The 57671-nt window shown below is 66.6% G+C and carries 51 protein-coding genes (2 of these 51 cut by a window edge); 38 read left to right on the forward strand and 13 right to left on the reverse strand.

Translation table 11 applies throughout. The features are described 5' to 3' along the window. Window positions 1–1514: the 5' portion of a peptide MFS transporter gene (locus MA09_RS05360; RefSeq protein ID WP_229440569.1), read on the reverse strand. Its footprint begins 1 nt before the window's first position; 1514 of the gene's 1515 nt are visible here — the first part of the coding sequence; it begins with the start codon at window positions 1512–1514; the stop codon is cut by the window's left edge — 2 of its three bases fall inside, at window positions 1–2. Window positions 1515–1675: 161 nt separating this feature from the next. Between MA09_RS05360 and MA09_RS05365 the strand changes: the two genes are divergently transcribed. The 4 genes from MA09_RS05365 to MA09_RS05380 all read left to right on the forward strand — a co-directional run bounded on the left by MA09_RS05365 (window position 1676) and on the right by MA09_RS05380 (window position 7880). Further along, entirely contained in the window at window positions 1676–2653 is a 978-nt protein-coding gene (locus tag MA09_RS05365) for an amidohydrolase family protein (RefSeq protein WP_036246003.1), read from the forward strand. Window positions 2654–2807: 154 nt separating this feature from the next. Next, complete coding sequence (locus MA09_RS05370; protein ID WP_081897431.1) at window positions 2808–4235, forward strand: FAD-dependent oxidoreductase; 1428 nt, start codon at window positions 2808–2810, stop codon at window positions 4233–4235. Between the two features lie 101 nt (window positions 4236–4336). Beyond that, entirely contained in the window at window positions 4337–6724 is a 2388-nt protein-coding gene (locus MA09_RS05375) for a TIM-barrel domain-containing protein (protein WP_036246005.1), read from the forward strand. 79 nt (window positions 6725–6803) lie between these two features. After that, complete coding sequence (locus MA09_RS05380) at window positions 6804–7880, forward strand: catalase family protein (protein WP_036246008.1); 1077 nt, start codon at window positions 6804–6806, stop codon at window positions 7878–7880. On the opposite strand, the gene MA09_RS05385 is transcribed toward MA09_RS05380, so the two are convergent. Both MA09_RS05385 and xth read right to left on the reverse strand, forming a co-directional pair. Further along, complete coding sequence (locus MA09_RS05385) at window positions 7877–8500, reverse strand: LysE family translocator (RefSeq protein WP_036246009.1); 624 nt, start codon at window positions 8498–8500, stop codon at window positions 7877–7879. The two genes, MA09_RS05380 and MA09_RS05385, sit on opposite strands and share 4 nt — an antisense overlap. Window positions 8501–8561: 61 nt before the next feature. Next, window positions 8562–9359 (reverse strand): exodeoxyribonuclease III, encoded by a 798-nt coding sequence (xth, locus tag MA09_RS05390; protein WP_036246011.1) that lies wholly within the window; start codon window positions 9357–9359, stop codon window positions 8562–8564. 194 nt (window positions 9360–9553) lie between these two features. On the opposite strand from xth, the gene MA09_RS05395 reads away from it, so the two are divergent. From MA09_RS05395 to MA09_RS05410, 4 genes are read left to right on the forward strand one after another with little or no spacing between them, the layout of a single operon-like run. After that, window positions 9554–10384, forward strand: coding sequence for an ABC transporter substrate-binding protein (locus MA09_RS05395; protein WP_036246186.1), 831 nt, complete (start codon window positions 9554–9556; stop codon window positions 10382–10384). A 3-nt stretch (window positions 10385–10387) separates the two neighbouring features. Continuing rightward, window positions 10388–11083 carry an amino acid ABC transporter permease gene (locus MA09_RS05400; protein WP_036246014.1) on the forward strand — a complete coding sequence of 232 codons (696 nt, stop codon included), beginning with the start codon at window positions 10388–10390 and terminating at the stop codon, window positions 11081–11083. 16 nt (window positions 11084–11099) lie between these two features. After that, window positions 11100–11804, forward strand: a complete 705-nt coding sequence (locus MA09_RS05405) for an amino acid ABC transporter permease (RefSeq protein ID WP_373887837.1) — start codon at window positions 11100–11102, stop codon at window positions 11802–11804. A gap of 14 nt (window positions 11805–11818) precedes the next feature. Continuing rightward, complete coding sequence (locus MA09_RS05410; RefSeq protein WP_036246016.1) at window positions 11819–12559, forward strand: amino acid ABC transporter ATP-binding protein; 741 nt, start codon at window positions 11819–11821, stop codon at window positions 12557–12559. Between the two features lie 18 nt (window positions 12560–12577). On the opposite strand, the gene MA09_RS05415 is transcribed toward MA09_RS05410, so the two are convergent. Further along, window positions 12578–13108 carry a DUF488 family protein gene (locus MA09_RS05415; RefSeq protein ID WP_036246017.1) on the reverse strand — a complete coding sequence of 177 codons (531 nt, stop codon included), beginning with the start codon at window positions 13106–13108 and terminating at the stop codon, window positions 12578–12580. A gap of 145 nt (window positions 13109–13253) precedes the next feature. On the opposite strand from MA09_RS05415, the gene MA09_RS05420 reads away from it, so the two are divergent. Next, complete coding sequence (locus tag MA09_RS05420; protein ID WP_036246020.1) at window positions 13254–13601, forward strand: GFA family protein; 348 nt, start codon at window positions 13254–13256, stop codon at window positions 13599–13601. Between the two features lie 30 nt (window positions 13602–13631). On the opposite strand, the gene MA09_RS05425 is transcribed toward MA09_RS05420, so the two are convergent. From MA09_RS05425 to map, 4 genes are all read right to left on the reverse strand, one after another. Next, complete coding sequence (locus tag MA09_RS05425) at window positions 13632–13964, reverse strand: cupin domain-containing protein (protein ID WP_036246023.1); 333 nt, start codon at window positions 13962–13964, stop codon at window positions 13632–13634. A gap of 136 nt (window positions 13965–14100) precedes the next feature. Next, window positions 14101–14847 (reverse strand): pseudouridine synthase, encoded by a 747-nt coding sequence (locus tag MA09_RS05430; RefSeq protein ID WP_036246025.1) that lies wholly within the window; start codon window positions 14845–14847, stop codon window positions 14101–14103. Between the two features lie 33 nt (window positions 14848–14880). Further along, window positions 14881–17463 (reverse strand): [protein-PII] uridylyltransferase, encoded by a 2583-nt coding sequence (locus MA09_RS05435; RefSeq protein ID WP_051933195.1) that lies wholly within the window; start codon window positions 17461–17463, stop codon window positions 14881–14883. Between the two features lie 17 nt (window positions 17464–17480). Then, on the reverse strand, window positions 17481–18317 hold the full coding sequence (gene map / locus MA09_RS05440) for a type I methionyl aminopeptidase (protein ID WP_036246027.1): 837 nt from the start codon (window positions 18315–18317) through the stop codon (window positions 17481–17483). 365 nt (window positions 18318–18682) lie between these two features. On the opposite strand from map, the gene rpsB reads away from it, so the two are divergent. From rpsB to MA09_RS05525, 17 genes are all read left to right on the forward strand, one after another. Next, window positions 18683–19432, forward strand: coding sequence for a 30S ribosomal protein S2 (gene rpsB, locus MA09_RS05445; RefSeq protein ID WP_036246029.1), 750 nt, complete (start codon window positions 18683–18685; stop codon window positions 19430–19432). A gap of 153 nt (window positions 19433–19585) precedes the next feature. Then, window positions 19586–20491, forward strand: a complete 906-nt coding sequence (gene tsf / locus MA09_RS05450) for a translation elongation factor Ts (protein ID WP_036246191.1) — start codon at window positions 19586–19588, stop codon at window positions 20489–20491. Between the two features lie 161 nt (window positions 20492–20652). Further along, complete coding sequence (gene pyrH / locus MA09_RS05455; RefSeq protein ID WP_036207004.1) at window positions 20653–21369, forward strand: UMP kinase; 717 nt, start codon at window positions 20653–20655, stop codon at window positions 21367–21369. 36 nt (window positions 21370–21405) lie between these two features. Beyond that, window positions 21406–21966, forward strand: coding sequence for a ribosome recycling factor (frr, locus tag MA09_RS05460; protein WP_036246032.1), 561 nt, complete (start codon window positions 21406–21408; stop codon window positions 21964–21966). A 159-nt stretch (window positions 21967–22125) separates the two neighbouring features. Then, window positions 22126–22878 (forward strand): polyprenyl diphosphate synthase, encoded by a 753-nt coding sequence (gene uppS, locus MA09_RS05465; protein ID WP_036246034.1) that lies wholly within the window; start codon window positions 22126–22128, stop codon window positions 22876–22878. Between the two features lie 8 nt (window positions 22879–22886). Next, on the forward strand, window positions 22887–23729 hold the full coding sequence (locus MA09_RS05470; protein WP_036246036.1) for a phosphatidate cytidylyltransferase: 843 nt from the start codon (window positions 22887–22889) through the stop codon (window positions 23727–23729). A gap of 32 nt (window positions 23730–23761) precedes the next feature. Next, window positions 23762–24937, forward strand: coding sequence for a 1-deoxy-D-xylulose-5-phosphate reductoisomerase (gene ispC / locus MA09_RS05475; protein WP_036246038.1), 1176 nt, complete (start codon window positions 23762–23764; stop codon window positions 24935–24937). 3 nt (window positions 24938–24940) lie between these two features. After that, window positions 24941–26281, forward strand: coding sequence for an RIP metalloprotease RseP (rseP, locus tag MA09_RS05480; RefSeq protein ID WP_036246041.1), 1341 nt, complete (start codon window positions 24941–24943; stop codon window positions 26279–26281). Window positions 26282–26371: 90 nt separating this feature from the next. Then, complete coding sequence (gene bamA, locus MA09_RS05485; RefSeq protein WP_036246043.1) at window positions 26372–28708, forward strand: outer membrane protein assembly factor BamA; 2337 nt, start codon at window positions 26372–26374, stop codon at window positions 28706–28708. A 58-nt stretch (window positions 28709–28766) separates the two neighbouring features. After that, window positions 28767–29282, forward strand: coding sequence for an OmpH family outer membrane protein (locus MA09_RS05490; protein WP_036246045.1), 516 nt, complete (start codon window positions 28767–28769; stop codon window positions 29280–29282). Between the two features lie 95 nt (window positions 29283–29377). Then, window positions 29378–30427 carry a UDP-3-O-(3-hydroxymyristoyl)glucosamine N-acyltransferase gene (gene lpxD, locus MA09_RS05495; protein ID WP_036246047.1) on the forward strand — a complete coding sequence of 350 codons (1050 nt, stop codon included), beginning with the start codon at window positions 29378–29380 and terminating at the stop codon, window positions 30425–30427. Beyond that, entirely contained in the window at window positions 30424–30930 is a 507-nt protein-coding gene (gene fabZ / locus MA09_RS05500; protein WP_200883032.1) for a 3-hydroxyacyl-ACP dehydratase FabZ, read from the forward strand. Before lpxD ends, fabZ begins: the two co-directional genes overlap by 4 nt. A 1-nt stretch (window position 30931) precedes the next feature. Continuing rightward, entirely contained in the window at window positions 30932–31720 is a 789-nt protein-coding gene (lpxA, locus tag MA09_RS05505) for an acyl-ACP--UDP-N-acetylglucosamine O-acyltransferase (RefSeq protein ID WP_036246049.1), read from the forward strand. A gap of 13 nt (window positions 31721–31733) precedes the next feature. Further along, window positions 31734–32864 carry a lipid-A-disaccharide synthase gene (gene lpxB / locus MA09_RS05510; protein WP_051933196.1) on the forward strand — a complete coding sequence of 377 codons (1131 nt, stop codon included), beginning with the start codon at window positions 31734–31736 and terminating at the stop codon, window positions 32862–32864. Then, entirely contained in the window at window positions 32861–33508 is a 648-nt protein-coding gene (gene rnhB / locus MA09_RS05515) for a ribonuclease HII (protein WP_036246053.1), read from the forward strand. Before lpxB ends, rnhB begins: the two co-directional genes overlap by 4 nt. 10 nt (window positions 33509–33518) lie before the next feature. After that, the gene (locus MA09_RS05520; protein ID WP_036246055.1) at window positions 33519–34316 is read left to right on the forward strand and encodes an RNA methyltransferase; all 798 of its coding nucleotides are present in this window, start codon (window positions 33519–33521) and stop codon (window positions 34314–34316) included. Window positions 34317–34382: 66 nt separating this feature from the next. Next, window positions 34383–35588 (forward strand): EAL domain-containing protein, encoded by a 1206-nt coding sequence (locus MA09_RS05525; RefSeq protein ID WP_036246057.1) that lies wholly within the window; start codon window positions 34383–34385, stop codon window positions 35586–35588. Between the two features lie 6 nt (window positions 35589–35594). On the opposite strand, the gene MA09_RS05530 is transcribed toward MA09_RS05525, so the two are convergent. Continuing rightward, a complete protein-coding gene (locus MA09_RS05530; protein ID WP_051933197.1) occupies window positions 35595–36443 on the reverse strand; it encodes a pyruvate, water dikinase regulatory protein in 849 nt (282 codons plus the stop codon). A gap of 266 nt (window positions 36444–36709) precedes the next feature. Here MA09_RS05530 and ppsA point away from each other — a divergent pair, with 266 nt between their 5' ends. From ppsA to MA09_RS05560, 6 genes are all read left to right on the forward strand, one after another. Further along, complete coding sequence (gene ppsA, locus MA09_RS05535; protein ID WP_036246059.1) at window positions 36710–39061, forward strand: phosphoenolpyruvate synthase; 2352 nt, start codon at window positions 36710–36712, stop codon at window positions 39059–39061. Window positions 39062–39244: 183 nt separating this feature from the next. Beyond that, window positions 39245–40603 (forward strand): MBL fold metallo-hydrolase RNA specificity domain-containing protein, encoded by a 1359-nt coding sequence (locus MA09_RS05540; RefSeq protein ID WP_036246061.1) that lies wholly within the window; start codon window positions 39245–39247, stop codon window positions 40601–40603. Beyond that, window positions 40600–42123 (forward strand): thymidine phosphorylase family protein, encoded by a 1524-nt coding sequence (locus tag MA09_RS05545; RefSeq protein WP_036246063.1) that lies wholly within the window; start codon window positions 40600–40602, stop codon window positions 42121–42123. Before MA09_RS05540 ends, MA09_RS05545 begins: the two co-directional genes overlap by 4 nt. Continuing rightward, a complete protein-coding gene (locus tag MA09_RS05550) occupies window positions 42120–43028 on the forward strand; it encodes a ribose-phosphate diphosphokinase (RefSeq protein WP_036246064.1) in 909 nt (302 codons plus the stop codon). Before MA09_RS05545 ends, MA09_RS05550 begins: the two co-directional genes overlap by 4 nt. A gap of 11 nt (window positions 43029–43039) precedes the next feature. Next, entirely contained in the window at window positions 43040–44275 is a 1236-nt protein-coding gene (locus MA09_RS05555; RefSeq protein ID WP_161783196.1) for an MgtC/SapB family protein, read from the forward strand. A 137-nt stretch (window positions 44276–44412) separates the two neighbouring features. After that, entirely contained in the window at window positions 44413–45531 is a 1119-nt protein-coding gene (locus MA09_RS05560; RefSeq protein ID WP_036246067.1) for a 6-phosphofructokinase, read from the forward strand. A gap of 10 nt (window positions 45532–45541) precedes the next feature. Here the strand turns inward: MA09_RS05560 and MA09_RS05565 are convergent, their stop codons facing one another. After that, complete coding sequence (locus tag MA09_RS05565) at window positions 45542–47161, reverse strand: murein L,D-transpeptidase (RefSeq protein WP_051933198.1); 1620 nt, start codon at window positions 47159–47161, stop codon at window positions 45542–45544. A 347-nt stretch (window positions 47162–47508) separates the two neighbouring features. Here MA09_RS05565 and MA09_RS05570 point away from each other — a divergent pair, with 347 nt between their 5' ends. From MA09_RS05570 to MA09_RS05580, 3 genes are read left to right on the forward strand one after another with little or no spacing between them, the layout of a single operon-like run. Then, window positions 47509–47931, forward strand: a complete 423-nt coding sequence (locus MA09_RS05570; RefSeq protein WP_036246068.1) for an NfeD family protein — start codon at window positions 47509–47511, stop codon at window positions 47929–47931. A 51-nt stretch (window positions 47932–47982) separates the two neighbouring features. Next, a complete protein-coding gene (locus tag MA09_RS05575) occupies window positions 47983–48918 on the forward strand; it encodes an SPFH domain-containing protein (RefSeq protein WP_036246196.1) in 936 nt (311 codons plus the stop codon). Then, the gene (locus MA09_RS05580; RefSeq protein ID WP_036246069.1) at window positions 48915–49724 is read left to right on the forward strand and encodes an SDR family oxidoreductase; all 810 of its coding nucleotides are present in this window, start codon (window positions 48915–48917) and stop codon (window positions 49722–49724) included. The genes MA09_RS05575 and MA09_RS05580 overlap by 4 nt, the downstream gene beginning before the upstream one ends. Window positions 49725–49727: 3 nt before the next feature. Here the strand turns inward: MA09_RS05580 and MA09_RS05585 are convergent, their stop codons facing one another. After that, complete coding sequence (locus tag MA09_RS05585; protein WP_036246070.1) at window positions 49728–51893, reverse strand: TonB-dependent siderophore receptor; 2166 nt, start codon at window positions 51891–51893, stop codon at window positions 49728–49730. Between the two features lie 110 nt (window positions 51894–52003). Here MA09_RS05585 and MA09_RS05590 point away from each other — a divergent pair, with 110 nt between their 5' ends. The 3 genes from MA09_RS05590 to MA09_RS05600 all read left to right on the forward strand — a co-directional run bounded on the left by MA09_RS05590 (window position 52004) and on the right by MA09_RS05600 (window position 54920). Further along, window positions 52004–53167 (forward strand): PepSY domain-containing protein, encoded by a 1164-nt coding sequence (locus MA09_RS05590; RefSeq protein WP_036246071.1) that lies wholly within the window; start codon window positions 52004–52006, stop codon window positions 53165–53167. Further along, window positions 53164–53346 (forward strand): hypothetical protein, encoded by a 183-nt coding sequence (locus tag MA09_RS05595; RefSeq protein ID WP_036246072.1) that lies wholly within the window; start codon window positions 53164–53166, stop codon window positions 53344–53346. The genes MA09_RS05590 and MA09_RS05595 overlap by 4 nt, the downstream gene beginning before the upstream one ends. 98 nt (window positions 53347–53444) lie before the next feature. Then, entirely contained in the window at window positions 53445–54920 is a 1476-nt protein-coding gene (locus tag MA09_RS05600) for a Ppx/GppA phosphatase family protein (protein ID WP_036246074.1), read from the forward strand. Window positions 54921–55107: 187 nt separating this feature from the next. Here MA09_RS05600 and MA09_RS05605 read toward each other — a convergent pair whose 3' ends face one another. Then, window positions 55108–55584 carry a histidine phosphatase family protein gene (locus MA09_RS05605; protein ID WP_036246076.1) on the reverse strand — a complete coding sequence of 159 codons (477 nt, stop codon included), beginning with the start codon at window positions 55582–55584 and terminating at the stop codon, window positions 55108–55110. After that, window positions 55550–57671: the 3' portion of a polyphosphate kinase 1 gene (gene ppk1, locus MA09_RS05610; RefSeq protein WP_036246077.1), read on the reverse strand. 35 nt of this gene lie beyond the right edge of the window; 2122 of the gene's 2157 nt are visible here — the last part of the coding sequence; the start codon falls outside the window, past its right edge; the stop codon is at window positions 55550–55552. Before ppk1 ends, MA09_RS05605 begins: the two co-directional genes overlap by 35 nt.

Raw genomic sequence — 57671 nt, forward strand, 5'->3', positions numbered from 1 at the left:
TACTGGTGCGCGTGGTGCGTGGCCGTCAGCTTGCGCATCAGCGGCAAGGCCGCCAGCGCAATCAGGGTGCACGCAATCGCCGCGATCCCCAGCTTGTTGAACAGGCTCGTGTACACGGGCAGCGTCTGCAGCGGATCGCTCATGCCCTCCGGCACGGCGGCCAGGTTGGCCACCACGCCGCCCAGGTATTGCGAAATGCCGACGCCGACATAGTAGGCGCCCATCATGAAGCCGCCCATGCGCGCCGGCACGTAGCGGGCGATCATGGCCAGGCCCAGGCCGCTCACCAGGAGTTCGCCCAGCGAGTACAGGCCGTAGCCGGCGATCATGATCCACGACGAGGTCAGCCCGTTCACGGCGAAGGCGCCCGCCACGCCGTAGGTGAAGAAGCCGGCCGCCACCACCGCGAAGCCGAGGGCGAACTTGGCGGCGATCGACAGGTCTTTGCCGCTGCTGCCGGCGCGGGTGTAGATCCAGGCCAGCACCGGGCTCAGCACCATGATCCAGATGGCGTTGAGCGCCTGGAACTGCGCCGGCGACCAGGTCCACAGATGGGCGCCGAGCATGGTGAACTCCAGGTCGACGTTACGCAGCGCGAACAGCGACAGCGAGGTCGACATCTGCTGGTAGAAGATGAAGAAGAACACGGTCTGCAGCGTCAGCACCAGGGCCGCGATCAGGCCGGCGCGTTCGCTCGGCTGGCTGGTGCGGATCAGGTGGAAGAAGATGCCGAGCACGACGAAGCCCGCCACGTAGACGAAGGCGCGCGCCAGCTCGCGGTATTCGAGGATGACGGCCGAGGCGGCGACGGCGACCACGCCGCCGGCCAGCACGGCCAGCAGCTTCGTTTTCTGCAGCGGCCGGGCGTCCGGCGGCGAGCCGATGTGGGCGACGGTCTTGCGCAGCACGCCGACAGTCAGCAGGCCGATCGTCAGGCCGACGCTGCACACGGCGAAAGCCACGTGCCAGCCCAGGTTGCCGCCGTAGGCCGCGTTGACGTAGTCCTTGATCCAGGGCGTGGCCAGCATCGAGAAGGTCGAGCCGACGTTCACGGCCATGTAATACATGGTAAAGGCGCTGTCCATCTTGGAATCGTCGCCTTCGTAGATCTTGCGCACCAGGTTGGCGGTGTTCGGCTTGAACAGGCCGTTGCCGACCACGATCACGCCCAGCGCCGAGAAGGTCATCCAGGTATTCGTCGTCGGCACGGCCATCAGCGCGTAGCCGAGGGTGAGGATGAGGGCGCCCAGGATCATGCAGCGCCGCGTGCCCAGCACCTGGTCGCCGACCCAGCCGCCGATGGCCGGGGCCACGTAGATCAGCGCGGCCGCGGCGCCCCATACCAGGTTGGCGCGGCTGTCCTCGAAACCGAGGCGCTGCACCATGAAATACACGATCAGCGCCTGCATGCCGTAATAGCCGAAGCGCTCCCACAATTCGATCAGGGCCACCGTGAGGAAGGAGCGGGTCTGGCTCACGGGGTGAGCCGCTTGTGGCGGCATGTCGTTCTTCATGTCTTTCCCTTGTAAGGACGGCCTGCTCAGGTGCGGCACGGATGGGCGATCCTACGCGAGGCGCATGCAAGATGCAATCTTGACAGGTGTTGGTGCCAATGAGATACCATGGCGGTTTGCCCGGCCCAAAGGCACCGGCAATTTTCGCGCGAGGTATATGTATGAAGCGTCTTCCCGTCCTGTGCTGCGCTGCCATGGCGTTTGCATGGAGCCTCCCGGTTGGCGCGGCGCCAGCAGTGCTGGCGCCGCGCGCGCCCATTCCGACGCCCGTTGCGACGCCGGTGGCAGACCATCACCAGCATGTCTACAGCCCGGCGGCGGCGGCCTTCATGTCGGCCACGAGCGCCATGCGCCCGGTGTCCGCGCAAGACCTGATTCCCCAGCTCGACGCAGCCGGCATCGAACGTGCCGCGGTGCTGTCGGTCGCCTACGTCTACGGGCAGCCGGCGCGCACGCTGGAGGAGGAATATGCGCGGGTGCGTGCCGAGAACGATTGGGTCGCGCGCCAGGCCGCCGAGTACCCGGAGCGGCTGGTGGCGCTATGCAGCGTCGATCCGCTCAAGGACTATGCGCTGGCTGAACTGGCACGCTGCGCCGCCAGTCCGGAATTCGGGCGCGGCATCAAGCTGCAGCCGGCCGCCGGCGGTGTCCAGCTGGATGATCCGGAGCAGGTCGAGCGCCTGCGCCGCGTGTTCCGCTCGGCCAATGCGCGCGGCATGGCCATCGTGCTGCAGCTGCGCGAAACCGGGGTGCGCGAGGCGCGCCTGCTGGTCGACCAGCTGTTGCCGCATGCTCCCGGCGTTCCGGTGCAGGTGGCGTATTCGGGTGAGGGTGAAGCGTCTCCGCAGCTCGCCGCATTGGGGGTGCTGGCCGACGCTGCGGCGCGCCAGGATCCGCGCATGCGCCACGTCTGGGTCGATGTCGCGGCCTTCGCCCGCCCGGGCCTGTCGGCCGCGGACGCACGCCGCCTGGTGCGCCGCCTGCGCCAGGTCGGCATGGAGCGCGTCCTGTACGGCTCCGACGCCGAGATCGGCGCGGACGTGGGCCCGCGCGAGGCCTGGGCCGCCTTCCGCAGCTTGCCGCTCACCGATGCCGAAGCGGCGCGCGTGGCGAACAACGTCATGCCCTATCTGCGCTGAGCCGAGCCGGGCCGGGCCGGCGTCACGCAGCTGACCCGGCCTGTCTCCGGTTTCCTGCCCCATATGTGCGCGCCCTAACCGAAGGACGCGCCTGCTTCCCGAACACTAGCTGGATGTGCACAGGCAGCATGTGCGTCCACGGAGAGGCAAGCGGATGACTCAGGTAACGGTGGTGGGAGGAGGGCTGGCGGGACTGGCCTGCGCGGTGGGGCTGGCGGACCACGGAATCGCGGTGACGGTAGTCGAGCGCTCGGAGCGGCTGGGCGGCCGCGCCAGTTGCTGGCGCGAACCGGTCACCGGCGACGTGGTCGACATCGGCCCGCACATCTTCCATTCCGAATACCACAACATGCTGGCGCTGCTCGAGCGCCTCGGCACCCGCGACCTGATCTGCTGGCAGCCTGGCAAGGTACTGACGGTGGCCAGCAAGCCGAAGCCGACCGTCCTGCGCCACTGGCCGCTGCCGGCGCCGCTCAGCCTCGGCCCCAGCATCTTCGGCGCCCCGGGCCTGGGCATGCAGGACTACCTGTCGATGCTGCCGACAGGCTGGCGCGGCATGCGTTTCGGCGAGGAGCAGGTAGCAAGGCTCGACCGCATCTCCGGCCTCGATTACTTCCGCTCGCTGGGCGTGACCGAAGACCTGATCGACTGGTGGTGGCGCTTCGCGTCCATGGTGGTCACCAACGTGCCGCTCGAACGCGTGTCGGCCGCCTCGCTGATGCGCATCCACGCCCAGCTGAGCGGCTATCGCGGCCTGCACTTCGGCTTTGCCAAGGTCGGCCTGGGCGAACTGTACACGCAGCAGGCAACGCGCGTCATCGAGCGCGCCGGCGGCAGGGTGATCAAGGGCAGGGGCGTGGCCTACCTTTCCGGCCGTGAGCGGGTCGATGGCGTGGTGCTGGCCGACGGCACGCACATCCCGGCGCAGCAGGTGGTGAGCGCCGTGCCGCCGCAGGACCTCGCCCTGGCGCTGCCGTCCGGTTGGCGGGGGCGGGCCCCGTTCCACGTGCTGCCGCGCTTCGAGCCCAGCCCCTATGTCTGCGTCTATCTCTGGTTCGACCGTGACATCAAGGCCGAGCGCTTCGCCTCGCACCTGTGGTCCCCGGGCCGCCTGAACTACGATTTCTACGACCTGTCCCAGATCCGGCAGGGCTGGCGGGGCCGTCCGACGGTCATCGCCAGCAACATCATCTACAGCCACCGCGCGCACCACCTGAGCGACGACGAGATCGTGCGCCGCACGGTCGACGAGCTGGCCGAGATCGCGCCGCGCGCCGCCCGCGCGCGCCTGCTGCACGCCGACGTGCACCGGGTGCCGATGGCAATCCCGTGCCCGACCGTTGGCTTCGAGGGCATGCGGCTGCCGGCCCGTTCGCCGATTCCAGGCCTGACCCTGGCGGGCGACTGGACCCGCACCGTGATGCCGTGCACGATGGAGGGTGCGACGAAGTCCGGCTACATCGCCGCCGAGGAAGTACTTCAAGAACGCGGCATCCGCGCCCGGCTCGCCATCGAAACCCGCATGTACGACGACATTGCCGGACTCGTGCGGGCTACCGTGCGGGGACGTACCATCCCCTGAATCAGCCCGACACGGCTGTAATTTAATTACATTGCCACTTTTTCAGCTCGCGAATTTCTGTCATGCTCTCGGTTGCGTCCAATGACAACAACCGAGACCCAATGACGAAAACCACGATCGCCCGGCTCCTCCTGTGCCTCATGGCCAGCCCGCTCGCTCACGCCCAGAACGCCGAGCGCCAGCTGCAAGGCCATGCCCTCAACCAGAACACCCTGGAGCTGGCCACCAGCGACGGCCGCTACCTGATCAAGCCTTACTCGGCCCATGTGGTCGAGACCACCTTCATCCCGAACGGCCAGCAACGCGACCCGGCCTCGCACGCGGTGGTGCTGCCGCCCTCCGGCGTCGGGGCGAGCCTGAAGGCCGAAGGCAGCCGGATCGAGCTGGCGACAGCGGGCATCACCGTCGTCGTCGACAAGCAACCCTTCCGCATCAGCTACCTGTACAAGGGCAAGCCACTGGTGGCGGAGAAGGGCGGCTACGCCAAGGGCGACAAGCTCGAGACCATCGAATTCGCGCTGGAAGACGGCGAAGCCCTGTACGGCGCCGGCGCCCGCGCGGTCGGCATGAACCGCCGCGGCAACCGCTTCCAGCTCTACAACAAGGCCGACTACGGCTATGGCAAGACCTCGCAGCTGCTGAACTACACGATCCCGGTCGCGCTGTCGTCGAAGAAGTACGCGATCCACTTCGACAACCCGCAGGTCGGCTACCTCGACTTCGACAGCCGCAAGGACGGCACGCTGCGCTACGAAGTGATCGGCGGGCGCAAGACCTACCAGGTGGTGGCCGGCGACAGCTGGCCTGAGGTCATGGCCAACTACACGAGCCTGACCGGACGCCAGCCGCTGCCGCCGCGCTGGGCCTTCGGCAACTTCGCGAGCCGCTTCGGCTACAAGACCGAAGCCGAGACGCGCGCCGTGGTGGACCGTTTCGCGGCCGAGAAGATTCCGCTCGACGCCGTCGTGCTCGACCTGTACTGGTTCGGCAAGGACATCAAGGGCACGATGGGCAACCTGGCCTGGGACCGCGACAGCTTCCCGAACGCCGAGAAGATGATGGCCGACTTCAAGCGGAAGGGCGTGAAGACCATCGTCATCACCGAGCCGTTCGTCCTGACGACTTCGAAGCGCTGGCAGGAAGCGGTGCAGCAGAAGGTGCTGGCAACGGACGACACGGGCAAGCCCGCCACCTACGACTTCTACTTCGGGAACACGGGTCTCATCGACCTGTACACCCAGCAGGGCCGCGACTGGTTCTGGAACATCTACAAGGAACTGAAGAACGGCGGCGTGGGCGGCTGGTGGGGCGACCTGGGCGAGCCGGAACTGCATCCGTCCTGGGTGCGGCACGGTGGGGGCAAAACCGCGGACCAGGTCCACAACGTCTACGGCCACGACTGGGCGCGCCTGATCGCGGAAGGCTACGCGCGCGACTACCCGGACGAGCGCCCCTTCATCCTGATGCGCGCCGGCTATTCGGGCTCGCAGCGCTTCGGCATGATCCCCTGGTCGGGCGACGTCAGCCGCGGCTGGGGCGGATTGCAGTCGCAGATGGAGATCTCGCTCCAGATGGGCATGCAAGGCCTGGGCTACATGCACTCGGACCTGGGCGGCTTCGCCGGCCCGGTGCTGGACGATGAGCTTTACGTGCGCTGGCTCCAGTACGGCGTGTTCCAGCCGATCTTCCGCCCGCACGCGCAGGCCGAGGTGCCGCCGGAGCCGGTGTTCCGCTCCGAGCGCACCAAGGTACTGGCACGCGAGGCGGTCTGGCTGCGCTACGCCATGCTGCCGTATAACTACACGCTCGGCTTCGACAACAGCCAGACCGGCATGCCGCTGATGCGCCCGGTGCTGTTCGAGGAAGACGAGGCCACCGCCATGTCGTCGACCTACCTGTGGGGGCCTGATTTCCTGGTGGCCCCGATCGTGGAGCCGGGCGCGACCCGCAAGGAAGTCCACTTCCCGGGCAAGGACAGTGTCTGGTTCGACTTCCACACCGGCGAGAAGCACCGCGGCGGCATCACGGAGGTGGTGAAGCCGGTCGAGGCGCACATCCCGGTGTACGTGCGCGCCGGCGCCTTCGTCCCGATGGCCAAGGTGGTGCAGACCACGCGCGACTACTCGACCCGGAACATCGACCTGCACTACTACCACGACGCCAGCGTGGCGGGCGGCGAGGGCAAGATGTACGACGACGACGGCGAGACGGCCGACGCCTATGCCAAGGGCAAGTACGAGATCGTGCGCTTCGCCAGCCGCTACGCCGATGGCAAGCTCGAGATCGGCCTGCGGACCGAAACCGGCAAGGCGCAGCCCCCAAGCGAGCGCGGCTTCTCGCTCAAGGTGCACAACGTCGCGGCGAAACCGCGCGCGGTGACGGTGGACGGGCGCGCCGTGGCCTTCAGCTGGAACAGCCGCCACAAGCTGCTGGAAGTGCCGCTGGCCGCGCGCAAGCAGCCATCGGCGCAGGTGGCGATCACACTGTAAACAGTGACGTAAAGCGCCTACCGTACATCGGGTCTTCCGTCGATCCGATAGATTGGGGCCTTCGACAACGGAGGCCCCAATGCGCAGCAACTCTCCCATCGCCTATTCGCCCGCTTTCGAAACCGTCCGCAAGGACGAGGTGGAAGCGATCAGGACGCTCCAGAACGCCTTCGCCACGTCGACCCACCGGCTGGCCGAAGCCAGGGGCCACGCCTGCCGTGCCGTGCATGCCAAGGGGCACGCCATCCTGCGCGGCACCCTCACGGTGATCGACGGCCTGCCGGCGGATTACGCGCAAGGCCTGTTTGCGGCGGCGGGCCGCTATGGGGTGCTGCTGCGCTGGTCCTCGCCGCCGGCGGGGCATCTCCCGGACGGCATCTCGACCCCGCGCGCCGTCGCCCTCAAGCTGCTGGAGGTGCCCGGCGAGCGCCTGGAGCAGGACCGGCCCGGCCGTTCGCAGGACTTCCTGCTGGTGAACGCCCCCGCATTCGCGCTGCCCGATCCCCAGTCCCTGCTGCTGGCCACCGCACTGCTGCCTGCCAGCGCCGAAGGCTTCGAAGGAGGGAAGAAAGCGTTCTCCGCCGTGATGCGCGGGGTGGAGGGCGCGATCGAGGCGCTGGGCGGCATGAGCGTGAAGATCAAGGGGATCGGCGGCGAGCCGCAGCGCCACCCGCTCGGCGAAACCTATTACAGCCAGACGCCTTTCCTGTACGGCCCCTACATGGCCAAGTTCGCCCTGGCCCCCGTGTCGGCTTCGCTGCTGGCACTCGGCGGTGTGAAGCTGGGCAGTGGCGACGATGCCCAGCGCGAGGCACTGGCCGCGCACTTTGCGGAACAGGGCGGGGAATGGGAACTGCGCGTGCAGTTGTGCACCGACCTGGACCGGATGCCGCTCGAGGATGCCTCGAAGGAGTGGCCGCAGGAGCTCAGCCCTTACGTGGCCGTCGCGCGGCTGGTGCTGGATCCGCAGCAGAGCTGGGATCCGGTGGCCTCGCCCAGGCTGGAAGACGAGATGGCCTTCGATCCGTGGAATTGCGTGGCCGCGCACCGGCCGCTGGGAGCGATCAACCGGGCGCGCAGGGAAGTGATGAAGGTGTCGCGGGAGGTAAGGGCGAGCTTCAACCGCTGCCCGATCCATGAGCCGTCGGGAGATTAGCGCGCGACGATCAGCCGCAGGCCCAGACCGACGAAGATGGCGCCGGCAATCCGGTCGAGCCACATCCCGGCCCGCGGCGTCCTGTTCAACCACTGCCCGATCGCGCCCGAAAAATAGCCCAGCAGTCCGAACAGCAGGGCCGCCTGCACGGTAAAGATCAGCCCCAGCCAGCCGATCTGCCAGTTCGCGTCGCCGCGCGAAGGCAGCACGAACTGCGGCAGGAAGGACAGGAAGAACAGCACCACTTTCGGGTTGATGGCATTGGCCAGCAGCCCCTTGAAGAACAGCTGGCGCGCCGGTTCGTCAGGCACGCCGCTCCTTGCCTGGGCTGCGCCACGGCTGCGCAGCGCCTGGAACCCCATCCAGACCAGGTACAGCCCGCCCGCGATCTTGAGCGCCGTGAAGGCGGTGGGCGATGCCGCGATCAGGGCGCTCACGCCGATCACGGCCAGCAGGGTGTGGTTCAGGCAGCCGAGGGCGCATCCGAGGCCGAAGGCGATGCCGCGCGCGCGTCCCTTGGCGATGCCGACGCCCAGCACCATCATGTTGTCCGGCCCGGGCGACAGGGTGATCAGGATGGCGGCGGTGAGGAAACCAAGGAACTGTTCGGGCGTGAGCATGGCGGGGACCGGTCGATAAACTGACCAGTATGGTAGCGCAAAGCTGACAGCGCGATCACAGTCAGCCCTTAGGCTGGACGACCGCATCCATGTCCAGCTCGACCCAGGTCGGGGCATGGTCGCTCGGCTTTTCCTTCGCGCGCTGGAACTTGTCCACGCCCGCGGCTCGCAGCGCAGGCGCCAGGGCGGGGCTGAGCAGCAGGTGGTCGATGCGGATGCCGGCGTCGCGCCCGAAGGCGTTGCGGAAGTAATCCCAGAAGGTGTAGATCACCTGGTCCGGATGCATCGCGCGCAAGGAATCGGTCCAGCCTTGCGACATCAGGCGCTCGAAGGCCGCGCGCGACTCCGGCCGGAACAGGGCGTCGTCGACCCAGCGCTCCGGCTTGTAGGCGTCCAGGCCGGTCGGTATCACGTTGAAGTCGCCGCACATGACGACAGGGGCCTCCGTCGCCATCAGCTCGGCGCCACGCGCGATCAGCCGTTCGAACCAGGCCAGCTTGTAGTCGAACTTCGGCCCTGGCGCCGGATTCCCGTTCGGCAGGTACAGCCCGCAGACGACGATGCCCTGGTAGACCGCTTCGATGTAGCGGCTCTGTTCGTCCGTCGGGTCGCCCGGCAGGCCGCGCTGCAACTCCTGGGCCGGGCCGTCTCGGGTGAGGATGGCGACGCCGTTCCAGCTCTTCTGGCCGTGCCAGATCGCGTGGTAGCCGGCGTCAACGATCGCCGTTTCCGGGAACTTCTCCTGCGGGGCCTTCAGTTCCTGCAGGCAGACGACGTCCGGTTTGCGTTCTTCGAGGTATTCGAGCAGGGCGCCCAGGCGGGCGCCGATTCCATTGACGTTGTAGGTAACGACCAGCATCCTGTTCTCCGCGTTTATCCTTGATATGCTTGCTACTTTAGCATGCGGGAACGGCAAGCTCAGGGCCGGACCTTATTGAACATTACTCGGCGCTTATAGTCGGAAGCGCATTTTCTTATGGCTAATTGATCGTTCGGCCATGCAAGATCATGCTCTATACTGCTGTGATCGAATTTTTGCAGTTGGAGAAGAACATGTTCACCCGCCGTCACATCCTCATTGGCGCTGTCGCCCTGTCCGCCAACCTGTTGGCAAGCGCTGCCCAGGCCGACCAGCTCGCGGACATCAAGAAGAAAGGCGAGATCGTGTTCGGCGTGCTGGGCACCGACGAGCCGAACAGCTTCATCGACCCCAAGACCCGCCAGCTGGTGGGCTACGAGATCGATATCGCCACCGCCGTGGCCAGGAAGATCGGCGTGACACCCAGGTTCAAGCAGATGTCGGTCTCGGCCCGCATCCCCGAGCTGCAGCAGGGCCACGTCGACGTGCTGGCCGCCACGCTCACCCACAACAAGGAACGCGAATCGCAGGTGGACTTCGCACTGACCCACTTCGTCACCGGCTCGAAAGTCATGGTGCGCGCGGGCAGCGGCGTCACCGCGCTGCCCCAGCTGGCCGGCAAGAAGGTCGTCACCGTACGCGGCGGCACCCAGGAATCGAACATCCGCAAGGCCGTGCCGACTGCCGAAGTGGTCACTTTCGAGAACACCCAGCAGGCCTTCCAGGCCCTGCGCCAGGGCAAGGGCATCGCCTACGTCAATGACGAATCCTCGCTGCTGGCCGACTACGGCAAGCTGGGCGCGGCCGCGAAGGGCTTCACCATCCTGCCGACCAGCATCGGCACCGAGTCGATCGCCCTCGGCCTGCGCAAGGGCGAGAAGAACCTGAAGGCCGTGGTCGACGAAACCCTGCGCGGCCTGGAGGCGAGCGGCGAAGCCGAGAAGCTGTTCAACAAGTGGTACGGCCCAGGCACCCGCGCCAATATCGCCAAGCGTACCTTCAAGATCAGCACCGACAAAATCTAAGCCTTGCAGTTTTTCGACCCCAGCATCCTGCAATCCGGCCAGTACCATGACTGGCTGGTGCGGGGCTTCATCCTGTCGCTCCAGCTAACGGCGGCCAGCTTCGTGTTCGCGCTGCCGTTCGGCGCCGTCGTCGCCCTGATGCGCACCTCCGGCTTCAAGCCGCTGCGCGGCCTTGGCGCCAGCATCGTCGAGGGCATCCGCAACGTGCCGCTGCTGGCGCACCTGCTGTTCTGGTACTTCGCCTTTCCCGAACTCCTGCCCGAGGGCGCGCGCGAGTTCCTGTACGCGAATAATCCGGAAGCCGTGTGCGCCGTGATCGCGCTGTCGCTGTACAGCGGCGTGCACATGGCCGAGGACATCCGCAGCGGCATCCGCGCCGTGCCGCCCAGCCAGCTCGAAGCCGCCCGTTCGCTCGGCCTGGGCCGCTTTGCCAGCGTGCGCCTGGTGCTGCTGCCGCAGGCCTTTCGCGCAGCGACGCCGCCGCTGCTGTCGCAGACCGTCAACCTGTGGAAGGACACCAGCGTGGCCACCGTCATCGGCGCCGCCGAACTGATGTACCAGGCCGCACGTGTCGAAACGGCGAGCTTCCGCAGCCTGGAAGCCTTCACCTTCGCGACCCTGGCCTACCTGGGCGTCTCGCTCCTGATTTCCTTCGCCGCATATCTGTTCCAGCGGCGTTATCCGGTCCGTCCGGCCTGAGGCTCGGTGACTTGGCATGCTGAATTCGATCATTGAGCTCATCGATACCTACTGGCTGTACTTCCTGGTCGGCCAGTATCCGGAAGGCCCCCTGGGCGGGCTGGCGCTGACCGTGCTGCTGTCCGCCGGGGCCCTGCTGCTGGCGATGCCGCTCGGCCTGCTGCTGGGCGTGGCGCGCGTGAGCAGCCGCCGGGCGGTCCGCTGGCCGACCGCGGCGCTGGTGCAGCTGGTGCGGGCGGTGCCGCTGCTGCTGGTGGTGTTCTGGGTCTACTTCTTCCTGCCCGCCGTCACCGGCGTGAAGACCGGGCAGGCGACCACCATGCTGATGGTGCTGGTGCTGTTCGACAGCATCTACCTGGCCGAGATCGTAGCAAGCGGCATCCGCGCGCTGCCGAAAGGACAGCTGGAAAGCGCCCGCTCGCTGGGCCTGTCCTACCCCCAGGCGCTGCGCCTGGTGGTGCTGCCGCAGACACTGCGCCGCGGCCTGCCGTCGATCGTCAGCCAGCTGGTCTCGACCATCAAGGCGACCTCGCTCGGCTACATCATCGGCTTGTCGGAAGTGTCCTTCATCGCGACCCAGGTGAACACCCTCGTGTTCACGCAGGCGGTCGAGGTGTACCTGATCCTGGCGCTGACCTATTTCATCCTCTGTTTCGGCCTGTCCCGCCTGGCCTTCCTGCTCGAGCGACGCCTTCAGGGTCGCACCGTGCGGGTTCAATAAGAAGGTACTGAACGATGATCGTTCTCGATAATGTCAACAAGTGGTACGGCGAAGGGGCTGCCAGATACCACGCGCTGCGCGATGTCAGCGAACGCGTGGAAAAGAACGAGGTGGTGGTGGTCTGCGGCCCGTCCGGCTCGGGCAAGTCGACCCTGATCCGCACCCTCAACCGCCTTGAGGAAATCGACGGCGGCTGCATCAAGGTCGACGGCCGCGACATCCACGCCAAGGGCCTGGATGTCAACGCATTGCGCGCCGGCATCGGCTTCGTGTTCCAGCACTTCAACCTGTTTCCGCACCTGACGGTGCTCGAGAATTGCACGCTGGCGCCCGTCAACCTCAAGCGCGCCACGCCGAAGGAAGCGCGCGAGTATGCCATGCAGCTGCTGGAGCAGGTCGGCCTGGCGCACAAGCGCGACGCCTATCCGAACGCGCTTTCGGGCGGCCAGCAGCAGCGGGTGGCGATCGCGCGTGCGCTGGCGATGCGCCCGCCGATCATGCTGTTCGACGAGCCGACCAGCGCGCTCGACCCGGAAATGGTGGGCGAAGTGCTCGGGGTGATGCGCTCGCTGGCGGGGCAGGGCATGACCATGGTCTGCGTCACCCACGAGATGGGCTTTGCACGGGAGGTCGCCGACCGGATCATCTTCATGAGCGAAGGCAGCATCCTCGAGCGCGCCACGCCCGAGGAATTCTTCGCCAACCCGCAGCACCCGCGCGCCCGGCAGTTCCTGGCGGACCGCCGGCGCGCCTGACCGGCGCCCACGCTGGGTTCAGGCCGGCGCTTCCTCCGGCGGGTAGAGGATGTGCGTGCCGCGGACGCGCGCAAAGGGCGTGAGCGTATGCGGCTTGGTCTTGCCCCGGTTGATGATGTGCTCGACCGGCACGCCGCGTACCGCCAGCGCGTCGGCCACCATCGAGCGGTGGCAGCGCCAGGGCACGGCTTCGGCGCACATCAGGGCGCAGCGGGTCGCGCCGGCCATGCGGGCGACCAGCTCGACATGCTCGTTGAATTCGTCGGTCTGCATGTGGTCGGCGTAGCCGCGGAAGGAGGCGTTGCGCCAGGCGCCGTTCGGCGTGTCCTTGCGCGCCTTGCGCAGGCCGCCGAGCGCGCGGATGTATTCGTAGCCGATGCCAGCAAGCGCCAGCGAGGCCGGCAGCTGGTCCTGCCCGAACTGCGGGTTGTGGCGCGACTTGGGGACGGTCCTGATGTCGAGCACGCGTTTGACCCCGTGCTCGCGCAGCAGTTCCAGGAATTCCTCGATCGGCCGGTTGGAGTGGCCGATGGTGTAGACCGCGTCCATGCTTCATTCCTCCTCGACAGTATCGGCGCCATTGTCGCGCACCGGCCCGGCAGGCGGCGCGCTGCAGCGCTGTCGGCTATCGACGATCCGGTGATCCGGACGTGGTAGGCTTACGGCCGGCTCGATAACAACCAGGAGACCAGGGATGCTCTATCAAGGAAGCTGCCACTGCGGCGCGGTGGCATTCGAAGCGGAAGGGGAGATCGACAGCGCACTGGCGTGCAACTGCTCGATCTGCAGGCGCAAGGGCTCGCTGCTATGGTTTATCCCACGTGACAAGCTGCGCCTCAAGACCCCGGAGGAAGCAGCCGGCACCTACACCTTCAACAAGCACGTCATCAAGCACCGCTTCTGCCCGACGTGCGGTATGCATCCGTACGGCGAAGGCATCGACCCGACAGGCAAGGCGATGGCGGCGGTCAACCTGCGCTGCGTCGAGGATATCGACCTCGACAGCATTCCGGTGCACCATTATGACGGCCGGTCCGTTTGATGCCGCCGGCATCCGGACCTTGTCTTCCAGTCAGGGCTTGCCGCCAGCCGCGGTCGAGGTGATGTTCGAGCCCACGATCACGAACTGGGCTTCGGCATCGGCCCTCGGGCAATGTTGTGTGCCGCGTGGTACGACGAACATGTCGCCCTTGCCCAGTTCGACGTCCCGGTCAGGTAGCTGGATCGTCAGCACGCCCGAAACGACGATGAAGAGCTCATCCTGATCGTCGTGTTGATGCCAGCCGGTCGATCCAAGCCCCTTGGCAACCTTGAACAATTGTCCATTTGCTTGCGCCAGTGTTTGCTGTGACCAGAATTCGTCCAGCTTGGCTAGCGCCGAGGGGATATTGACTTTCTCTTGCATACGGCTTGCTCCACATGGCCTATGCACGTGAATGTACCAATTCCACCGCGAGCAAACCAATCAGCAATACCGAGCAGGCATCAAGATAATTGAGGATGTCGCGGTCGGAAAGGCAAGCGAGGCAACCGGGCGTGTGTCAGAACTGCTCGTCCGGGCGCAGGTAGCGCCACTGCCCCGGCGGCAGGTCGCCCAGCTTCACCTTGCCGATGCGCACGCGCTTCAGGCCGATCACCTTCAGGCCCACCATGTCGCACATGCGGCGGATCTGGCGCTTGCGGCCTTCCCTCAAGGTGAAACTGAGCTGGTCCTCGTTCTGCCAGCGCACCTTGGCCGGCAGCAGCGGTTTGCCGTCCATCCACAGGCCGTGGTTGAGCTTTTTCAGGTCCGCGTCCGGCAGCTTGCCGGGCTTGGTGTACTGCACCCGCACCAGGTATTCCTTTTCGATGTCGGTGTTCTCGCCGATCAGCTGCTTGGCGATGCGTCCGTCCTGGGTCAGCACCAGCAGGCCCACCGAGTCAATGTCCAGGCGCCCGGCCGGCACCAGGCTGCGCAGCTGGGTCGGGTGGAACTGGTCCGGCGAGGGATCCTCAGGCCAGCGGTTCTCCGGCTTGACGAGGGTGACGGCCGGCTTGTAGCCGTCCTCGGCCTGGCCGCTGACGTAGCCGACCGGCTTGTTGATCAGGATGGTGACGCGCTTGGACTGTTCGGCGGCGGCCTGGCGCTCGACCGTGATTCTCTGGTGCGGCAGCACCTTGCTGCCCAGCTCAGAGACGACCTTGCCGTCCACGCGCACCCAGCCTTTGGCGATCCATTCATCGGCTTCGCGGCGTGAGCTCAGGCCGAGTTCGGACATACGTTTGGAAAGGCGGACAGGTTCGGTCATCGGGAAACAGGAAAAAGGGGTGAATCTGAAGGATTAAATCTTGAGAGCGTCGAGCAGGTCGGTCTCGAGCTGTACCTGGCTGCGCGGGTTGTTCAGCGTCGCGCCGTCGATCAGGAACACGTCCTCGACGCGCTCGCCCAGGGTCATGATCTTGGCGGTGTGCAGGTTGATGCGGTAGCGCGTCAGCACGTTGGCGATCGCATACAGCAGGCCGGGGCGGTCGTTGGCGGCCACCGACAGCACGTGGAACTGGCCGCGCTCGTCCGGTCTGAGATCGACGGTCGGCGTGACCGGGAAGGTTCGCGACAGGCGCGACAGGCGGCCGCGCGTCGGCGGCGGCAGGGCTTCCTGGGCCAGCAAGAGGGCGCGCAGCTCGTGCTCGATCAGGCTGATGATGTCGCGGTAGCTGCCGGCGAAGTTCTCCTCGGTGACGAGGAAGGAGTCGAGCGCATAGCCGTGGCGCGTGGTATGGATCTTGGCGTCGAGGATGCTGAAGTTCTTGCGTTCGAAGTAGCTGCAGATGCGCGCGAACAGGTCCGGCTGGTCCTTCACGTACACCGCCACCTGCAGGCCTTCGCCGATCGGCGCCAGGCGGGCCTTGACCACGGGCTTGTCGCTGTCGACCTTGTCGTGCAGGGCGCGCGTCTGCCAGGCGATGTCGGAGGCGTCGTGGCGCAGGAAGTAGACGACGTCGAGCTGCTTCCACAGTGCCTCGTGGGCGTCGGACTGCAATCCGTACAGGCGCAGGGTGGCCAGCGCTTCCTTCTGGCGCGCACGCAGCTCGCGGTCGGCGCTGTGCGGCTCGCCGCCCAGCACCCGCAGGGTCACCTTGTACAGGTCTTCGAGCAGCTTGGCCTTCCAGGCATTCCAGACTTTCGGGCTGGTGCCGCGGATGTCGGCCACGGTCAGCAGGTACAGGGCGGTGAGGTGGCGCTCGTCCTTCACCACGCCGGCAAAGGCCGCGATGACGTCCGGATCGGACAGGTCCTGCTTCTGCGCCACCGTCGACATGGTCAGGTGCTGCTGCACCAGGAAGACCACCAGCTCGGTGTCCTCTTCGCGGAGGCCGTGGCCGCGGCAGAAGTCCGCCGCGTCCTGCATGCCCAGCTCGGAGTGGTCGCCGCCGCGTCCCTTGGCGATGTCGTGGAACAGGGCGGCCACATACAGCAGCCAGCGGTCGCGGAAGTTGGCGATCAGCTGGCTGCAGAACGGGTATTCGTGGGCGTGCTCGGGCATCGTGAAGCGGCGCAGGTTGCGCACCACCATCATGATGTGCTGGTCCACGGTGTAGACGTGGAACAGGTCGTGCTGCATCTGGCCTGTGATGCTGCGGAAGGCCGGCAGGTAGCGGCCCAGCACGCCCATGTCGTTCATGCGGCGCAGCGCGTGCAGCAGGCCGCTGGGCGCCTTCAGGATGCGCAGGAACAGGGCCTTGTTGGCCGGATTCGCGCGAAAATCCTCGTCGATCACGTTCCGCGCATGCCACAGCGCCCGCATGGTGCGCGCCGTCATGCCCTTGATGTCGGGGCGCTCGGTCATGGCCACGAAGATGCCGAGCACGGTCGAGGGGAAGCGCTCGAAGGTGTCGTTTGCTGCGATGTCGATGAAGCCGTTGACCTCGTTGAAGTGCTCGTTGAAGTCGCCGCCGATCGGGACCGCGCTGCAAGGGCGCCGGAACAGCTGGGCCTCGATATTCTGCAGCATGATGGTGTTCATCTGGGTGACCACCTTGGCTGCCCAGTAGTAGCGCTGCATCAGGAATTCGCTGGCGCGGCGCCCGTCGGCGTTCTCCAGGCCGAAGGTCTTGGCGATCGCGGTCTGGACGTCGAACACCAGGCGGTCTTCGCGGCGTTTGGTCTGCAGGTGCAGGCGCACGCGGATGTCCTTGAAGGCGTACTCCTTCTCCATCAGCTGGCGCGCCTCGGCGCGCGTGATCAGCTTGGCGCGCGCCATCTGGCTCCAGGATTCGGCCAGGCCGGCGGCCTTGGCCACCCACATGATCACCTGCAGGTCGCGCAGTGCGCCCGGGCTCTCCTTGACGTTGGGCTCGAGGGCGAAGGCGGTGTATTCGTACTTGGCGTGGCGCAGCCGCATCTCGGCGGTCTTGGCCTGGAAAAAGGCCTGCGGGTCGAGGGCCTCGCGGTAGCGCCGGCGCAGCTCGTCGAACAGCGGACCGTCGCCCGTAACGAGCCGCGCTTCCAGCAGGCTGGTCTGCACCGTGATGTCGGCGCGCGATTCGACCAGGCACTCGTCCACGGTGCGGATGCTGTGGCCGATTTCCAGGCCCAGGTCCCAGAACAACTGCACCAGCGTTTCGAGTTTTGCCTGGGTGAGGGCGTCGGCCGGCTGGCCGAGCAGGATCAGGAGGTCGACGTCGGAGTAGGGGAAGAGTTCGCCGCGGCCGTAGCCGCCCACGCCCACCAGCGCGGTGTTGGCGGGCAGGCCGGCCGCGTTCCAGGCATCGGTGAGGATGCCGTCGACGCAGTTGCGCAGGCCGCGCAGGAGCTTTTCCGGCTTGCCGTCCTGGTGGAAGGCGTCGATCAGGGCCTGGCGCTCGGCCTTGAGCCGTTGGCGCAGTCCGGTGCGCGAACTGTCGAGGAGCGCGGGCTGGCCCATGTGACGTCTTCCTTTGTTCAGGCCGGAACGGCGGCGCCCTGGTTCAGCAGCGGCAGCACGATGGCCGGGGGCGGCGGACTGCCGGCCGACATGGTCAGGACCTCGACGCCGGTCTCGGTGACCAGCACGGTGTGTTCCCACTGGGCCGACAGGCTGCGGTCCTTGGTCTTGATGGTCCAGCCGTCCGGCATCTCGCGGATCTCGCGGCGGCCGGCATTGATCATCGGCTCGATGGTGAAGATCATGCCCGGGACGAGCTCTTCGCCGGTGCCGGGGCGGCCGTAATGGAGCACCTGCGGCTCTTCGTGGAACACGCGGCCCACGCCGTGGCCGCAGAACTCGCGTACCACGCTGTAGCCGTGCTTCTCGGCGTGCTGCTGGATCGCGTGGCCGATGTCGCCCAGGCGGTTGCCCGGCTTGACCTTGGCGATGCCCAGCCACATGCACTCGAAGGTGACCTCGGACAGGCGCTTGGCCAGGATCGAAGGCTCGCCGACCAGGAACATGCGGCTGTTGTCGCCGTGGAAGCCCTCCTTGGTGATCGGGGTGATGTCGATGTTCAGCGCATCGCCGCTCTTGAGCACACGGTCGCCCGGGATGCCATGGCAGATGACGTCGTTGACCGAGGCGCAGATCGAGCCGGGGAAGGGCGGGTAGCCCGGCGGCGCGTAGTTCAGCGTGGCCGGCACGGTGCCCTGCACGTTGATCATGTAGTCCTTGGCCAGGCGGTCCAGCTCGCCCGTGGTGACGCCGGGTTTGACGAAGGGCGTGATGTAGTCGAGCACTTCCGAGCCGAGCCGGCAGGCGACGCGCATGCCTTCGATTTCTTCCGGGGTCTTGGGGGTGGAGGCCATATTCTTATCCTGCTATGTGGTTGAGCCCGGGTCGCGTAGACCGGAATCCGGGCGGTTATTGCGCCATTATAAGGGTTTCGTAGGGTGGGCGGGTCTTCCCGCCCACGCGGCGATTGTTGGCGGCAAGATCATCGAGCACGGAAACGGAGCCATTGCCGGTCACGGCGTGGGCGAGGGACTCGCCCACCCTACGCAACCCTTGAAAACTCACCGAAATCCCGCTAGAATCTCGGGTTGCTCGTATTCGCATCGAGCAATGTTGTAAAAAACATCTTTTAATGAAATCGCGAACGTGGCCGCCAAAGGGTGCCTACAGTAACTGAGAGGTGACTGGCTACGTTCAAGACCCAACCCTGGAGAATTACATGTCCGTTACTATGCGTGAAATGCTGGAAGCCGGTATCCACTTCGGTCACCAGACCCGTTTCTGGAACCCGAAAATGGCACCGTTCATCTTCGGTCATCGCAACAAGATCCACATCATCAACCTGGAAAAGACCATGGCGATGTACCAGGATGCGATGAAGACCATCAAGCAGATCTCGGCCAACCGCGGCACCATCCTGATGGTCGGCACCAAGCGCCAGGCCCGCGACATCATCGCCGCTGAAGCACAGCGCGCAGGCGTGCCTTACGTCGACCAGCGCTGGCTGGGCGGCATGCTGACCAACTTCAAGACCATCAAGACCTCGATCAAGCGCCTGAAGGACATGGAAGCGGCGATCGAATCGGGCGAAGTCGAGAAGCTGTCGAAGAAAGAAGCGCTGATGTTCTCGCGCGAACTGGTCAAGCTGCAGAAGTCGATCGGCGGCATCAAGGACCTGGGCGGCGTGCCGGACGCAATCTTCGTCGTCGACGTCGGCTACCACAAGGGCGCCATCACCGAAGCCGGCAAGCTGGGCATCCCGGTCATCGGCGTGGTCGATACCAACCACTCGCCGGAAGGCGTCACCCACGTGATCCCGGGCAACGACGACTCGTCGAAGGCGATCACCCTGTACGCACGCGGCGTCGCCGATGCAATCCTGGAAGGCCGCGCCAACGCCACCAACGAAGTCGTTGAGATGGTCAAGGCCGCTGGCGACGACTTCGTCGAAGTTTCCGAGCAAGCATAATGTAGGGCAGGTCTCACCTGCCTGACGAACGAAGGGGGCGCCGAGCCGTGGCACGAGCCCCCCTTTTTTTAAGCACGACGCTTAGCAAGAAAATATCGTTCTGATGTCCCATGGACATCGAACTCCGTAAATCAACAATTGGGAGAATTCAACATGGCAGCTATTACCGCAGCGATGGTTGGTGAACTGCGCGCGAAGACCGACGCGCCGATGATGGAATGCAAGAAGGCACTGACCGAAGCCGAAGGCGACATGGCACGTGCCGAAGAGATCCTGCGCGTCAAGCTGGGCGGCAAGGCATCGAAGGCAGCGTCGCGTATCACCGCCGAAGGCGTGGTCGCCGCTTACATCTCCGGCAACGTCGGCGCGCTGGTCGAAATCAACAGCGAAACCGACTTCGTCGCCAAGAACGACGACTTCCTGGCCATGGCCAACCTGGCAGCCCGCCTGGTCGCCGAGCAGAACCCGGCCGACGTCGCCGCCCTGGCAGCCCTGCCGCACGACGGCAAGACCTTCGATGACGTGCGTACGGCACTGATCGGTAAAATCGGCGAGAATATGACCGTTCGCCGCTTCCAGCGCTTCGAAACCACCGCCAAGCTGGCTTCGTACCTGCACGGCGCCCGCATCGGCGTCATGGTCGAGTTCGAAGGTGACGAGCAGGTCGGCAAGGACGTGGCCATGCACATCGCTGCAATGAAGCCGGTCGCGCTGTCGGCAGAGCAAGTGCCTGCTGAACTGATCGAGAAAGAGCGTTCGGTTGCCCAGTTGAAGGCCCAGGAAGACGCCGACAAGGCCGTCGCCGAAGGCAAGCAGCCGCAGTCGGCCGACATCGTCGCCAAGCGTATCGACGGTTCGGTGCAGAAGTACCTGAAGGAAGTGTCGCTGCTGAACCAGGCGTTCGTGAAGAACGACAAGCAGTCGATCGAGCAGATGCTGAAGGCCTCGAACGCCAGCGTCAAGGCATTCGCGATGTACGTCGTCGGCGAAGGCATCGAGAAGAAGGTGGACGACTTCGCAGCAGAAGTCGCAGCCCAGATGGCTGCCAACAAGCAGTAATCGACAAAGCGGGCCGTAAGGCCCGTTTTTGCAGGGTGGTGCCGTGTGCGTCGGTAGGTGCGCGGCGGCAGCCCGGACAGCCATCTGTGCATTGCAGATGAGACCGCCGCTGGGCGGCGGTCAGACCCGAATTCGAAACACAACATAGGAGCCGCTTCATCATGACAAAACCAGCCTACCAACGAGTCCTTCTCAAACTGTCTGGCGAAGCGCTGATGGGTGACGACCAGTTCGGCATCAACCGCGCCACCATCGACCGCATGGTCGCCGACGTGGCGGAAGTGGCGAAGCTGGGCGTGCAGGTGGCGGTCGTGATCGGCGGCGGCAACATCTTCCGCGGCGTCGCCCCGGGTGCCCAGGGCATGGACCGCGCCACCGCCGACTACATGGGCATGCTCGCCACCGTCATGAACGCCCTGGCCCTGGCCGATTCGATGCGCCACGTGGGCATCACCGCGCGCGTGATGTCGGCGATCAGCATCGAGCAGGTGGTCGAGCCCTACGTGCGCCCGAAGGCCCTGCAGTACCTGGAAGAAGGCAAGGTCGTCGTGTTTGCAGCCGGCACCGGCAACCCCTTCTTCACCACCGACACCGCCGCCGCGCTGCGCGGTGCCGAGATCTCGGCCGAGATCGTGCTGAAGGCCACCAAGGTCGACGGCGTGTATACCGCCGATCCCAAGAAGGACCCGAACGCCACCCGCTACAACTCGATCTCCTTCGACGAGGCGATCGCCAAGAACCTGCAGGTGATGGACGCGACCGCGTTCGCACTGTGCCGCGACCAGAAGCTGCCGATCAAGGTCTTCTCCATCGTCAAGCCCGGCGCGATGAAAGCCGTGATCATGGGCGAAGACGAGGGTACACTGGTACACGTTTGAATCTCGTTTCACAACACACAAGAACAGGAGTGCAGCATGTCCTTAGCTGACGTCAAGAAAAACGCGCAGGAGCGCATGACCAAGTCCATCGAGACCCTGAAGGCCAACCTGGCCAAGGTCCGCACCGGCCGCGCCCACGCCGGCATCCTCGATTCCGTGATGGTCGAATACTATGGCTCGCCGGTCCCGCTGTCGCAGGTGGCCAACCTGACCCTGATCGATGCCCGCACCATCGGCGTTGCGCCCTTCGAGAAGAAGATGGCAAGCACCATCGAAAAGGCGATCCGCGACTCCGACCTGGGCCTGAACCCGTCGTCGCAGGGCGACACCATCCGCGTGCCGACCCCGCCGCTGACCGAAGAGCGCCGCAAGGAAATGGTCAAGCTGACCAAGTCGGAAGGCGAAGACGCCAAGATTGCTGTGCGCAACATCCGCCGCGACGCCAACGAAGCTGTCAAGAAAATGGTCAAGGACAAGACCGCCTCGGAAGACGACGAGCGCCGCAGCGCCGACGAGATCCAGAAGCTGACCGACAAGTTCGTTGCCGAGATCGACAAGCTGCTGGCCGAAAAAGAAAAAGACATCATGACGGTGTAAGACCGGGCAATGCAGGCCATGCGGAGCGTTACGCGCTCCGAATGCCCTGCACCCAGGCGGACCGGTCCCGGCTTCATGCCGCGGCCGGTCCGACTCCCTTTAAGACCGGCTGTCGCCGCATCTCCTGCCGATGCGCCGCCAGCCCTGCTGGAAGCAACGATGTTCAAAAGTTCGACCACTGCCATTCCCGAAGCGCTGAAGGTGCCGCGCCATATTGCCATCATCATGGATGGCAATGGACGCTGGGCCACCAAACGCCTGCTGCCGCGCGTGGCCGGCCACGTCAAGGGCGTGGAGGCGGTGCGTGGTGTCGTCGAGCACTGCGTCGAGCGCGGCGTCGAATACCTGACGCTGTTTGCCTTTTCCTCCGAAAACTGGCGCCGGCCGGCCGAGGAAGTCTCGCTCCTGATGCGCCTGTTCGTCACCGCGCTCGAGCGCGAGGTGGCGAAAATGCATGCCAATAATATCCGCCTCAAGGTCGTGGGCGACCTGAGCCGTTTCGACCCGAAGCTCCAGGAAATGATCAGCGCGGCCGAGCGCCGCACCGCCAACAACACCCGGCTGACGGTCAGCGTGTGCGCCAACTACGGCGGCCGCTGGGATATCATGCAGGCAACGGGCAAGATGGTAGCGGCCAACCCTGGCATGACCGAATTCACCGAAGAGATGCTGGCGCCGCACCTGGCCATGGCCTATGCGCCCGAGCCCGACCTGTTCATCCGTACCGGCGGCGAGGAGCGCATCTCGAACTTCCTGCTGTGGCAGCTGGCATATTCCGAGCTGTACTTCACCAAGACCTTCTGGCCGGACTTCTCCAAGGCCTCGCTGGACGAAGCCATCGCCTCGTTCCAGCAGCGCGAGCGCCGTTTCGGCCAGACCGGCGACCAGGTCGCGCAGAAGTCCAACGCTTGAGACAACCGATGCTGAAAACCCGGATCATCACCGCGCTCGCACTCCTGGCAGTCCTGCTGCCGGTCCTGTACTTCAACAACTACACGGCGTTCGCGGTGGTCGCCTCTCTCTTCTTCGGGGCGGCGATCTGGGAATGTTTCCGCCTGTTCAACCCGGAGACCGGCAAGGCGCCGCTCATCGCCGTCTTCTGGACCGCGGCCTTCGTCTATGCCTTCTTCATTTCGCCGAGCCCGAATCCGGTGTTCTGGTTCGCGATCAGCGTGCTGGTCTGGGCGCTGCGCTTCGCGCCATCCCTGAAGCTCGGCCTGCCGCCCCTGAACAGCAGCGCCAATACCTTCCTGAGCCTCATCTATGCGATCTCCGTGGTCGGCTGCTTTGCCGCCATCGTCGAGATGTACCGGCTGTCGCCGCTCTATCTGCTGTCGGTGATGGCGATCGTCTGGGCAGCCGACATCTTTGCCTACTTCTCGGGCAAGGCCTTCGGCAAGCGCAAGCTGGCACCCTCGATCTCGCCGGGCAAGTCCTGGGAAGGCGCGATCGGCGGCTGCATCGCCGTGCTGGTGCTGGCCACCCTCAGCATCGTGCTGGGTGGCGACTCGGTTGACTCACCCTTGGCCGGCACCTTTGCCGCGCAGGTGCAGGCCAGCCTCGGCTGGGCCGCGCTGTACGTGGTGCTCATCCTCATCGTCGCGGCCAGCGTGGTCGGCGACCTGTTCGAATCCCAGCTCAAGCGCCGCGCCGGCATGAAGGACAGCAGCAACCTGCTGCCCGGCCATGGCGGGGTGCTGGACCGCGTGGACGCGCTCGTCCCGGTCCTGCCCCTGGCGGCCCTGATCGGCTCCAGGCTCTAGAGCAATCTGGCAGCAAATAAAGGAATCCCGCAATGCAGCGCATTACCATCCTGGGCGCCACCGGCTCGATCGGCGCCTCGACCCTCGACGTTCTCGCCCGCCATCCCGACCGTTACCGTGTCCACGCCCTGAGCGCCCATGGCCGCGTGGAGGAGCTGGCCGACGCCTGCCGCCGCTTCAAGCCGGCGCGCGCGGTGGTCGGGTCGCTTGACGCAGCCGAACGCCTGTCGCAACTGGTGGCGGGCCTCGGCATCCAGGTCGACCACGGCGAGCAGGCGCTGTGCGAGATCGCATCCAGCCCGGACACCGACACCGTGATGGCCGCCATCGTCGGCGCCGCCGGCCTGGCCCCGACCCTGGCAGCCGCGCGCGCCGGCAAGAAGGTCCTGCTGGCCAACAAGGAGGCCCTGGTCATGTCCGGCCAGCTGTTCATGGACGCGGTGCGCGAGCACCGGGCGACCCTGCTGCCGATCGACAGCGAGCACAATGCGATCTTCCAGTCCCTGCCTGCCGGCTACGAGCGTGATCCGCAGGCCGCCGGCGTCGCCAAGATCCTGCTGACCGCCTCGGGCGGCCCCTTCCTGCACCGCGCCGTCGAGACCCTGGAGGCGGTGACGCCCACCGAGGCCTGCAAGCACCCGAACTGGGTCATGGGCCGCAAGATCTCGGTCGACTCGGCCACCATGATGAACAAGGGCCTGGAAGTGATCGAGGCCCACTGGCTGTTCGGCGCACCAAGCGAGCTGATCGAAGTGGTGATCCACCCGCAAAGCGTGATCCACTCGATGGTGTCGTACACCGACGGTTCGGTGCTGGCCCAACTGGGCAACCCGGACATGCGCACCCCGATCGCGCACGCGCTGGCCTTCCCGGACCGAATCGCCTCGGGCGTGCCCCAACTCGACCTGACCGCGATGGCCGCGCTGCAGTTCTACCGGCCGGACTTCAATCGCTTCCCTTGCCTCAAGCTCGCTTTCGATGCACTCGGTGCGGGCGGCACCGCGCCGGCCCTGCTCAATGCCGCCAACGAAGTGGCGGTGCAATCCTTCCTCGAGTGCGAGATCGGCTTCCGCGACATCGACCGCGTGATCGCCGGGGTGATGGACGCCGTGCCGCACGGCCCGGCGCCGTCGATCGAGGCGGTGCTGGCACAGGACGCGCTGGCGCGCGGCAGCGCACGCGCCATCATCGACCGCCTGCGGAGCTGAGCCATGAGCCTGCTCTATACCATCCTGGCCTTCGCGCTGGCGCTCGGGCCGCTGATCGTGCTGCACGAACTGGGCCACTACCTGGTGGCACGTGCCTGCGGCGTGAAGGTGCTGCGCTTCTCGATCGGCATGGGCCGCGTGGTGTGGTCGCGCCGTTTTGGTGCGGACCAGACCGAATGGGCGATCTCGGCCCTGCCGCTGGGCGGCTACGTCAAGATGCTCGACAGCCGCGACCCGGAAACCGCACCCAAGGACGAATCCGAGCTGCACCGCGAATTCACCCGCCAGAGCGTGTGGCGCCGCATCGCCATCGTGGCTGCCGGGCCGCTCGCCAACTTCCTGGTGGCCATTGGCTTGATGGCAGTCCTGTTCATGCACGGCGTCGAGGAGCCCTCGGCGCGCCTGCGCGCCGCGCCCCAGGGTACGGCGGCGCAGCTGGCCGGCGTGCGCGGCGGCGACACCGTGGTGGCGGTGAACGGCAATCCGGTCCAGTCCTGGGCCGAGCTGCGCTGGCAGATCATCCACGCCACCGTGGACAAGCTTGACGCGCGCCTCGAGCTGCGCGCCCAGGGCGGCGGCACCTACAGTGCGACCATCCCGGCGCAGCGTATCGCGCAGCTGGACGTCGAAGACGACGTCACCAAGGAACTCGGCCTGGACCTGTGGCGCGCGCGTGCGCGCATCGAGAAGGTGCTGCCGGGCGGGGCAGGGGAGCGCGCCGGCCTGCAGTCGGGCGACCTGGTGCTGCGCGCCGACGGCAAGGCGGTCGAGGACGGCATGGCATTCACGGAGACCATGCGCGCCGCCGCCGGCCGCACCATACAGCTGGAAGTCGAGCGGGCAGGGCGCGTGGTGGCGCTCGCGGTCACGCCGGAGAAGGATGCCGCCAGCGGCCGCGGGGTGGCCAAGGTGCTGCTCTCGCAGCCGGTCGAGATGGTGACCGTGAGCTCCGGCCCCTTCGAGGCAATCGCCAAGGGCGTCGAGCGCACCTGGGAGACCAGCGTCATGACGATCAAGATGATCGGCAAGATGGTTACCGGCGAAGCCTCGTGGAAGAACGTCACCGGCCCGATCACCATCGCCGATTACGCGGGACAGACAGCGCGCGTCGGCCTGGCCACCTATTTGCAGTTCATTGCATTTATTAGTATTAGCTTAGGCGTAATGAATTTGTTACCAATTCCGGTTCTGGATGGTGGCCATTTACTGTATTATTCGCTGGAAGTTTTGACCGGGCGTCCCCTGCCTGCGCGCGTCGGAGAGGTCGCACAGCGCTTCGGGGTCGGCCTGCTGTTCATGCTGATGGCGCTCGCCGTCTTCAATGACCTGGTGCGGTTGCTCTAGCGGTTGCCCATGCCGGCCACCAAGCAGCGACCAAAACGCCGGCAAAAACAATATGTATGTTGTCCAATGACTGACCCTTTGATCCAGCCAATGAATTTACAACCTGATCGTTTTGCCCTGCCGTTTATCCGTCGCAGCATGATTGGCGCCGCCGTGCTGGCTCTCTGCGCCGGCCATGCCCATGCCGCCGAGCCGTTCGTGGTCAAGGACATCCGCGTCGAAGGCATCCAGCGTACGGAAGCGGGCACCGTGTTCAGTTACCTGCCGGTGCGCGTGGGCGAAACCATGGACGATACCCGCGCGACCACCGCCATCAAGGCGCTGTTCGCGACCGGCTTCTTCAAGGACGTGCGTCTGGAAGAAGAAAACGGCGTGCTGGTGGTGCTGGTCGAGGAGCGCCCGGCGATTTCCTCGGTGGACTTCACCGGAACCAAGGAATTCGAGAAGGACATGCTGGTCAAGGCGCTGGGCGAGATCGGCGTCGGCGAGACCAAGATCTTCGACAAGGCCGCGGTCGACCGCGCCGAGCAGGAACTCAAGCGCCAGTACCTGTCGCACGGCCTGTACGGCGTGAAGATCACCACCACCGTCACCCCGATCGAGCGCAACCGCGTGACGATCATGTTCAACGTCGACGAGGGCGACGTCGCGAAGATCCGCCAGATCAATTTCGTCGGCAACAAGGCCTTCAGCGACAAGCAGTTGCGCGAAGTGCTGCAGCTGTCCAAGTCGGGCTGGTTTACCTGGTACTCGAAGGCCGACCAGTACTCCAAGCAGAAGCTGACCGGCGACCTCGAGGCGATCAAGTCCCTCTACCTGAACAACGGCTACCTCGAAGCCAACGTCGAATCGACCCAGGTCTCGATTACCCCGGACAAGCGCGACATCTACCTGACCATCAACGTCACCGAGGGCGAGAAGTACACCGTCTCGGGCGTGAAGCTGGAAGGCGAGATGTTCGGTCGCGAGGAAGAGCTGAGCAAGCTGATCCTGCTCCAGCCGGGCAAGACCTATTCGGGCGCTCTGATGGAAGCGACCAACAAGCTGATTTCCGACCGCCTCGGCTCCTTCGGCTACGCCTTCGCCAACGTCACCGCCAACCCGGAGATCAACCGCGAGAAGCGCGAAGCCAGCTTCACCTTCTTCGTCGATCCGGGCAAGCGTGCCTACGTGCGCCACATGAACATTTCGGGCAATACCGTGACCCGCGACGAGGTCATCCGCCGCGAGTTCCGCCAGTTCGAAAGCTCCTGGTACGACGCCAACCGCGTCAAGCTCTCGCGCGACCGTGTCGACCGCCTCGGCTACTTCAAGGACGTGAAGATCGAGACCCCGGAATCGCCGGGCACCACCGACCAGGTGGACGTGAACATGGTGGTCGAAGAAAAGCCGACCGGTAACTTCATGATCGGCGGCGCCTTCTCGCAGTCGGAGAAGTTCACCTTCACCGCCTCGATCTCCCAGGCCAACTTCGCCGGCAGCGGCAATACCATCGGCCTGGAACTGAATACCAGCAAGTACAACCGGACGATCGCGTTCTCGCAGACCAATCCGTATTTCACGGACGACGGCATCTCGCGCTCGTTCCAGCTCTACCTGCGCACCATGCGTCCGCCTGCGCTCAACCTCGGCCTGTACACGGTGCGCCAGACCGGCGGCACCATGACCTTCGGCGTGCCGTTCTCGGAAAGCGACACCGTGTTCTTCGGCGCCGGCGTGGAGCGCACCCAGATCGAGACCGACCCGACCTCGCCGTCGCTGTACAAGACCTTCGTGGCCCAGAACGGCGGCCCGAGGGACGGTGTCGGCAAGGCCGCTACCTTCGCCATCCCGCTGACCGCGGCCTGGGGCCGCGACACCCGCGATAGCGCGGTGACGCCGACCCGCGGCCGCTACCAGCGCGCCAACTTCGAGATCGACGCCATCGGCGACGCCAAGTACTACCGCCTGGTGTACGAACACCAGTGGTGGCGCCCCGTCACCAACTGGATGACGCTGGCGCTGCGCGGCGAGTTCGACTACGGCAAGGGCATCGGCGGCAGCGCCTACCCGGTGTTCAAGAACTTCTATGCCGGCGGCATCGGCTCGGTGCGCGGCTACGAAAGCTCCTCGCTGGGCGTGGTCGACCCGAACTACTACGACGCGGTGGGCGGCTCCAAGCGCCTGATCGCCAACGCCGAGCTGCAGTTCCCGTTCCCGGGCGGCGGCAAGGACCGCAGCCTGCGCTGGTTCACCTTCGTCGACGGCGGCCAGGTGTACCAGGAAGAGGAAAAGATCCGCCTGGAACGGATGCGCTACTCGGCCGGTATTGGCCTGTCGTGGATTTCCCCGGTCGGCCCGCTGAAGTTGAGTTATGCTAAGCCTTTGAACGCCAAGCCGGGCGACCGCCTGGAACGCTTCCAGTTCCAGATGGGTACCGGTTTCTGACCGGTCGGAACGGGACCGCCGAGGCGGTCCCCTCGATTTACGGAGAAAGATGTTGAATATGCTGAAAGCCACGTTGCCCCAGTACTTGCCCAAGGCGCTGCTGCTGGCCGCGCTGTGCGCAGCGCCGCTGGCCCAGGCCCAGGGCACCGGCCGGATCGGCTTTGTCGCTACCGAGCGCCTGATGAGCGAATCGAAGATGGCGAAGACGGCCGACGCCCGCATCCAGGCCGAGTTCTCGAAGCGCCAGAAGGTGGTCGAGGAGACCGTCACCAAGCTCAAGCAGATGTCGGAGAAGTTCGACAACGAGGCGGCGGGCCTGGGCGACGTGGAACGCACCCGCCGTGCGCGCGAGCTGCTGAACATGGAGAAGGACGTGCAGCGGATGCAGCGCGAGTTCCAGGAAGACCTCATGCAGCGCAAGAACGAAGAGCGTGCCGCCATCGCGACGCGGGCCTACAAGATCATCGAACAGGTCGCCGAGCAGGAACGTCTCGACGCCGTGCTCGCCGAAGCCGCATGGTCGAGCCCGCGCATCGACATCACCGACAAGATCCTCAAGCTGCTGGACAAGTAGGACCGTCCGGCACCGCGCCGGACAACACTCGCCGCATCACCCTTGGACGTACCTCTTTTTCGCACCACATTTTGACTGACACCCGACATTCCAACATGGGCATTCGACTCTGCGACCTGGTCGAGCGCTTCGGCGGACAGCTTGTGGGCGACCCGGACATCACCGTCTCGGCCATCGCGCCGCTCGACAGCGCGGGCGCCTCGCACATCAGCTTCCTCAGCAACAGCAAGCTGCGCGCGCTGGCGGCGCAAAGCCAGGCCGCCGCGCTGATCCTGTCGCCGCTGGACGACCCCACCGTTGCCGCGACCTACGAAGGCGCGCGCATCGTCACGACCAATCCCTACGCCTATTTCGCCCGCGTCGCGCAATACTTCGTCTCGCTCGTCGAGACGCCGCCCGCGCCCGGCATCCACCCGAGCGCGGTGGTCTCGCCCGACGCCGTCGTCGACCCGACCGCCCATGTCGGCCCGCACGTGACCATCGAGGCGGGCGCCGTGGTCAAGGCGCATGCCGTGATCGACGCCGGCTGCTTCATCGGCCGCGAAGCCTGCATCGGCGAGGGCACGCACCTGTTCGCGAACACGACCTTTCACGCGCGCTGCACCATCGGCGCGCGCGGCGTCATCCATTCCGGCGCCGTGATCGGCGGCGACGGCTTCGGCTTCGCGGTCGAAGGCGGCAAGTACATCAAGATCCCGCAGACCGGGCGCGTGGTGATCGGGGACGACGTCGACATCGGCGCCAATACCACGATCGACCGCGGCGCGCTGGCCGATACCATCATCGAGGACGGCGTCAAGCTCGACAACCAGATCCAGATCGGCCATAACTGCCACATCGGCGCGAACACTGCCATGGCCGGCTGCGTCGGGGTGGCGGGCAGCGCCAAGATCGGCAAGGGTTGCACCTTTGGCGGAGCAGCCATGGTGCTGGGTCACCTTGAGATCGCCGACAACGTCCATATTTCCTCGGGCAGCATGGTGTCGCGCTCGGTGCTCGAGCCGGGCCAGTACACCGGCTTCTACCCGCTGGCCAAGAACGCCGAATGGGAACGCAGCGCCGCCATCGTCCGCAACCTGGCCTCGATGCGCGAGAAGATCCGCACGCTCGAAAAAACAATCAAAACACTCACAGAACAAAAATGACCAACGAAGTACAGACCACTGCCGAAGTGAAGACCCTCGACATCAACGCGATCAAGGAATACCTGCCGCACCGCTATCCGCTGCTGCTGGTCGACCGTGTGCTGGACGTCGAACTGGGCAAGCGCATCACCGCCATCAAGAACGTCACCGTCAACGAGGAATTCTTCAACGGCCACTTCCCGCACAAGCCGGTGATGCCGGGCGTCCTGATGATCGAAGCGATGGCGCAGACCGCCGCGATCCTTTCGTTCATGACCATGAACGTCAAGCCGGACGAGAATTCGGTGGTGTACTTCGTGGGCATCGACAATGCGCGCTTCAAGCGTCCGGTCGAGCCGGGCGACCAGCTCAAGATGGATGTCGAGATCCTGCGCGTGTCGCGCGGCATCTGGAAGTACAAGGCCGTGGCCAGCGTGGACGGCAAGGTCGCCGTCGAGGGTGAGCTGATGTGCACCATCCGTGCGAACGAAGGTGCGGCAGCAGCTTCGGCGGCGGGACAGTAACATGAGCAAGATTCACCCGAGCGCGATCGTCGACCCGAAGGCCGAGCTGGACAGCTCGGTCGAAGTTGGCCCGTATTCGATCATCGGCTCCGACGTGCGCATCGGCGCGGGGACCGTGGTGGGCCCGCACGTGGTCATCGAAGGCCACACGACGATCGGCAAGGACAACCGCTTCTTCCAGTTCTGCTCGATCGGCGCCGCACCGCAGGACAAGAAGTGGAAGGGCGAGCCGACCCGCCTCGAGATCGGCAACGGCAACACCATCCGCGAATTCGTCACCATGAACCTGGGCACCGCCCAGGACGCGGGCGTGACCCGCCTGGGCGACGACAACTGGATCTCGGCCTACGTGCACCTGGCGCACGACTGCCAGGTGGGCAGCCACACGATCTTCTCGAACAACGCCCAGCTGGCCGGCCACGTGCACGTGGGAGACCATGCCATCCTGTCCGGCTATGCCGGCGTGCACCAGTTCTGCAAGATCGGCGCCCACGCCTTCATCGGCATGTACACCAGCCTGACCCAGGACGTGCCGCCTTTTGTCCTGGTCTCGGGCAACCCGGCCGGCCAGCGCGGCGTCAACATCGAAGGCCTGAAGCGCCGCGGCTTCACCCGCGAACAGATCGACGGCATCCGCACGGCCCACAAGCTGGTGTATCGCTCGAACCTGACGCTCGAGGAAGCCAAGGCCGCCCTGCTGGAAGAAGAGGGCCGTTCGGGTGCCGCCGCAGCAAGCATCCGCGCGATGCGCGAATTCCTCGGCCTTGCTACCCGTGGCATCGTCCGCTGAGGTCTCGCTAGCGATGGTCGCCGGCGAGGTGTCCGGCGACATGCTCGCCGCGCGCCTGATGGCCGGCCTGCGCCCGCAGTTGCCGAACGTGCGCTTCCACGGCATCGGCGGCCCGCGCATGATCGAGCAGGGATTGGCAAGCGACGTGCCGATCGAGACGCTTACCGTGCGCGGTCTGTTCGAGATCATCCCGCGCTACCGCGAGATCAAGGGCATCCAGAACAGCCTGCGCGACCGCCTGCTGCGCGAGCGCCCGGCCGCCTTCATCGGGGCCGACTACCCGGGCTTCAACCTCGGGCTGGAAGAGCAGCTGCGCGCGGAGGGCATCCCGACCGTCCACTTCGTCAGCCCCCAGATCTGGGCCTGGCGCGGCGGGCGCATCAAGAAGATCAAGCGCGCCGTCTCGCACATGCTGGTGATCTTTCCCTTCGAGGAAGCGATCTACCGCGCCGCCGGCGTGCCGGTGACCTACATCGGACATCCGCTCGCCGAGATGATCCCGATGGCGCCCGACGTGGCGGCGGCGCGCGAAGCGCTCGGCATCGCAAAGGATGCGCGCGTGGTGACGATCATGCCGGGCAGCCGGATGGGCGAGCTGAAGTACCTGGCGGAGCCTTTTGTCGCCGCGGCGAAGCTGCTGGCCGCGCGCGATCCGAACCTCGTGTTCGTCGCGCCGATGGCGGGCGAGCGCCAGCGCGGCTATTACACCGAGATCGTGAACAAGGCCGGCCTGGACAGCGTGCCGGTGCGCCTCATCGACGGGCAGTCGCACGCAGCCATTGCCGCCGCCGATGCGGTACTGGTGGCCTCGGGCACGGCGACGCTGGAGGTGGCGCTGTTCAAGAAGCCGATGGTGATCGCGTACAAGGTCATGCGCGCCTCGTGGGAAATCATGCGCCACATGGGCTACCAGCCCTGGATCGGCCTGCCGAACATCCTGGCGCGCGAATTCGTCGTTCCGGAGTATCTTCAGCATGCGGCCACGCCGCAGGCCCTCGCGGACGCGGTGCAGCGCCAGCTGGACGATCCGGCGGGGAAGGAGGCGCTCGCGCGCCGCTTCACCGACATGCACCACAGTCTCCTGCGCAACAGCGCGGAGGCGAGCGCGGACGCAGTCCTCCGCGTGATTGGACGTAAGAAATGAGTAGAAAAAAGGTCAATCTTTACCCCGGCCTGCCGCCACGGCTGCGGCCGTTCACCGACGCCGACATCGTGTGCGGCGTGGACGAAGCCGGACGCGGTCCGCTGGCGGGGCCGGTGTTCGCCGCCGCCGTCATCCTCGACCCGAAACGGCCGATCGAGGGCCTGCGCGACTCCAAGAAGCTGACCGAAGCGCGCCGCGACGAGCTGGCTCCCTTGATCAAGGAACACGCGCTGGCCTGGGCGATTGCCGAGTGCTCGTGCGACGAGATCGACACCCTGAACATCCTGCATGCGACCATGCTGGCAATGCGCCGCGCAGTGGAAGCGCTGCAGACCGTGCCGACCATCGCCCTGATCGACGGCAACCGCTGCCCGCCGATGGAGATCAAGGCCCATGCGGTGGTCGAAGGCGACGACAAGGTGCACGCCATCTCGGCCGCCTCGATCCTGGCCAAGACCGCGCGCGACGCCGCCTTGGTGCAATTGCATGCACAGTACCCGCAGTACTGCTTCGACCAGCACAAGGGCTATTCGACCGCGCTGCACCTGGAGCGCCTGCGCCTGCACGGCCCGTCGCCGGTGCACCGCCGCTCGTTCGCGCCGGTGCGCGAGCTGCTGCAGGCGGACCTGTTTGCGGCAGCATGAGGTTCGGCGCGTGAAGCACATCATCTCGCGCGACAACGCGTTCTATAAAGAGCTGAAGGGGCTCGCCACCAGTTCGCAGGCGCGCCGCAAGGCGAGCCGCAGCCTGCTCGACGGCGTCCACCTGTGCCAGAGCTGGCTCGACCTGCGCGGCGCGCCCGAGCACTGCGTGGTCTCGGAAGGCGCCCTGGCGAATCCCGAAGTCGCCGCCATCGTGGCGCGTGTCGAGGCCTTGCATGCCCATGTGACGGCGCTGCCGGATGCGCTGTTCGGCGCCATCAGCCAGGTCGAGCACGGCGTGCACATCGTGTTCGTGGTCGCCTCGCCCGTGCCGTCGAAGGCGCCCGGCCTGGTCGAATCCAGCGTGCTGCTCGACGGCGTGCAGGACCCGGGCAACGTCGGCTCGATCCTGCGCAGCGCAGCGGCTTCCGGCATCAAGCAGGTCTACTGCAGCCCGGGCACGGCCTTCTGCTGGTCGCCCAAGGTGCTGCGCGCCGCGATGGGCGCCCACTTCGTGATCGACATCTTCGAGAACATCGAGCTCGCTCCCCTGGTGCGCGCGGCGAAGATTCCGGTACTGGCAACCAGCGGCTACGCAGCCGAACAGCTGTATGCGCTCGACCTGCGCGGCCCGGTCGCCTGGGTGCTGGGCCACGAAGGGCAGGGCGTCTCGCAGGAGCTGCTCGAGCTGGCGACCCACCGCGTCGCCGTTCCGCATGCCGGCAAGGTGGAGTCGCTGAACGTGGCCGCCTGTGCCGCGGTGTGCTTCTTCGAGGGCTTGCGCCAGGGCTTGGGCGCAACGCGGGCATAGACGCAGGCTCGGCCTTCGGGTTAATCTGGCAGCAGGGCGGACTTAAGAAGCGGAAATGGAATAGAGATGGACATCGCGCATTTGCACTTCCTCGTGGCGGAAGCCGACGCTGCCCAGCGCAGGACGCTGGTGGAGCTGCTCGGCCAATTGGGCGCGACGCGCGTGACCGACGTCCCGGACGGGCACCTGGCGCTGCAGCGCCTCGAAGCCGGCTTCTCGCCGAAGGTGGACGTTGCGATCGTCGACCTGGCGCTGCCGGGCATGGACGGCCTGGAGCTGATCCGCAACCTGGGTGCGCTCGGCGTACAGGGGGAGGGCGTACGCCTCGTCGTTACCGGCGCCCAGCCGGCCGGGCTGCTGTTCTCGATCGAGACCCTGGCCCAGGCCTACGGCGTCGACCTGCTGGGCACGATCGGCAAACCGCTCAGCGCCGCCAAGCTGAAGCCCCTGCTCGATCATTACACGCCGCTGGGGCGCGGCGGCGAGCCAGCCAAGGGTCCGCGCTTCAGCTTCCAGGAGATCGGCATCGGCCTGCAGAAGCGCCAGTTCGAACCCTTCTTCCAGCCCAAGATCGAGCTCGCGACCGGGCAGGTGAAGGGGCTGGAGGCCTTTGCCCGCTGGCGCCACCCCGAGCATGGCGTGCTCGGCCCCGGCGCCTTCATCGACGCGCTGGAGCAGAACAACCGGGTCGACTTCCTCGACTGGAGCATGATCGAGCTGTCCGCCGAGCGCTGCCGCTGGTTCCAGGACCAGGGCATCCCCGTCCCGATCAGCCTGAATCTGGCGCCCGAGACGCTGGCGCATCCGGCGTTTGTCCGCCAGATCACCGCCTGCGTCCAGCGCCACCGCATCCTGCCGGAGTACCTGACCTTCGAGATGCCCGAATCCTCGGTGCTGAACACCGACCCGGAATTCATCGAGCGCCTGGTGCGCCTGCGGATGATGGGTTTCGGCCTGGCGATCGACGACTACGGCACCGGCCGCTCGAACCTGCAGCTGCTGGCGCGCATTCCCTTCAGCGAACTGAAGATCGACCGCAGCTTCGTCGACGGCGCCTCCAAGCGCCGCCCCCTGGGCACGGTCCTGCGCTCCTGCCTCGGCCTGGCGCACAGCCTGGACCGCATGTCGGTCGCGGTCGGCGTGGAGACGCGCCAGGACTGGGACTTCCTGCAAAACCTCGGCTGCACCTACGCCCAGGGCTACCACATCGCCAACCCCATGGAAGCCGCCGCCTACCCAGGCTGGCTGGAAGACTGGCGCCACTTCTTTTAATTGGGGTCAATACTCCCGGCGGTCCGGCTTGATTTCTTGCAGGATGGTGGTGGCGATCTCTTCGATCGACTTGGTGGTCGAGGACAGCCAGCGGATGCCTTCGCGGCGCATCATCGCCTCGGCCTCGTTCACCTCGTAGCGGCAATTCTCGATCGAGGCGTACTTGCTGCCGGCGCGGCGCTCGTTCCGGATCTGCGAGAGGCGCTCGGGCGTGATGGTCAGCCCGAACAGCTTGGCTTTGAACGGCGGCAGCGAAGAGGGCAGCTTGCCGCGTTCGAAGTCGTCCGGAATCAGGGGATAGTTGGCGGCCTTCAGGCCGTACTGCATCGCCAGGTACAGGCTGGTCGGTGTCTTGCCCGAGCGCGATACGCCCACCAGGATCACGTCTGCCTCGGCCAGGTTCTTGTGCGACTGACCGTCGTCATGGGCGAGCGAAAAGTTGATCGCTTCGATCCTGTTCTTGTACTCCTCGGTGTCCACTGCATTGTGGATGCGCCCGATCGTGTGCGTGGACTTCACGCCCAGTTCCTGCTCGAGCGGCGACACGAAGGTCTGGAACAGGTCCATGTGCATGCCCTTGGCCGCCCGGATCACGCTCGACAGGTCGTGCTTTACCAGGGTCGAGAACACAATGGGCCTTTGACCGTCACGCGCGAAGCTGTCGTTGATCCGGCGCGCCGCCTCGTGCGCCTTCTCGATCGAATCGATGAAGGGCAAGCGGATCTGGCGGAAGCGCATCTCGAACTGGCTCAGCACCGCGTGACCGAAGGTCTCCGCCGTGATGCCGGTACCGTCCGAGACGAAGAAGACGGTGCGGGAAGTGGGAGTAGGCGGGACGCTGGTATTGTCGGTCATGGTGTCGGAATGCTAAGTCTTGCTGCCAAAGTTGCAGCATGGTCTGCCGGTCACGGGGTAAAATGCTCGGCAACGGTGCTGCATTGTGCTGCACGACGGCCAGAATAACAAGAAGACACCGTCGTCCAGGTCACGATGTCATAGCAAGCCAAAAGGTTTCTATCATCAAGTAAGGGTGTATCACCATGACCAACCTGTCTGTAGCAGCATTGAAGGAGCCTGATCAGGCGACAAGGACCTACGTCGCGTCGTTCGAGAACCTGCGCATGACCGATGTCGAATCGGTCGGCGGCAAGAATGCGTCGCTGGGCGAGATGATTTCGCAGCTGGCCGGCGCCGGCGTACGCGTGCCGGGCGGCTTCGCCACCACGGCCGATGCCTTCCGCGACTTCCTCGAACACAGCGACGGCGGCCCGTCCCTGGCGCAGCGCATCGCCACCCGCCTCGAAGGCCTGGACATCGACGACGTCCGGTCGTTGGCAAGTGCCGGCGCCGAGATCCGCCAGTGGATCGTCGACACCCCTTTCCAGCCGCGCCTGGAACAGGAAATCCGCGCGTTCTACGAGCGCCTGGTTGCCGATTCCGATACCGAAGTCTCCTTCGCCGTGCGTTCCTCGGCCACCGCCGAAGACCTGCCGGACGCGTCCTTCGCAGGCCAGCAGGAGACCTTCCTGAACGTGGTCGGCATCGACAACGTGCTGGAAGCCATGAAGCACGTCTTCGCCTCCCTCTACAACGACCGCGCGATCTCTTACCGCGTCCACAAGGGCTTCACCCACGCCGAGGTGGCGCTGTCGGCCGGCGTGCAGCGCATGGTGCGCTCCGATACCGGCGCGGCCGGCGTGATGTTCACCATCGATACCGAGTCCGGCTTCAAGGACGTGGTCTTCGTCACCTCCAGCTACGGCCTGGGGGAAACCGTGGTGCAGGGCGCGGTGAACCCGGACGAGTTCTACGTGCACAAGCCGATGCTGGCCCAGGGCAAGCTGCCGGTCATCCGCCGCAACATCGGCTCCAAGCTGATCAAGATGGAGTTCACGGAGGAAGCCAAGGCCGGCCGTTCGGTGCGCACCGTCGACGTGCCGATCGAGATGCGTAACCGCTATTCCTTGAGCGACGCCGAAGTGGTCGAGCTGGCCAAGTACGCCGTCATCATCGAGAACCACTACGGCCGTCCGATGGACATCGAGTGGGGCAAGGACGGCCGCGACGGCAAGCTGTACATCCTGCAGGCGCGCCCGGAAACCGTGAAGTCGCAGCAGAAGACCACCGACGCCCAGCAGCGCTTCAGCCTGAAGGGCTCGGGCACCGTACTGACCTCCGGCCGCGCGATCGGCCAGAAGATCGGCGCCGGCCCGGTGCGCGTGATCCACGACCCGTCCGAGATGGAACGCGTGCAGCCGGGCGACGTCCTGGTGGCCGACATGACCGATCCGAACTGGGAACCGGTGATGAAACGCGCCTCCGCCATCGTCACCAACCGCGGCGGCCGAACCTGCCACGCGGCGATCATCGCGCGTGAACTCGGCGTGCCCGCCGTGGTCGGCTGCGGCGACGCCACCGAGGCGCTGAAGGACGGTACCTTTGTCACCGTCTCGTGCGCCGAAGGCGACGAGGGCAAGATCTACGACGGCCTGCTGGAAACCGAGATCACCGAAGTCTCGCGCGGCGAGCTGCCGCCGATCCCGACCAAGATCATGCTCAACGTCGGCAACCCGCAGCTGGCCTTCGACTTCCAGTCGGTGCCGAACGCCGGCGTCGGCCTGGCGCGCCTCGAGTTCATCATCAACAACAACATCGGCGTGCACCCCAAGGCCATCCTCGAGTACCCGAACATCGACGTCGACCTGAAGAAGGCGGTCGAGTCGGTGGCCCGCGGCCACGCCTCGCCGCGCGCCTTCTATGTCGACAAGCTGGCCGAAGGCGTGGCCACCATCGCCGCCGCCTTCTGGCCCAAGCCGGTGATCGTGCGCCTGTCCGACTTCAAGTCGAACGAGTACAAGAAGCTGATCGGCGGTTCGCGCTACGAGCCGGACGAAGAGAACCCGATGCTGGGCTTCCGCGGCGCGGCGCGCTACCTGGCCGAGGACTTTGCCGAGTCCTTCGAGATGGAATGCATGGCCATGAAGCGCGTGCGCGAAGACATGGGCCTGACCAACGTCGAGATCATGATCCCGTTCGTGCGCACCCTGGGCCAGGCCGAGAAGGTCATCGAGCTGCTGGCCAAATATGGTCTCAAACGCGGCGAAAACGGCCTGCGCGTCATCATGATGTGCGAAGTGCCGTCCAACGCCATCCTGGCCGAGCAGTTCCTGCAGTATTTCGACGGCTTCTCGATCGGTTCGAACGACCTGACCCAGCTGACCCTGGGCCTGGACCGCGACTCCGGCATGGAGCTGCTGGCCAAGGACTTCGACGAGCGCGACCCGGCCGTGAAAGCCATGCTGTCGCTGGCGATCAAGGCCTGCCGCGCGCAGGGCAAGTACATCGGCATCTGCGGCCAGGGGCCGTCGGACAATCCGGACTTCGCCCAGTGGCTGGTGGGCGAGGGGATCGAGTCGATGTCGCTGAATCCGGACTCGGTGATCGATACCTGGAACAAGCTGGCCGCCAGCTAAGCGCGAAGGACTCGTCAACACCAAGCCTGCTTGTCGAAAGACAGCAGGCTTTTTTCCTGGCGCCGCGATCAAGGATCAGGGCATTAGAAATTGATTCACATCAAGGATTCGAGATCTTGTACCGACTTACTATCATGTTGGCGAGCACTACATTTTGCGCTCGCTTAACAATAAGGTAGGAACATGCGGATACAGTTTCTTGGCGGTACTGGAACGGTCACTGGGTCGAAGTATTTGCTCACGACACAGAGCTCCAAAATCCTGGTCGATTGCGGACTCTTTCAAGGATATAAGCAGCTTCGTTTGCGCAACTGGGCAAGGCTGCCCTTCGATCCTGCCGCGCTCGATGCCGTCGTGCTGACCCATGCGCATCTCGACCATAGCGGCTATCTGCCGCTGCTCGTCAAGAATGGCTTCAAGGGAAAGGTTTTTTGCAGCGAAGCGACCTATGACTTGTGCAGGATCCTGTTGCCCGACAGCGGACACCTTCAGGAGGAGGACGCCGCCGCAGCCAACCGGCATGGCTATAGCCGGCACCACCCGGCCATGCCGCTGTACACCGAAGATGATGCGCACGTGGCGCTCAGGCAATTCGTCACCGTGGGTTTCGGGACGCACGTCGCCATCGCACCGGGACTGGGCGCGACCTTCAGCCGGGCCGGCCATATCCTCGGCGCGGCGATCGTCGCGCTCGACGACGGCAGCCGCAGGATCACCTTTTCCGGAGACCTTGGCCGCGCCGACGATGCCGTCATGCTGCCGCCGGCCCGGCTCGAAGCGACCGACTACCTCGTGGTCGAGTCCACCTACGGCAATCGCGTCCACGCCGCCGCGGATCCGCTGGAGGCACTGGCGCGGACGATCCGCGATACCGCCGCGCGCGGGGGCGTCGTGGTCATTCCCGCTTTCGCCGTGGGCCGCGCCCAGGGTCTCATGTATGCCATGCACCAGATGAAGGCCTCCGGCGCAATCCCGGCCGTCCTGCCGGTGTTCCTGGACAGTCCGATGGCCAAGGATGCCACCGCCATCTACCGCAAGCACCGCGCCGACCACCGCCTGAGCGTGGAGGAATGCCACGCGATGTGCGATGCCGCCACCATCATCAACTCCGTCGAGGAATCGAAGCAGCTCGACGCCAGGAACACGTCGAAGGTGATCATCTCCGCGAGCGGCATGGCGACCGGCGGACGGGTACTGCATCATCTGAAGGCGTTTGCCGACGACCCCCGCAACACCATCCTGTTCGCCGGCTTCCAGGCCGGCGGCACCCGCGGCGCGGCGCTGATCGACGGCGCCGGCGAGATCCGCATCCATGGCCAGACGGTGCGTGTGCGCGCCCAGGTGGCGCACGTCGACAACCTGTCGGCCCACGCCGACAGCAGGGAAATCCTCGAATGGATGTCGGCGCTGGCCATCCCTCCGCGCCGTACCTTCGTCACGCACGGCGAGCCGGCCGCCTCCGAAGCCCTGCGGGCCAGGATCAAGCATGAGCTGGGTTGGGATTGCCTGGTGCCCGAGCACCTGCAGGAGGTGGCGCTGTGAGGAACGACGCACCGGTCGACGGCAGCTTCTGCGCGAGCGCGCAGCGCCTCGGCATCGACAGCGGCGACGCCGCGGTCCTGTACCTCGACGCGCGCCATGCCGCGTGCACGATCGACGGGTTCTCGGCCGGGGCCCGGGTCCGGGTCTGCGCGCAAGGACGCTCGACGATCGCGCAGCTCAACCTGGTCCATGGCGGCATCCTCAAGCCGGACCATGCGGGGTTGTCCGAGCTTGCCTGGCGCAGGCTCGGCGCGCTCGATGGATGCGAACTGCGGGTGCAGCCGGCGCCGTCGCCACGCTCCTTTCCCATGGTGCGCTCCAAGATCTACGGGCAGGACCTGAGCGTCGACGCCGCCAGGGCCATCGTCGGCGACATCGCCGCCGGGCTGTACTCCGACATCGAAATCGCGGCGTTCATCACCGCCTGTGCCGGCAAGCGCCTGAAGGTGGACGAGGTCTTTGCGCTGACCGGCGCGATGGTGCAGGCCGGCACCAGGCTCGAGTGGCCTGGGACACCTGTCGTCGACAAGCACTGCGTCGGCGGCCTTCCGGGCAACCGCACCACGCTGCTGGTGGTACCGATCGTGGCGGCATGCGGCCTGACGATCCCGAAGACCTCGTCGCGCTCGATCACCTCGCCGGCCGGCACCGCCGATGCGATGGAAACGCTGGCGCCGGTGGCGCTCGATACGGCGCGGATGCGCCGGGTGGTCGAGCAGGAAGGCGGGTGCATCGCCTGGGGCGGCGCCGTCGACCTGAGCCCCGCCGACGACATCCTGATCCGTGTCTCGCGCCCGCTGGATTTCGACGGCGAGGCCACGATGGTCGCCTCGGTCCTGTCCAAGAAGCTCGCGGCCGGCGCCACCCACGTGCTGATCGACATCCCGGTCGGTCCGAGCGCGAAAGTGCGCTCGGAGGCCGCCGCAGAATCGCTGAGCAGAATGTTCCTGGCGGTCGGCCGCGCCTACGGACTGAGTGTCCGGACCGTGATCAGCGACGGCCGCCAGCCTGTCGGACGCGGCATCGGGCCAGCCCTCGAGGCGCTCGATGCGCTGGCCGTGCTGCGCAACCACCCCGATGCGCCCCAGGACTTGCGGGAGCGCGCGCTGGCGCTGGCCGGGGAGCTCCTCGAACTCGGCGGCAAGGCCGAGGCGGGCGCGGGCCTGGCGATGGCACGCGCCACGCTCGCGAGCGGCGCGGCCTTGCGCAAATTCGAGGCCATCTGCGCGGCCCAGGGCGGCATGCGCGTGCCGGAAGCCGGGGCCCGCCGCTACGCGGTCCTGGCCGCGCGCAGCGGGCAGGTTGCCACGGTCGACAACCGCCACCTGGCACGTGTCGCGAAGCTGGCAGGTGCGCCGCAGGACCCGGGGGCCGGCGTGCTGTTCCACGCCCCCCTCGGACGGCCCGTGAGGGTCGGCGACGTGCTCTACACGATCTGCGCGGAATCGCCCGGAGCGCTGGCCCGCGCAGTGTCCCACGCGGCGGCGCATCCGGACATCGTCGGGATCCTGGAATCATGAGGCCGCTCCTGTTTGCGCTGCCCGGCAACGAAGCGATGGGCGCTGCGCTGTGCCGTTTGCGGGGCTGGGAAGCGGGCGCCTGGGAGCTGCACGCGTTCCCGGACGGGGAAACCCGTGTCCGCTACCTGAGCGACCCGGCCGGGCGCGAGGTGATCCTGGTCTGCAGCCTCGATCGTCCGAACGCGAAGACGGTGCCGCTCTGCCTGGCAGCAGCCGTCGCCCGTGAACTCGGTGCGCGGCGTGTCGGCCTGGTCGTGCCCTACCTTGCCTACATGCGCCAGGACGCACGCTTCCACCGCGGAGAAGGGGTGACGGCGAAACACTTTGCCGGCCTGCTGGGCCGGGCCGGAGACTGGCTGGTCACGGTCGATCCGCACCTGCACCGCATCGAGCGCCTGGACGAGATCTACGACATCCCGTCGCGCGTGGTGGCGGCAGCGCCTGCCATCGCGGCCTGGGTCATGGAGAACGTCAGGCAGCCGCTCCTGATCGGTCCCGACGAGGAGAGCGAGCAATGGGTCGCGCAGGTCGCGGCCACGGCCGCCTGCCCCTACACCGTCCTGCGCAAGGAACGGCGCGGCGACCGCGACGTCTCGGTCTCCGTCCCTGAACTGGCAGGCTGGCGCTCCCGCACACCGGTGCTGGTCGACGATATCGCGTCCACCGCCCGCACCCTGATTGCCGCGGTGCAGCGCCTGCGCGCGGCAGGAATGCCGGCGCCGGTCTGCGTCGCCGTGCACCCGGTGTTCGCGGGCGAGGCCTATGCCGAGCTGCTGGCGGCCGGCGTCGCCGCGGTGGCCTGCACCGACACCATCGCCCATCCGAGCAGCCGGATCGGACTGGCCGCCGCCATCGGGGCGGCTGCCGACGCGCTGTCGGCCGACTGTGACGGCGCCGGCGCTTGATGGAAGCGTCCGTGTTCAGCCCCGCGACGCTGACGGCGGTCGCGGTCGCCGCCGGCTGCGGCATGCTGATCGGCATCGACCGCGAACGGCGCAAAGGCAGCGGCCCCGCGCGCGGATTCGCCGGCCTGCGCAGCTTCACCCTGGCCTCGGTGCTCGGCGCCTTGTCCCAGGCACTCGGCGGTGCACTGGTGCTCGCCGCCGCAGGCCTGGTGGCCGCCCTTGCGGCGATCGCCTACTGGCGCGACCGCTCCGACGACCCGGGCATCACCACCGAGCTGGCCCTGTTCCTGAGCTTCCTGATCGGTGTCGCCGCGATCGACAACCTGGCATTCTCCGCCGGCGCCTCCGTCGTGCTCGCCTCGCTGCTGTACCTGCGCGGCCCGCTGCACCGTTTCGCCCGGGCGTCCTTGAGGCCGGCCGAGCTGCGCGCTGCGCTGCTGTTTGCCGGCGCCGCGCTGGTGGTGCGGCCGCTCCTGCCCGATGCGGACCATCCCTGGCTGCTGGGCGTCAATCCGCGCACGCTCTGGACGCTGGCGCTCCTGATCATGGGGATCCAGGCGGCTGCCCACATCGGCGTGCGCCTGGCGGGTCCCCGCTTGGGTTTCGCGCTGTCCGGATTCGGCGCCGGCTTCATCTCGAGCGTGGCGACCGTGACCGCGATGGCCGCGCGCTGCCGCAAGGAGCCGCAATTGCACCGCGCCTGTGTCGCCGGTGCGCTGCTGTCGAATGTCGCCACCTTCGTCCTGCTGTGGGTAGTGGCAGTCACCGTTGCGCCGGCCCACCTGCCTGCGCTGGCGCCGGTGCTGGGCGGCGCCCTGATCGCCGCGGTGGCCGTTGGCGGCATCAGCCTGGCCGGGGGAAGCGGCGTGGCGCCTGCCGCGCCCGCGAACGGCCGGGTGTTCGACGTCAGGCAGGCCGCGCTGTTCGCGGCGGCGCTGAGCGCGGCCACACTCGGCCTGGCCTATCTGAACGCGCACGTGGGGCAGGGCGCGCTGCTCGGCGGCACGGCGCTGGCAGGCTTCTTCGACCTGCATGCCGCCTCCGGGTCCGCCCTGGCCCTCCTCGCAGGCGGCACCGCATCGACGCACGATGCGACGCTGGCGATGCTGCTTGCGGTGACGACGAATACGCTCAGCAAGGCGGCCGGAGCGCTAGCCGGCGGCGCCCGGTTCGCCGTCCGCGTCATCGGCAGCCTGGCCCTGGTGCTGCTGGGAGCGTGGCTGCCGTTCTGGTTCTGGCCTGGGTGAACAGGGACGCGCCTGCGGTGGCGCGATCGTCAACATGTCTTCCAATCCCGGACTGGCGGCGGCGGATATGCCGCACAATGACCGGCACGCCCGGCAGGGCCGGGCATCTCCTTTCCATCAACTGCAGGAGCCGCACCATGAAACCATCCGGCAAGCGCATTGCCATTGTTACCGGCGGCGGCGACGCACCGGGCCTGAACGCCGTGATCCGGGCCGTCGTGCTCGCATCGGCAAGGATCGGCTGGGAATGCTACGGCATCCGCGACGGCTTCAATGGCCTGCTCGCGCCGGATGCCTGCATGGGCGAACCGGTCGCACTGCTGCGGCCCGAGGCCGTGCACGGCATTGCCCATCTCGGCGGCACGATCCTGGGCAGCACGAACCGGGGCAATCCGATGCGCTATCCGGTCCGGCAGCCTGGCGCCGGCGTTCTCGAGCAGGACCGCACCGATGAGCTGGTCGCCTTGTTCCGGCAGCGCGGATTCGAGGCATTGGTGATGGTCGGCGGCGACAGTTCGATGGAGATCGCCGCCTGCCTGCAGGGCAAGGGCTTGCCCGTGGTAGGCGTGCCAAAGACGATCGACAACGACCTGGACGGGACGGCGCAGACCTTCGGCTTCGACACGGCGGTCGGTTTCGCCACCGAGTGCATCGACCGGCTGCACACCACCGCGGACAGCCAGCATCGCGTCATGGTGGTGGAGGTCATGGGGCGCTACGCCGGGTGGATCGCCCTGCATGCGGGCATGGCCGGCGGTGCCCATGCCATCCTGCTGCCGGAGATTCCGTTCGACATCGACCTCGTGGCCGCCGCGATCGCCAGGCGCGACGCCGCCGGACGTGGCCACACCATCGTCGTCGCCGCCGAGGGCGCGCAGCCGGCAGGGCAGGAGCGCGCGCTGCTGGCCGGCGCCGGCGCCGGCCGCGCCGAGCGCCTGGGCGGGATCGGCGCACGGGTCGAGGCGGCCCTGGCGCAACGCACCGGCAAGGACTGCCGCAGCGTGGTGCTGGGCCACCTGCTGCGCGGCGGCAGTCCTTCCGCGTTCGACCGGGTCGTCGCCGGGCGCTTCGGCGCCGCCGCGGTACGGGCGCTGGCAGCGGGACAGTCGGGAGTGATGGTCGCGCTGGATGGGCCGGACATCGGCACCGTGCCGCTGGCCGCGGTGGCGGGGCGCAGCAGGCGCGTCCCCGTCGACGGCGAGACGGTGCGCGCGGCGCGCGACCTGGGCATCTGTTTCGGGGACGGGGCAGCCTGAGGGCCGCGGCCTAGCGCATGCGCAGTGCCCGCATCAGCGCCGCGTCCTGGCGGTAGATATCCTGGGCGAACAGGGCCTGGCCGTGGCGGTCGACCAGCGCGGTCGCATAGAACAGCACCACCGGCACCGGCCGGGCCAGCGTGACCGTGCGCATGGGACCGGGGAGCATGGCCCGGGCCACGGCGGCGGCATCCCAGCGGCGCGGATCCGCGAGCACGAACTGCGCCAGATCGGCCGGGCGCGCGACCCGGATGCAGCCGTGGCTCAGGTCGCGCCGGGAGCGGTCGAACAGCTCTTTCGACGACGTCGAATGCAGGTAGATGTTCATCGGATTGGGCATCGCAAACTTGAGCTCGCCCAGCACATTGCGGGGACCGGGCCGCTGGCGCACCCGGGCCTGGCCGCGGCGCAGGCGCGCCAGCGCCTCCGCCGGGGCCAGTTGCAGCACCTTTCCGTCCGTTCCTACCAGCTCCATGTCGTTCCGCACCAGGTAGGCGGGATCGTGCGCCAGCTTTGGCACGATTTCATTCGACTGGATGCTGGGCGGGACGTTCCAATAGGGATTGAATTCGAGATAGCGCATCTGGCCGATGAACAGCGGCGTCGGGGTCCTGGCGGCGGTCCCGACGATCACCCGCATCTCCAGCATCGGTTCAGGGGAAGCGGCGTTCGTGTCGAACGCCCACAAGCGGTAGGCCGGCACGTTGACTGCGACGATGCGGCCGGGCGGCAGCGGCGGCAGCCAGCGCAGGCGTTCCAGGGTAAGTGCGAGCTGCGCTGCCCGGTGCGCCGGCGGGACGGCCAGCGCCGCCAGCGTGGCGGGTCCCAGGACGCCGTCTTCCGCCAGTCCATGGCGTGCCTGGAAGCGGCGCACCGCGCCGGCCAGGATGGCGGTGTAGCCGTCCTCGCAGGAGGCGGGCGCTTGCCGTTCGAGATCGCCCAGCAGGCGCAGGCGTTCGCACAACTGGGCTGAGCCGGCATAGGCGTCGCCGGGCTCGAGCGCGGCCGGCACGGCCGGGGGCAGTGCCGGCCAGTCGGGCGCCACGCTTGCCAGGTGCCGGTAATGCGCCAGCATCGACTTGACCCTGCCATACAAGGGAATCCCGGGCGCAGCGGACTCGACTGCATCTTCCATGCCGCCATCGGCCAGCGCCCGGCGCAGGTGCTCGACCACATCGAAGCCGCCTGCGGTGCCGGTAGCGTCGCGGTAGGCCGATGCGACGCGGCCGAAGCGCAGGTCGGCGAGGTACTGGAGCATTGCAGCGCTGAGGTCGCGGTCGAGCGCTGCAAGGGAGGCCTCGTCGTGCGCGCCTTCCAGCCTGCGTGCGAGTGCGTCAAGACCGTAGCGGGACGAGTCGAGCCCGTGTTCATGGGCCTTGCCCAGGAGGCGAAGCGCCAGGCGTGCCCGTGCCGGCCCTTCGCCCAGCCACAGCAGCGCCGGTCCCGCCGCATACAGGCGCGCGGCCAGCTGGCGGGCATCGGTGGAGGCTTGCGCGTCGCGCCTTGCGTCCGGGACTGACGTTGCCGGCACTGCTGCCGCGCTTGCGCATGCATGGATGAGGAAAAACAGGATGGCGCCCGCCCGCTGGAGGGCGAGGAGGGGCCTGCGGCGGTGCGGCTTGGCGATCATGGAGTCCGGAATGGGTTGAGGAATGTGGCGGCGGAGTCTGGGCGCGCCGGGCTTACGATACGGGTCCTCTGGACTAAAAGTCATTGACCCAGATCAAAATTGCAGATATCGCCGCACGGCGCCCGCGGGAACCGCTTGCGGTCTCGTGCGCGCGGCGTCGCGCCCATGCGCCTGCGATAAACCTCAGCGCCGCAGCTTCCAATCCTGTCCATACCTGCTACACTGGCGTCGAACACTCTTTGCCAGAAAGCACACAATCAGCAAGCGCATCGACATCGTTGAACCCTCGCCGCCTGTTGCAGGCCGCGGGGGTTTTTTACTTTTTTGAACCACTCAAGGAGACGCCAATGACGGACTGGATGGGCTGGCTGGTGGTGGCCGGCGTCCTCGTAATCGCCGAACTCTTTACCGGCACCTTTTACCTCCTGATGATCGCGATCGGCCTCGGCGCCGGCGCGCTCGCCGCGCTGTCGGGCGCGAGCGGGCCGGTGCAGACCCTGGCCGCCGCCGCGGTCGGCCTTGCCGCAACCGCCATCCTGCACCGCAGCCGCTTCGGCCGACCGGCACGGACCGAGGCCACGCGTGACCGCAACGTCAACCTCGACATCGGCCAGCGCGTCGTCGTGCCGGAGTGGCAGAACGGCCGCGCGCGCGTGATGTACCGCGGGGCGCTGTGGGATGTCGAACTGGGTCCGGGCGCGCTGCCCGAAGCGGGCGACTACCGCATCGTCGAAGTGCTCGGCAACCGCCTGATCGTGGCGAATGCATGAACGATTCATAAGTTCATCTAATAATTAACTACTCATCTATAAGGGATGCTCATGGAATTCTCGTTCGGCACAGTGGCGCTCGTCGTTTTCATCATTGCCCTGGTATTCATCTTCAAGACCATCAACGTGGTGCCGCAGCAGCATGCCTGGGTGGTCGAGCGCCTCGGCAAGTTCCACGCCGTGCTGGCCCCGGGCCTGAACATCGTGGTGCCCTTCATCGACCGCATCGCCTACAAGCACAGCCTCAAGGAGATCCCGCTCGACGTGCCGCCGCAGGTCTGCATCACCAGGGACAACACCCAGCTGCAGGTCGACGGCATCCTGTACTTCCAGGTGACCGACGCGATGCGCGCCTCCTACGGCTCGTCGAACTACATCCAGGCCATCACCCAGCTGGCCCAGACCACGCTGCGTTCGGTGATCGGCAAGATGGAGCTCGACAAGACCTTCGAAGAGCGCGACCACATCAACACCACCATCGTCAACGCGATCGACGAGTCGGCCGCCAACTGGGGTGTGAAGGTGCTGCGCTATGAGATCAAGGACCTGACGCCACCGGCCGAGATCCTGCATGCGATGCAGCGCCAGATCACCGCCGAGCGCGAGAAGCGCGCCCTGATCGCGGCGTCGGAGGGCCGGCGCCAGGAGCAGATCAACATCGCCAGCGGCGAGCGCGAAGCCGCCATCGCCCGCTCGGAAGGCGAGCGCCAGGCCGCGATCAACCGGGCCCAGGGCGAGGCCAGCGCCATCGTCGCCCTGGCCGAGGCAAGTGCCTCCGCACTGCGCCAGGTGGGCGCTGCGATCCACGAGCCGGGCGGCATGGACGCGGTCAACCTGCGCGTGGCCGAGCACTACGTCGACGCCTTCGGCAATCTGGCCAAGACCAATAACTCGCTGATCGTGCCGGCCAATATGGGGGACATGAGCAGCGTGATCGCCAGCGCCCTGCAGATCGTGAAGTCGCAGCAGCCGGAGATCCTGCGGTGACACGGGTCGTCGTCATCACCGGCGCCTCGGACGGCATCGGCGCCGAGATGGCGCGCCAGCTGGCGGAGAAGGAGGGCGCGGCGGTGGCCCTGGTGCTTGCCGCCCGCAACGCGGCGCAGCTCGATGCGGTCGCCGGGGAGTGCGCCGCGCTGGGCGCGCAGACGCTCACGGTGCCGACCGACGTCGGCGTGCAGATCCAGTGCCGGCGCCTGGTCGTCAGCGCCGTCGAGCATTTCGGGCGCATCGACGTCCTGGTCAACAACGCGGGGCGCTCGGGGCACGCGCTGTTCGAGGAAGTGGAAGACCTGTCCTGGTACGAGGAGCTGATGCGCGTGAACCTGTGGGGCAGCGTGTGGTGCACGCAGGCCGCATTGCCGGCGCTGAAGGCTTCGCGCGGCAGCATCGTCGCGGTGTCCTCGCTGGCCGGCCTGGTCGGGGTGCCGGGGCGGACCGCCTATAGCGCGACGAAGTTCGCGATGACCGGTTTTTTTGAAGCGCTCAGGGCGGAAATGAAGGGACACGGCGTCAGCGTGACGACGGCGTATCCGGGCGTGGTGGCCACGCGCATCCGCTACCGCGGCTTCAATGCGCAGGGCGAATCCATGGGCGCGAGCGCGCTGAACGAGGAGGGAGCGATGAGCGTGGAAGAATGCGCGCGCCTCATCGTCGAAGGAATGAACGCGCGCCGGCGCGAGGTCGTCATGACGACCAAGGGCAAGCTCGGGCGCTTCATCAAGCTGGTCGCGCCCGGACTGGTGGAGAAGATGGCGCTGGCCGCCCTGAAAAAGGACGCCAGGCCACATTAACACTTAGAAGTCGAGGGTCGCCGACACCACCACGCTGCGCGGTGCCCCCTGCACCAGGTAGCCGAAGCCCGGATAGCCGCCTGCCGAGGCCCAGTAGTTCCTGTCCGTCACGTTGTCGATGCGCGCGCGCAGCGTCAGGTCGCGGTCCATGAAGCGCGTGACATAGTTGGCGCCGATGTCCAGGCGCGACCATGAGGGCAGCTTCTGGGTGTTGGCCGCATCGGCATACTGGGTCGAGGTGGTCAGGGCGCGCGCGTTCAGCGACAGCCCCTGCACGCCCGGCACTTCCCACTCGGCGCCGAGGTTCAGCTGCGTGCCCGGCACGCCGATCGCATCCTTGCCTTCATTGAGGCCGCCGGCGGTCCTGCGCTGCTCCGCTTCCAGCAAGGTGAGCCCGCCCAACAGGCGCAGGCCGCGCGCGGGGGTGCCGAAGACGCTCAGCTCCAGGCCGCGGTTGCGCTGCTCGCCGAACACGCCGAAGCGGCGGTTCACCACGTACGCGCTCGGCTGCGCGGTGCTGAACACGGCCGCCGTCATGCCGAGCTTGCCGCTGTCGTACTTGACGCCGATTTCCTTCTGGCGCGAGACGAAGGGCGCGAATACCTCGCCCTGGTTGACGATGTCGGTACCGGCCGCCACCGGGCCCTGCTGCAGTGCTTCGCTGTAGTTCGCGTAGACCGAGACTCCCTTGACCGGCTTGTAGACGATGCCCGCCACCGGCGTCACTTCGCTCTCGTCGTAACGGGCGTTCGGCGCACCGGTGTTGTAGTCGTAGCCGAAGGACTTGATGGTCTGGTGGCGCGCGCCCACGGTCACCAGGAGGCGATCGTCCATGAAGCCCAGCGTGTCTGCCACCGCGGCGCTCGACAGAATCGACTTGCTGGTCAGGAGCGGGCTGTTCATGTTCCCGCCGGTGAAGAAGCCGCTCGACGGGGCCGCCACGTCGCGTGGGCGATAGATGTTCGAGGCGAAGCCGGCGAAATCGCTCATGCCGTAGGCGTTCTTCGACTCCGAATGGAAGCCTGCTACCATCGCGCTCAGCTTGTGCGAGACCGCTCCGGTCTTCAGTTCGGTGCGCACGCCCACTTCGCCGGTGCGCACCTTGTCCTCGCGGGCGTTGTCGAAGCGGGTCATGGTGGCATCGCCACTGGCATTGGTGACGGTCGGCGAGGAGATGATGTTGGATTCATCGCCTTTGCGCATGCCGAGTGCCGCCCAGGCCACGGCGCCGCCCGGCAGGTCGACCTCGCCACGCAGGGTGCCGAAGGTATCGCGCTCGCCCGAGTAGGTCCAGGGCTGGGCATAGTTGCCGTTGCTGTCGGGTGCGCCGATGATCGGCACGCCGGCCGCCACCGTCACGCTCGGGCGCGCGCCGCGCAGCTGGTGGTCCTGGTGGCCGACGTCGGCCGACAGGCGGTAGCCGCGGCCGCGGTAGTCCACGCCGACCGAGTACAGGCTGAGTTCGCGGCTCTCGCGGTCCACTGCGGTGTCGCCGTCGCGGCGCACTGCGTTCACCCGCACGCCGAGGCGGCCTTCCTCGCCGAAGCGGTTCGCGAAGTCGGTCGCCACATAAGCCTGGCCGCCGGTCTCGACGCCCACGGTTACCTGGGTCAGCGGCGCGTTCGGCGCACGCTTGGGCAACAGGTTGATGGCGCCGCCAATGCCGCCGCCGCCCGGCGCCGCGCCGTTCACGAAGCTGTTCGCGCCGCGCAGGACTTCGACGCGCTCGAGCAGCTCCGAGGCCACGAACTGGCGCGGGAGCAGGCCGTACAGGCCGTTGTAGGCCAGGTCGTCCGAGTTGACGGCGAAGCCGCGGATCACATACAGCTCCTGGTAGTTGCCGAAGCCGCGCGCCACGCGCACAGACGGGTCGTTCTGCACGACGTCCGCGACGCTGCGGGCCTGCTGGTCCTGGATCAGGGCCTGCGTGTAGTTCATGGAATTGAACGGGGTGTCCATGATGTCCACGTTGCCGAGCAGGCCGAGGCGGCCGCCGCGTGCGACCTGGCCGCCTGCGTAGGCGGAGGGCAGGCCCTGGGCCGACGCGTCGGCCGAGGCGCTGACGACGACGGTGGCGACCGGTTCGGCCGGGGCGGTTTCCTGGGCATGGGTGTTGGCAGCGAGGAGGGCGGCGGCAAGCGCAGTGGGAGTCAGGCGAAGCAGTTTCATCGGTTAAGCTCGTTTTTCTTAATGAGAATGATTGTCATTCTATCCGTTTTGGCTTGCGCCTGTAAATGAGAACGATTATTATTTGCCAGACTTTACGATTGCGACGCCCGATGTCACCTACCTCCCTCCGCCGCTGGGGCTGGATCCACAAGTGGAGCAGCCTGGTTTGCACCGCCTTCATGCTGCTGCTCTGCCTGACGGGCCTGCCGCTGATCTACCACCACGAGATCGGCCACCTGCTCGGCACCGACGTCGAGGCGCCCGCCATGCCGGTGGACACTCTAAGGGGCAACATCGACGCCGTGCTGGCCTCGGCCAAGGAGCTGTACCCCAACAAGATGGCGATGTACATGTCGCAGGAGATCGACGAACCGGCGATCTGGAACGTCACCCTCGGCGACCACCCGAACGACGAGCACTACAAGCCGATCGCCGTCGACGCCCGCACCACCGAGGTGATCACCGAGCCGGCCTTCGAGGGCGGCGCCTTCATGTCCACCATGTTCCGCCTGCACGTGGACCTGTTCGCGGGCCTGTACGGCAAGCTCTTCCTTGGTTTCATGGGCCTGCTGCTGATCGTGGCCGTCGTCAGCGGGGCGGTGCTGTATGCGCCTTTCATGCGCAAGCTGGATTTCGGCGAGGTGCGCCACGAGCGCAGCCGCGTCATCAAGTGGCTCGACCTGCATAACCTGCTCGGCATCGTCACCCTGGTCTGGGTCTTGGTGGTCGGCGCGACCGGGATGGTCAATACCTGGGCCGACCTGCTGCTCAAGTACTGGCAGAACACCGAGATCGCCGAGATGCTGAAACCGTATGAGGGCCAGCCGCCGGCCACCAGGCTGGCGTCGATCCACGAGGCCATCGTGCGCGCGGAAAGGGCGGAGCCGGGCATGAAGGTCGCCTTCGTGGCCTTCCCGGGCACGCCCTTCACCAGCTCGCACCATTACGGCGTCTACATGCGCGGCGAGGAGGCCTTCAGCTCGCGCCTGTACAAGCCGGTGCTGATCGACGCCGCCACCGGCGAGATCACCGACCGCCGCGAGCTGCCCTGGTACCTGACCGCGCTGCTGTTGTCGCAGCCGCTGCATTTCGGCGACTACGGCGGCCAGCCCATGAAGCTGCTGTGGGCCCTGCTGGACATCGGGACCATCATCATCCTGGGCAGTGGACTCTACCTGTGGTTCAAACGCAGCCGCAAGGCCAGGGCAGCCAACCAGTCCAAACCGGCCGCGCACGAGTCCCCGGCCCTGGCCCGCAGCACGGAGAGCCCATGATCCGCACCCGCACCCAGATCTGGGCCATGCCCATCCTGCTGGCCATCCTCACCGCCATCGGCCTGGTCGCGGCCCTGCTGGGCGACGGCGTCTGGGACCTGGTTTCGAGCCTTACCCTTGGCGCCCCGGTCGCAGTCGGCGCCTGGTACGGCCTGCGACGCACGCCTGCGCGACACTAGGCTGCCGAACGCCCCCAAAGCCGGCTTCGAAGCTGTATACTTCGCCAACACGGCAGTCCGGTTGGCGGACAAGGCCGGCTACCAGCGAGAGAGCACGTATGTTTGCAGCAGTGGACCTGGGGTCCAACAGCTTCCGGCTTCACATTGGCGAACCGGCGGGCGGCCGCATGCACATCGTGCGCACCGCGCGCGACCCGATCCGCCTGGCCGCCGGCCTGGACAAGGACAACATGCTGACCGAGGCGGCCATGCGCAGCGCCGTACGCTCCCTCGAAGGTTTCCGCGCCATCCTCGACGAATACACCCTGGACGCCGTGCGCGTCGTCGCCACCAACACCCTGCGCGTGGCGCGCAATGCCGAACTGCTGCTGCCCCAGCTCGAGCATGCCATCGGCTATTCCGTAGAGGTCATTTCGGGGGAGGAAGAAGGGCGCCTGATCTACATGGGTGTGGCGCGCGCCATCGACAAGCCCGATGAGCGCCGGCTGGTGGTCGACATCGGCGGCGGCTCGACCGAAGTCATCGCCGCCATCGGCCCCGACATCAACCTGGTCGAATCCTTCGGCATCGGCACCCATCCGCAGACCGCCGCCTTCTTCGCGGACGGCCGCATCACGCCGCAGCGCTTCGATGCCGCCGTCACCGAGGCGCGCGCCCGCTTCGAGGATGCCGCCGGCCTGTACCAGGCGCAGGGCTGGGACGCCGCCTATGGCTCGTCCGGCACCATGCGCGCCATTAACGAGGTGATCTCGAAGAACAGCATCGGCGACGGCCGCATGTCGCAGGCCAGCCTGCACGCGCTGCGCGACATCCTGCTGGAGCTAGGGCATGTCGATGCCTTCAACATGCCCGGTATAAAGAAGGAACGGGTACCGGTGATGGTCGGCGGCCTGACGGTGTTGATCGGCGTGATGCAGGAACTGGGCATCCAGCAGCTCACCGCGATCAATGCCGGCCTGCGCCTGGGCGTGCTGTCCGACCTGGAGCTGCGCGCCAACCGGCGCGACCGCCGCGACGCCGCCATCCGCGCCTGCATGCGCCGCTTCGGCGTGGACAGCCAGCGCGCCCTGCGCACGGCCAGCATCGCCTCGACACTGTACGAGAAGCTCAACCCGTCCGATGCGCAGCACTACCTGTGCTGGAGCGCCATGCTGCACGAAGTCGGGCTGCAAATTTCGATGACGGGCTCCCACAAGCACGGCGCCTACATCGTCGAGCACGCCGACCTGCCGGGCTTCACCACGCGCGAGCAGCGCCTGATGAGCTGCCTGGTGCTGGGCCAGAAGGGCAACCTGCGCAAGATCCGCGACGCCCTGGCCGACCCCGATGTCGCCAAGGCGGTGCTGGCGCTGCGCATGGCGGTGGTGTTCATGCACGCTCGTGCCGACGAAGACCTGCTGGGGCTGGGCCTGCGCATGCAGACCCGCCTGCGCACGCGCCTGGACTCGGCGCGCATCGAGCTCGATCTGCCGGCGGGGCTGCTGGCGAAGCACCCGACGCTCGGACCGTGGCTGCAGAAGGAAGAGGGGGCGTGGGGCGAGATCGGGATTCCGTTCCAGGCCAGGGCCGGCTGAATCGCGCCAGGGTGGGCGGCTCCACCTGAACATGTGTGTTGACGCGCCGCGATTGCCGCCCACGCGTTCAACTTCATCCCGAACAGCCGCTGAGGCTTGTCAAGGTCTGGTTGGCCGCGTGGGCGGCATTTGCAATGCGGCTGCTCTCATCGTCAGGTGGAGCCGCCCATCCTACGAACGGCAGCGGTTAACGCAGCTGCCCGATGAAATCCGGCCCGACGACCAGCTTCAGGTAGGGCATCCCGTCGCTGTTCTTGTGCGTGATCCAGAACACGGCCGCCTTGCGGATGCGCCAGTCCTGCTTGCTGCCTCCCAGCACCAGCGAGGCAATCTGCCCCAGCAGCGGCTGATGCCCGACGATCAGCGCCGGCTGGCGGTGCTCCGGCCAGCCCGCGGCCTCGATGATCGCCTCCGCGCTCGAGTCCGGAGCCAGCGCATCCACCAGCTTGTAGTTGCGGCCCAGCGCCTCCACCGTCTGCACGCAGCGCTTGGCCGGGCTGCTCAGCACCCGCACGTCGTCCGGGAGCTGGCGGTGCAGCCAGGCGCCGACGCGCGCGGCGTGGCGCTTGCCCTTCGGCGTCAGCGCGCGGCGCAGGTCTGCTTCGACCTCCCCCTCGGCGGCGTGCGGTTCAGCCTCGGCGTGCCGCCACAGGATCAGGTCCATGCTCGTTCTCCTTGTTGGGGTGGGTGTTCGCGCCGAGCGTCTCCATCAGGTCTTGTTGCGCGCTGATGGCCTTCTGGCCGCTCCGCGTCTTCTTGCGGCGGTAGTGCCCGTCGCTGCCCAGCTCCCAGGCATTGACGTTGTCCTTCAGGTAGGGATGCAGGCCCTCGCGCAGCACGCGGCGCTTGAGCGCCGGCGAGCGGATCGGGAAGGCCACTTCCACGCGCCGGAACAGGTTGCGGTTCATCCAGTCCGCGCTCGACAGGTAGATGTCGTGCTTCAGGTTGTTGCGGAAGTAGAAGATGCGCGTGTGTTCCAGGAAGCGGCCGACGATCGAACGCACGCGGATGGACTCGCTCAGGCCCGGCACGCCGGGGCGCAGCGAACAGGCGCCGCGCACGATCAGGTCGATGCGCACGCCGGCCTGCGAGGCGTCGTACAGGGCCCGGATGACCGAATCGTCGGTCAGGGAATTCATCTTCGCGATGATGCGCGCCGGCTTGCCCTCGCGCGCGATCGCCGCTTCGTCCTTGATGGCGCGCACGATCTCCTTCTGCAGCGAGAAGGGCGCCAGCCACAGGCTGGTGAGCTGCTTCGGGCGCGTCAGGCTGGTCAGGTGGATGAAGACCTCGTTGACGTCGGCGGTGATTTCGTCGTCGCAGGTGAGCAGGCCGAAGTCGGTGTAGAACTTGGCGGTGGTCGAGTTGTAGTTGCCGGTGCCGAGGTGGGCATAGCGGCGCAGGCCATTGTCTTCGCGGCGCAGCACCAGCGCCAGTTTCGCATGGGTCTTGAGGCCGACCACGCCGTAGACCACCTGCGCCCCGGCCTGCTCCAGGCGCTCGGCCCAGTTGATGTTGGCTTCCTCGTCGAAGCGCGCCATCAGCTCGACGATGACGGTGACTTCCTTGCCGCGCCGCGCGGCGGCGATGAGCGCCTCCATCAGGTCCGAGTTCATGCCGGCCCGGTAGATGGTCTGCTTGATCGCCGCCACGGAGGGGTCGCTTGCGGCGGACTGGATGAAGTCGATCACCGGCTGGAAGGATTCGAACGGATGGTGCAGCAGCATGTCCTGCTTGCGCAGCACGGCGAAGATGTCCGGGCCGACCAGCTTGGCCGGGAAGCCGGGCGTGAAGGGCTTGAACTTCAGTTCCGACTTGTCGTGGGTGTTGACGATCTCCAGCATGCGGCCCAGGTTCACGGGGCCGTCGACCGCGAACAGGCGCGAACGGTCGATTCCGAACTGGTCGAGCAGGAAGTTCGACAGGTGCGGCGGGCAGGCGTGGCCCACCTCGAGGCGCACCGCGAAGCCGTAGTTGCGGCTATGGAGTTCGCTCTGCAGGGCCTGGCGCAGGTTCTTGACCTCGTCCTCGTCGACCCACAGGTCGCTGTTGCGAGTCACCCGGAACTGCGAGTACGAGAGCACCTCGCGGCCGGTGAACAGGTCGGCCATGTGGGCCTGGATCACCGAAGAGAGCAGGCAGTAGGACTCTCCCTTCTTGTCCGACAGCTCGCTGGGCAGGCGGATCACGCGCGGCAGCACGCGCGGCGCCTTCATGATGGCGATGCCGGTGCCGCGCCCGAAGGCGTCCTTGCCGGCCAGTTCGACGATGAAGTTCAGGCTCTTGTTGACCACGCGCGGGAAGGGGTGGGCCGGGTCGAGCCCGATGGGCGTGAGCAGCGGGCGGACCTCGCGGTCGAAGAACTGCTTGACCCAGGCGCGCTGGGCGGCGTTGCGCTCGCTCCGGCGCAGCATGTGGATGCCGTTTTCCGCCAGGCGCGGGAGGATCTCGTGGTTGAACAGCTTGTACTGGCGTTCGATCAGCTTGTGGCATTCGAGGCTGGCGCGGTCCAGGTCGTTGGCCAGCGCGTGCGGAATACCGTTGTGGCCGGCCTCCATCCGGTGCTGGGCCAGCAGGCTGGCCACGCGGACCTCGAAGAATTCATCGAGGTTGCCCGACACGATGGTCAGGAAGCGCAGCCGCTCGAGCAGCGGGATGGCGGGATCCTCGGCCTGGGCCAGTACCCGGCGGTTGAACTCGAGCAGCGACAGCTCGCGGTTCAGGAAGGCGCCGCCTTCGGGAATGCTTCTG

Source organism: Massilia sp. BSC265 (assembly GCF_000740675.1).
Lineage (GTDB): Bacteria > Pseudomonadota > Gammaproteobacteria > Burkholderiales > Burkholderiaceae_D > Telluria.

Bases quoted from the DNA above. Each gene is read 5' to 3' on its own strand.
- ispC (WP_036246038.1), top strand. From the start codon at position 23,762: ATGCAGCGCATTACCATCCTGGGCGCCACCGGCTCGATCGGCGCCTCG.
- MA09_RS05595 (WP_036246072.1), top strand. From the start codon at position 53,164: ATGATCCGCACCCGCACCCAGATCTGGGCCATGCCCATCCTGCTGGCC.
- MA09_RS05540 (WP_036246061.1), top strand. From the start codon at position 39,245: ATGCGGATACAGTTTCTTGGCGGTACTGGAACGGTCACTGGGTCGAAG.
- rpsB (WP_036246029.1), top strand. From the start codon at position 18,683: ATGTCCGTTACTATGCGTGAAATGCTGGAAGCCGGTATCCACTTCGGT.
- MA09_RS05470 (WP_036246036.1), top strand. From the start codon at position 22,887: ATGCTGAAAACCCGGATCATCACCGCGCTCGCACTCCTGGCAGTCCTG.
- MA09_RS05370 (WP_081897431.1), top strand. From the start codon at position 2,808: ATGACTCAGGTAACGGTGGTGGGAGGAGGGCTGGCGGGACTGGCCTGC.
- lpxD (WP_036246047.1), top strand. From the start codon at position 29,378: ATGGGCATTCGACTCTGCGACCTGGTCGAGCGCTTCGGCGGACAGCTT.
- MA09_RS05600 (WP_036246074.1), top strand. From the start codon at position 53,445: ATGTTTGCAGCAGTGGACCTGGGGTCCAACAGCTTCCGGCTTCACATT.
- fabZ (WP_200883032.1), top strand. From the start codon at position 30,424: ATGACCAACGAAGTACAGACCACTGCCGAAGTGAAGACCCTCGACATC.
- frr (WP_036246032.1), top strand. From the start codon at position 21,406: ATGTCCTTAGCTGACGTCAAGAAAAACGCGCAGGAGCGCATGACCAAG.
- MA09_RS05410 (WP_036246016.1), top strand. From the start codon at position 11,819: ATGATCGTTCTCGATAATGTCAACAAGTGGTACGGCGAAGGGGCTGCC.
- MA09_RS05570 (WP_036246068.1), top strand. From the start codon at position 47,509: ATGACGGACTGGATGGGCTGGCTGGTGGTGGCCGGCGTCCTCGTAATC.
- MA09_RS05380 (WP_036246008.1), top strand. From the start codon at position 6,804: ATGCGCAGCAACTCTCCCATCGCCTATTCGCCCGCTTTCGAAACCGTC.
- MA09_RS05575 (WP_036246196.1), top strand. From the start codon at position 47,983: ATGGAATTCTCGTTCGGCACAGTGGCGCTCGTCGTTTTCATCATTGCC.
- MA09_RS05525 (WP_036246057.1), top strand. From the start codon at position 34,383: ATGGACATCGCGCATTTGCACTTCCTCGTGGCGGAAGCCGACGCTGCC.
- lpxB (WP_051933196.1), top strand. From the start codon at position 31,734: ATGGTCGCCGGCGAGGTGTCCGGCGACATGCTCGCCGCGCGCCTGATG.
- map (WP_036246027.1), bottom strand. From the start codon at position 18,317: ATGGCCTCCACCCCCAAGACCCCGGAAGAAATCGAAGGCATGCGCGTC.
- xth (WP_036246011.1), bottom strand. From the start codon at position 9,359: ATGCTGGTCGTTACCTACAACGTCAATGGAATCGGCGCCCGCCTGGGC.
- MA09_RS05375 (WP_036246005.1), top strand. From the start codon at position 4,337: ATGACGAAAACCACGATCGCCCGGCTCCTCCTGTGCCTCATGGCCAGC.
- MA09_RS05565 (WP_051933198.1), bottom strand. From the start codon at position 47,161: ATGATCGCCAAGCCGCACCGCCGCAGGCCCCTCCTCGCCCTCCAGCGG.
- MA09_RS05560 (WP_036246067.1), top strand. From the start codon at position 44,413: ATGAAACCATCCGGCAAGCGCATTGCCATTGTTACCGGCGGCGGCGAC.
- MA09_RS05415 (WP_036246017.1), bottom strand. From the start codon at position 13,108: ATGGACGCGGTCTACACCATCGGCCACTCCAACCGGCCGATCGAGGAA.
- MA09_RS05425 (WP_036246023.1), bottom strand. From the start codon at position 13,964: ATGCAAGAGAAAGTCAATATCCCCTCGGCGCTAGCCAAGCTGGACGAA.
- MA09_RS05585 (WP_036246070.1), bottom strand. From the start codon at position 51,893: ATGAAACTGCTTCGCCTGACTCCCACTGCGCTTGCCGCCGCCCTCCTC.
- MA09_RS05530 (WP_051933197.1), bottom strand. From the start codon at position 36,443: ATGACCGACAATACCAGCGTCCCGCCTACTCCCACTTCCCGCACCGTC.
- MA09_RS05550 (WP_036246064.1), top strand. From the start codon at position 42,120: ATGAGGCCGCTCCTGTTTGCGCTGCCCGGCAACGAAGCGATGGGCGCT.
- bamA (WP_036246043.1), top strand. From the start codon at position 26,372: ATGAATTTACAACCTGATCGTTTTGCCCTGCCGTTTATCCGTCGCAGC.
- MA09_RS05430 (WP_036246025.1), bottom strand. From the start codon at position 14,847: ATGACCGAACCTGTCCGCCTTTCCAAACGTATGTCCGAACTCGGCCTG.
- MA09_RS05385 (WP_036246009.1), bottom strand. From the start codon at position 8,500: ATGCTCACGCCCGAACAGTTCCTTGGTTTCCTCACCGCCGCCATCCTG.
- MA09_RS05395 (WP_036246186.1), top strand. From the start codon at position 9,554: ATGTTCACCCGCCGTCACATCCTCATTGGCGCTGTCGCCCTGTCCGCC.
- MA09_RS05490 (WP_036246045.1), top strand. From the start codon at position 28,767: ATGCTGAAAGCCACGTTGCCCCAGTACTTGCCCAAGGCGCTGCTGCTG.
- MA09_RS05605 (WP_036246076.1), bottom strand. From the start codon at position 55,584: ATGGACCTGATCCTGTGGCGGCACGCCGAGGCTGAACCGCACGCCGCC.
- MA09_RS05420 (WP_036246020.1), top strand. From the start codon at position 13,254: ATGCTCTATCAAGGAAGCTGCCACTGCGGCGCGGTGGCATTCGAAGCG.
- lpxA (WP_036246049.1), top strand. From the start codon at position 30,932: ATGAGCAAGATTCACCCGAGCGCGATCGTCGACCCGAAGGCCGAGCTG.
- MA09_RS05590 (WP_036246071.1), top strand. From the start codon at position 52,004: ATGTCACCTACCTCCCTCCGCCGCTGGGGCTGGATCCACAAGTGGAGC.
- MA09_RS05365 (WP_036246003.1), top strand. From the start codon at position 1,676: ATGAAGCGTCTTCCCGTCCTGTGCTGCGCTGCCATGGCGTTTGCATGG.
- tsf (WP_036246191.1), top strand. From the start codon at position 19,586: ATGGCAGCTATTACCGCAGCGATGGTTGGTGAACTGCGCGCGAAGACC.
- MA09_RS05405 (WP_373887837.1), top strand. From the start codon at position 11,100: ATGCTGAATTCGATCATTGAGCTCATCGATACCTACTGGCTGTACTTC.
- rseP (WP_036246041.1), top strand. From the start codon at position 24,941: ATGAGCCTGCTCTATACCATCCTGGCCTTCGCGCTGGCGCTCGGGCCG.
- pyrH (WP_036207004.1), top strand. From the start codon at position 20,653: ATGACAAAACCAGCCTACCAACGAGTCCTTCTCAAACTGTCTGGCGAA.
- rnhB (WP_036246053.1), top strand. From the start codon at position 32,861: ATGAGTAGAAAAAAGGTCAATCTTTACCCCGGCCTGCCGCCACGGCTG.
- uppS (WP_036246034.1), top strand. From the start codon at position 22,126: ATGTTCAAAAGTTCGACCACTGCCATTCCCGAAGCGCTGAAGGTGCCG.
- MA09_RS05435 (WP_051933195.1), bottom strand. From the start codon at position 17,463: ATGGGCCAGCCCGCGCTCCTCGACAGTTCGCGCACCGGACTGCGCCAA.
- ppsA (WP_036246059.1), top strand. From the start codon at position 36,710: ATGACCGATGTCGAATCGGTCGGCGGCAAGAATGCGTCGCTGGGCGAG.